Origin of the sequence: Paenibacillus sp. FSL H7-0350 (assembly GCF_038593195.1) — a bacterium.
Lineage (GTDB): Bacteria > Bacillota > Bacilli > Paenibacillales > Paenibacillaceae > Paenibacillus_AQ.
This window is the reverse complement of record NZ_CP151972.1, coordinates 7,263,552-7,321,222: the sequence shown is the minus strand read 5'-3', so window position 1 is coordinate 7,321,222 and position 57,671 is coordinate 7,263,552. Positions and strand designations below refer to the sequence as shown.

Annotated in this window: 43 protein-coding genes (2 of these 43 cut by a window edge); 17 read left to right on the top strand and 26 right to left on the bottom strand. The window is 47.6% G+C overall.

What is annotated here, in order from left to right; translation table 11 throughout:
• A protein-coding gene (locus tag NYE24_RS32780; RefSeq protein ID WP_342477647.1) for a WG repeat-containing protein crosses the window boundary here: on the bottom strand, positions 1-585 show its 5' end (the start). Its footprint begins 921 nt before the window's first position; only the first 585 of its 1,506 coding nucleotides appear in the window; the start codon lies at positions 583-585; its stop codon lies off the left edge, out of view.
• Positions 586-761: 176 nt separating this feature from the next.
• On the opposite strand from NYE24_RS32780, the gene NYE24_RS32775 reads away from it, so the two are divergent.
• From NYE24_RS32775 to NYE24_RS32765, 3 genes are read left to right on the top strand one after another with little or no spacing between them, the layout of a single operon-like run.
• Positions 762-1,268, top strand: coding sequence for a TraX family protein (locus NYE24_RS32775; RefSeq protein WP_342477646.1), 507 nt, complete (start codon positions 762-764; stop codon positions 1,266-1,268).
• A 21-nt stretch (positions 1,269-1,289) separates the two neighbouring features.
• Complete coding sequence (locus NYE24_RS32770) at positions 1,290-1,661, top strand: BlaI/MecI/CopY family transcriptional regulator (RefSeq protein WP_036693488.1); 372 nt, start codon at positions 1,290-1,292, stop codon at positions 1,659-1,661.
• Entirely contained in the window at positions 1,662-1,868 is a 207-nt protein-coding gene (locus NYE24_RS32765; RefSeq protein ID WP_342477645.1) for a hypothetical protein, read from the top strand.
• A gap of 332 nt (positions 1,869-2,200) precedes the next feature.
• Here the strand turns inward: NYE24_RS32765 and NYE24_RS32760 are convergent, their stop codons facing one another.
• Together NYE24_RS32760 and NYE24_RS32755 are read right to left on the bottom strand one after the other, a co-directional pair.
• Complete coding sequence (locus NYE24_RS32760; protein ID WP_342477644.1) at positions 2,201-2,689, bottom strand: LURP-one-related family protein; 489 nt, start codon at positions 2,687-2,689, stop codon at positions 2,201-2,203.
• A gap of 313 nt (positions 2,690-3,002) precedes the next feature.
• Positions 3,003-5,711 carry a glycoside hydrolase N-terminal domain-containing protein gene (locus NYE24_RS32755; protein WP_342479338.1) on the bottom strand — a complete coding sequence of 903 codons (2,709 nt, stop codon included), beginning with the start codon at positions 5,709-5,711 and terminating at the stop codon, positions 3,003-3,005.
• A gap of 155 nt (positions 5,712-5,866) precedes the next feature.
• On the opposite strand from NYE24_RS32755, the gene NYE24_RS32750 reads away from it, so the two are divergent.
• Complete coding sequence (locus NYE24_RS32750; protein ID WP_342477643.1) at positions 5,867-6,751, top strand: AraC family transcriptional regulator; 885 nt, start codon at positions 5,867-5,869, stop codon at positions 6,749-6,751.
• A 17-nt stretch (positions 6,752-6,768) separates the two neighbouring features.
• Here the strand turns inward: NYE24_RS32750 and cydC are convergent, their stop codons facing one another.
• From cydC to NYE24_RS32730, 4 genes are read right to left on the bottom strand one after another with little or no spacing between them, the layout of a single operon-like run.
• Entirely contained in the window at positions 6,769-8,508 is a 1,740-nt protein-coding gene (gene cydC / locus NYE24_RS32745; protein ID WP_342477642.1) for a thiol reductant ABC exporter subunit CydC, read from the bottom strand.
• Positions 8,505-10,265, bottom strand: coding sequence for a thiol reductant ABC exporter subunit CydD (cydD, locus tag NYE24_RS32740; RefSeq protein ID WP_342477641.1), 1,761 nt, complete (start codon positions 10,263-10,265; stop codon positions 8,505-8,507). The genes cydC and cydD overlap by 4 nt, the downstream gene beginning before the upstream one ends.
• Positions 10,266-11,279, bottom strand: a complete 1,014-nt coding sequence (locus NYE24_RS32735) for a cytochrome d ubiquinol oxidase subunit II (protein WP_036693500.1) — start codon at positions 11,277-11,279, stop codon at positions 10,266-10,268.
• Positions 11,276-12,643, bottom strand: a complete 1,368-nt coding sequence (locus tag NYE24_RS32730) for a cytochrome ubiquinol oxidase subunit I (protein WP_342477640.1) — start codon at positions 12,641-12,643, stop codon at positions 11,276-11,278. Before NYE24_RS32730 ends, NYE24_RS32735 begins: the two co-directional genes overlap by 4 nt.
• Before the next feature lie 265 nt (positions 12,644-12,908).
• Here NYE24_RS32730 and NYE24_RS32725 point away from each other — a divergent pair, with 265 nt between their 5' ends.
• The 4 genes from NYE24_RS32725 to NYE24_RS32710 all read left to right on the top strand — a co-directional run bounded on the left by NYE24_RS32725 (position 12,909) and on the right by NYE24_RS32710 (position 18,268).
• Entirely contained in the window at positions 12,909-13,904 is a 996-nt protein-coding gene (locus NYE24_RS32725) for a substrate-binding domain-containing protein (RefSeq protein ID WP_342477639.1), read from the top strand.
• Positions 13,901-15,367, top strand: a complete 1,467-nt coding sequence (locus tag NYE24_RS32720) for a histidine kinase (RefSeq protein WP_342477637.1) — start codon at positions 13,901-13,903, stop codon at positions 15,365-15,367. Before NYE24_RS32725 ends, NYE24_RS32720 begins: the two co-directional genes overlap by 4 nt.
• Positions 15,342-16,676, top strand: coding sequence for an AraC family transcriptional regulator (locus tag NYE24_RS32715; protein ID WP_342477636.1), 1,335 nt, complete (start codon positions 15,342-15,344; stop codon positions 16,674-16,676). Before NYE24_RS32720 ends, NYE24_RS32715 begins: the two co-directional genes overlap by 26 nt.
• 212 nt (positions 16,677-16,888) lie before the next feature.
• Positions 16,889-18,268, top strand: a complete 1,380-nt coding sequence (locus NYE24_RS32710) for a sugar porter family MFS transporter (protein WP_036693509.1) — start codon at positions 16,889-16,891, stop codon at positions 18,266-18,268.
• A 327-nt stretch (positions 18,269-18,595) separates the two neighbouring features.
• Here NYE24_RS32710 and NYE24_RS32705 read toward each other — a convergent pair whose 3' ends face one another.
• The 4 genes from NYE24_RS32705 to NYE24_RS32690 are packed head-to-tail and all read right to left on the bottom strand — an operon-like array spanning position 18,596 to position 25,521.
• On the bottom strand, positions 18,596-20,416 hold the full coding sequence (locus NYE24_RS32705; RefSeq protein ID WP_342477635.1) for an ABC transporter ATP-binding protein: 1,821 nt from the start codon (positions 20,414-20,416) through the stop codon (positions 18,596-18,598).
• Positions 20,355-22,154: an ABC transporter ATP-binding protein gene (locus NYE24_RS32700; protein ID WP_342477634.1), complete on the bottom strand. Its 1,800-nt coding sequence runs from the start codon at positions 22,152-22,154 to the stop codon at positions 20,355-20,357. Before NYE24_RS32700 ends, NYE24_RS32705 begins: the two co-directional genes overlap by 62 nt.
• Before the next feature lie 8 nt (positions 22,155-22,162).
• Complete coding sequence (locus NYE24_RS32695; RefSeq protein ID WP_342477633.1) at positions 22,163-23,872, bottom strand: ABC transporter ATP-binding protein; 1,710 nt, start codon at positions 23,870-23,872, stop codon at positions 22,163-22,165.
• On the bottom strand, positions 23,869-25,521 hold the full coding sequence (locus tag NYE24_RS32690) for an ABC transporter ATP-binding protein (RefSeq protein WP_342477632.1): 1,653 nt from the start codon (positions 25,519-25,521) through the stop codon (positions 23,869-23,871). The genes NYE24_RS32695 and NYE24_RS32690 overlap by 4 nt, the downstream gene beginning before the upstream one ends.
• A 136-nt stretch (positions 25,522-25,657) precedes the next feature.
• On the opposite strand from NYE24_RS32690, the gene NYE24_RS32685 reads away from it, so the two are divergent.
• Positions 25,658-26,251, top strand: a complete 594-nt coding sequence (locus tag NYE24_RS32685) for a TetR/AcrR family transcriptional regulator (RefSeq protein WP_143804305.1) — start codon at positions 25,658-25,660, stop codon at positions 26,249-26,251.
• Positions 26,252-26,269: 18 nt separating this feature from the next.
• Entirely contained in the window at positions 26,270-26,866 is a 597-nt protein-coding gene (locus NYE24_RS32680; RefSeq protein WP_342477631.1) for a hypothetical protein, read from the top strand.
• Positions 26,867-26,945: 79 nt separating this feature from the next.
• Here NYE24_RS32680 and NYE24_RS32675 read toward each other — a convergent pair whose 3' ends face one another.
• The 9 genes from NYE24_RS32675 to NYE24_RS32635 all read right to left on the bottom strand — a co-directional run bounded on the left by NYE24_RS32675 (position 26,946) and on the right by NYE24_RS32635 (position 38,330).
• Positions 26,946-28,907 carry a carbohydrate-binding protein gene (locus NYE24_RS32675; protein ID WP_083677927.1) on the bottom strand — a complete coding sequence of 654 codons (1,962 nt, stop codon included), beginning with the start codon at positions 28,905-28,907 and terminating at the stop codon, positions 26,946-26,948.
• A gap of 57 nt (positions 28,908-28,964) precedes the next feature.
• Positions 28,965-29,975, bottom strand: a complete 1,011-nt coding sequence (locus NYE24_RS32670) for a glycoside hydrolase family 130 protein (protein ID WP_036693514.1) — start codon at positions 29,973-29,975, stop codon at positions 28,965-28,967.
• 63 nt (positions 29,976-30,038) lie between these two features.
• The gene (locus NYE24_RS32665) at positions 30,039-30,875 is read right to left on the bottom strand and encodes a carbohydrate ABC transporter permease (protein WP_341024288.1); all 837 of its coding nucleotides are present in this window, start codon (positions 30,873-30,875) and stop codon (positions 30,039-30,041) included.
• A 14-nt stretch (positions 30,876-30,889) separates the two neighbouring features.
• Entirely contained in the window at positions 30,890-31,792 is a 903-nt protein-coding gene (locus tag NYE24_RS32660) for a sugar ABC transporter permease (protein WP_036693549.1), read from the bottom strand.
• 105 nt (positions 31,793-31,897) lie between these two features.
• Positions 31,898-33,286 (bottom strand): extracellular solute-binding protein, encoded by a 1,389-nt coding sequence (locus NYE24_RS32655; RefSeq protein ID WP_036693518.1) that lies wholly within the window; start codon positions 33,284-33,286, stop codon positions 31,898-31,900.
• A gap of 172 nt (positions 33,287-33,458) precedes the next feature.
• Positions 33,459-35,090, bottom strand: coding sequence for a response regulator (locus NYE24_RS32650; RefSeq protein WP_341024283.1), 1,632 nt, complete (start codon positions 35,088-35,090; stop codon positions 33,459-33,461).
• 3 nt (positions 35,091-35,093) lie between these two features.
• The gene (locus NYE24_RS32645; protein ID WP_342477630.1) at positions 35,094-36,902 is read right to left on the bottom strand and encodes a sensor histidine kinase; all 1,809 of its coding nucleotides are present in this window, start codon (positions 36,900-36,902) and stop codon (positions 35,094-35,096) included.
• Positions 36,903-37,122: 220 nt separating this feature from the next.
• Positions 37,123-37,953 carry an NAD(P)-dependent oxidoreductase gene (locus NYE24_RS32640; RefSeq protein WP_342477629.1) on the bottom strand — a complete coding sequence of 277 codons (831 nt, stop codon included), beginning with the start codon at positions 37,951-37,953 and terminating at the stop codon, positions 37,123-37,125.
• Positions 37,954-37,958: 5 nt separating this feature from the next.
• Positions 37,959-38,330, bottom strand: a complete 372-nt coding sequence (locus NYE24_RS32635; protein WP_342477628.1) for a MerR family transcriptional regulator — start codon at positions 38,328-38,330, stop codon at positions 37,959-37,961.
• A gap of 299 nt (positions 38,331-38,629) precedes the next feature.
• Here NYE24_RS32635 and NYE24_RS32630 point away from each other — a divergent pair, with 299 nt between their 5' ends.
• The 3 genes from NYE24_RS32630 (at position 38,630) to NYE24_RS32620 (ending at position 41,639) form a co-directional block, all read left to right on the top strand.
• Positions 38,630-38,752: a hypothetical protein gene (locus NYE24_RS32630; protein ID WP_342477627.1), complete on the top strand. Its 123-nt coding sequence runs from the start codon at positions 38,630-38,632 to the stop codon at positions 38,750-38,752.
• A gap of 57 nt (positions 38,753-38,809) precedes the next feature.
• Entirely contained in the window at positions 38,810-40,225 is a 1,416-nt protein-coding gene (locus NYE24_RS32625; RefSeq protein ID WP_342477626.1) for a hypothetical protein, read from the top strand.
• 901 nt (positions 40,226-41,126) lie between these two features.
• Positions 41,127-41,639, top strand: a complete 513-nt coding sequence (locus tag NYE24_RS32620) for a Pycsar system effector family protein (RefSeq protein ID WP_342477625.1) — start codon at positions 41,127-41,129, stop codon at positions 41,637-41,639.
• Positions 41,640-42,326: 687 nt separating this feature from the next.
• Here the strand turns inward: NYE24_RS32620 and NYE24_RS32615 are convergent.
• The 5 genes from NYE24_RS32615 to NYE24_RS32595 form a co-directional block, all read right to left on the bottom strand.
• Positions 42,327-43,202: a DUF5677 domain-containing protein gene (locus tag NYE24_RS32615; RefSeq protein ID WP_342477624.1), complete on the bottom strand. Its 876-nt coding sequence runs from the start codon at positions 43,200-43,202 to the stop codon at positions 42,327-42,329.
• A 119-nt stretch (positions 43,203-43,321) separates the two neighbouring features.
• Positions 43,322-45,571, bottom strand: coding sequence for a P-loop NTPase fold protein (locus NYE24_RS32610; protein ID WP_342477623.1), 2,250 nt, complete (start codon positions 45,569-45,571; stop codon positions 43,322-43,324).
• A gap of 27 nt (positions 45,572-45,598) precedes the next feature.
• The gene (locus NYE24_RS32605; protein ID WP_342477622.1) at positions 45,599-45,979 is read right to left on the bottom strand and encodes an ASCH domain-containing protein; all 381 of its coding nucleotides are present in this window, start codon (positions 45,977-45,979) and stop codon (positions 45,599-45,601) included.
• Positions 45,957-47,012, bottom strand: a complete 1,056-nt coding sequence (locus tag NYE24_RS32600; protein ID WP_342477621.1) for an N-acetyltransferase — start codon at positions 47,010-47,012, stop codon at positions 45,957-45,959. Before NYE24_RS32600 ends, NYE24_RS32605 begins: the two co-directional genes overlap by 23 nt.
• A 422-nt stretch (positions 47,013-47,434) precedes the next feature.
• Entirely contained in the window at positions 47,435-49,447 is a 2,013-nt protein-coding gene (locus tag NYE24_RS32595; protein WP_342477620.1) for a CHAT domain-containing protein, read from the bottom strand.
• A 345-nt stretch (positions 49,448-49,792) separates the two neighbouring features.
• Here NYE24_RS32595 and NYE24_RS32590 point away from each other — a divergent pair, with 345 nt between their 5' ends.
• On the top strand, positions 49,793-51,094 hold the full coding sequence (locus tag NYE24_RS32590) for an IS1380 family transposase (protein WP_342477619.1): 1,302 nt from the start codon (positions 49,793-49,795) through the stop codon (positions 51,092-51,094).
• Positions 51,095-51,778: 684 nt separating this feature from the next.
• Here the strand turns inward: NYE24_RS32590 and NYE24_RS32585 are convergent.
• Positions 51,779-55,378 (bottom strand): LAGLIDADG family homing endonuclease, encoded by a 3,600-nt coding sequence (locus tag NYE24_RS32585; protein WP_342477618.1) that lies wholly within the window; start codon positions 55,376-55,378, stop codon positions 51,779-51,781.
• A 179-nt stretch (positions 55,379-55,557) separates the two neighbouring features.
• On the opposite strand from NYE24_RS32585, the gene NYE24_RS32580 reads away from it, so the two are divergent.
• The 3 genes in view from NYE24_RS32580 to NYE24_RS32570 are tightly spaced (at most 58 nt apart) and all read left to right on the top strand, a layout consistent with a single transcriptional unit that may run on beyond the window.
• Positions 55,558-55,734, top strand: a complete 177-nt coding sequence (locus NYE24_RS32580) for a hypothetical protein (protein ID WP_342477617.1) — start codon at positions 55,558-55,560, stop codon at positions 55,732-55,734.
• A gap of 58 nt (positions 55,735-55,792) precedes the next feature.
• Complete coding sequence (locus NYE24_RS32575; RefSeq protein WP_036695651.1) at positions 55,793-57,538, top strand: SNF2-related protein; 1,746 nt, start codon at positions 55,793-55,795, stop codon at positions 57,536-57,538.
• A protein-coding gene (locus tag NYE24_RS32570; protein WP_342479337.1) for a YqhG family protein crosses the window boundary here: on the top strand, positions 57,535-57,671 show its 5' portion. Its footprint extends 934 nt past the window's final position; 137 of the gene's 1,071 nt are visible here — the first part of the coding sequence; its start codon is at positions 57,535-57,537; the stop codon falls past the right edge of the window. The genes NYE24_RS32575 and NYE24_RS32570 overlap by 4 nt, the downstream gene beginning before the upstream one ends.

Here is a 57,671-nt window from a genome sequence, read left to right as displayed (position 1 = left end):
AGTATATAGCGTCTGCAACTTCTCCTGCCCCTGGTTGTTCACGAATACGGTCTGGCCCTTATCCTTGAAGCTGAACCAATACTGGCGTTCCAGTTGCTCCTTCGCATCCCCAGATACGGGACGAAGCTGAATGAAGTTAGTGCCGGGAACGGTAGAGTGGCCTTGGCCGCCCATCGCTCCAGCTAATGCCAGATCAATAAACCATGCTCCGTTAAAATTGCGCGGAATCTGTGCCATGAGCTGTATTTTGGCACCGCCTTCATATTCGAGCAAGGCCGTCTTGGTGCCCAGCCGGATGATTGTTCTAAGCCCCTCTTGATGAGTCAGCACAATCTCCTTGTTGTTCACCGACACGAACGTATAACCAAACCGCTCCGCGATGGAACGAAGAGGCACCATGACCACCCCATCCACCTCTACCGGCCCCTCCGGCAAAAATAAATGCTCACCCTGGTCAAAGATCTCCCAGCGGTCGGCATGGGCCGTGGCCCCGCCAAGTCCGAAGCAAGCAGCCAGTGCGATCAGGCCTGCGGCCAGAACCGCCGTGAGCGGGTGCTTTTGAAGAAAATAATGATGTAATTGCATAAGGAATGTCCTCCTGTTGAGTATTGCAGAATGGTTAGAACTGGAAGCTACTGATATAGACGCTTACAAGGCAGATTAGTTGCACAATATTGACAACACCATTCTACTGGGATAGAATAAATACAAATATTCTATTGCAATAGAACGGAAGGCACGCCGTACCCTGGAGGCACTATGTGTTAAACCGTACATTTCCCGGGCAATCAGAGGTCTGGTCGGTCTTGTACACCATTCTCTCATTCGGCTCAAGCCTGATTGGCAGGCTAGCTGCCCCGATCTTTATGTACTGTATCGTACTGGGATTCATACATATCCGTAATGTGCATAGATACATGGCAAGATTACTGGGCTTTGCGCTGATATCTCAGCTCCCTTATATGCTGCTGTTCGGTGTGACTGTACCCCGGATGTATGGGATGGAGCCTGACCCTTGGGGAGAACCTCTTAACATCCTGTTCATCTTGTGCTTAGGGCTGTTCACCCTATGGATCTATGAATATCTGTGCAGATTTCACGTGTCATGGGGGCTGCTCGCTGTGGCAGGATTAGTTGCCTTAGGCTGGCTGCTGCCGGTTGAGGGAGGGAAAGGCGATGTTCTGATTATTTTCCTGTTATATATACTGAGAAGCTTGCCAAGAAGGCATCGGGTGGTTCATGCCACTATGAGCGTAAAATATTCATAAAGGGAAGAGGAGTGTGCAGAAATGGCTGTGAAGCTGTTCGATTCTGAACTGAAGGTCATGCAGATATTATGGGAATTCGGGGAAACAACAGCGAAGCGAATCGCAGAAATCCTGAAGCAGGAGACTGGCTGGAGCAAGACTACCACATACACCGTCATCAAGAAATGCATTGAGAAAGAGGCCATTCAGCGCGTAGATCCCCAGTTCGTCTGCAAGCCGCTAATTACCCGAGAGCAGGCGCAGGCGCAGGAAACGTTGGAGCTGATCGATAAAATGTATGGCGGTGCTGCTGACAAGCTTGTCGCCTCTTTGCTGGACCGTAAGATGTTATCCGCAGAGGAAATCAGCCGTTTAAAGCAGCTGGTGGATCATTTGGAACAGGAGGAGAGTTAGATGGGCATCGGAGCTATGAGCGCTTCTGCTTCGCTGCTGATTGTTGCGGTTGCCGCAGTTCGCGCAATAGGACGCAACACCTTGCCGAAGTACACCTTTGTCATCCTCTGGGCCATTGTCCTGGTGCGGCTGCTGCTGCCTTACTCGCTTCCGCATCAGTTCAGCTTGTTCTCCCTTATCAGGTGGCCCAGCCCGGCTGCCTTATAAGGGACCGGGGTGGGAATCATCACCGGAATAGGAGGATCGGGGGCTGCACTGCCAGTTGGTATCCACCGGCTGATTACCGGAATATGGCTGTGCGAAGTGATGTAACGCTAATTGTGGCTACAAGCATTGTCCCTTTGACTGAAGCGCGCTTCATTGAGACGCAGACCGTAACCAACAGCTCCTTCTTCTCAAGTGATACCTATACTGCACCAGGTACTAAGAAAGTCTTGCACGGCGAATCCTTTACTGACGAATCCTTTACTAATAAAATCGGACTCACCGAAGGAACTGCTTCCACTTTTATTTACCTATCCGGGTCGTTGGATGAATAACTACTGACTAGAAGCCGAGGCTTCATCACTCTTCACACAATCAATGGCAACCACAATCGCGATGATGATAGCCTCCAGCTCCTCATTGAGCACTTGCACACTGTAGCTGTCTCCCCAGGTGAACCACTTCTTGCTCACTTCCCCGACGACGGCCCCGCGTTGCAAAACCTGGAAATCCATGTCCCACCAGTTCCCGTGCACCTCAATATCCGCCGAATCTATCGAATAGCGCGCCTTGAAGAACGACAGCTCCTTCTTGATCGTCAATACCTCACGGCCATCCACTTCCACGAAGAACTTGGGCAGGAAGCTGAACACCTTCTTCGTAATCTGTGCAACTTCCCTTCCGCCGGCATTCATAACCGAGAAGGTCTTGGGAATCCGCATGAAGCTGCCCTCCACGTAATACACATCCTGCTCCCGCTCATCCTTCACCGTGAACTTCTCGCCTATGCTGAATACCTTTTGCTTGATGTAGAGCTGTTTCATGGTGTGTCCCCTCCATTCTTCTTTATATTTCTTACCCTTAAACGGAGATATAACTCTAGCTTAACCCCATTTTGGCTAAGCTGCATGTGCCTTTTTTAACTAAATCGCAGCAATTTTATGGCACAAATCCTTGCTCTGACTCTGTAATCCCTTTAAGCACAAGCAAAAAACAGCATTGTCTCCGCTCCTCGTTTAGAGGAAGAGAGGAATGCTGCTTTTCATGTTCCCTGCAATAGCCGTGCTTTGAGTTTGCAACCGGACAGGCCGTTCCTTAATCGGCGGATCTACAGACTTTGGAATCGGCCCGTCTCTCTTACACTTCAAACGCCACTGTAACCTCTGTTCCTTCACTTAGTGTGATTTGGATATATTTCCCCCGTGAATCCTGTAACACATCCGCCCTATCCCCGTTGATCCGGGCCTCTGTCCAAGGAAGTCCCGCGCTTAACCGGATGACGTTCTCATTCCTGTGGGAACGCAGTACCAGATGCACCGATTTGGCAGGAAGATTCCAGGTTAATGTCTTGACTTCAGCCCTGGTTCTTGCCATAAGCCCATGTATAGAACCCGTCAGCCAATCGGAAGGCAACGCTGGCAGGATCTCTATTTCACCTGTATTCGAGAATAACAGCGCTTCATTAATAGCTCCCACGGTACCGAATAAGGTATCCGTACAATAACAGTTGCATCTTCTGTTAGAATCATGATCTGTCATTAAGGAGCTGTAATAAGCCGCATCTCTCATCATGGGCAGAAGGGATGACAGTACTCCGTCACCATTTTTCAACCTGGCTTGCACCAGTGCCTTATGCATCCAGCCGTGCCCTGCTGTATCGTCGCCTGTATTCAACCGGTCTCTATTATCAATCGCTATCTTAGCTGCCCGTGTCAGCGCAGGATCGGTTTGTGTCTCATAAGCAGGCCATGCCGGATACAGATGACTCAAATGACGATGGTTGTTATTTTCTGTATATTCATTCATAGCCCATTCGCGCAAAGCACCATCGTAGTCATATTTATAATTCGGCAGCAGCTCAAGTAACGCCTTCCACTTAGCTATAGCTGCTTCATAACCCTCGCGTTTGACTTCCCCTTCCATTGCAATAACCATAGAGAGTCCATCTCGTGCAGCTGATATATCCATTGTGGCATTCGCCGTAATTGTGCTGTTATACCCAATAGGATGGTTTTCCGGAGAATATGCAGGAATAATCAAGTATTTCTCTCCCGGAACAAGCCGCACTTTCCCCTGCTGATAACAGGCCTTCCCGTTGATATCCGTGTAATATTCCGGTGTACAGATCTGCTCCCAAAAGTTGGCCTGCTTGGTAAGCAAGGGAAGCAGGATATCTGCTGCAAGATCCAGATAACCTTTGTCTAGCAGCTGGGTGAACTCCTCATCACTCATGCCTCCATCTTGTACACTCAGAATGGGCTGAAGCTCATGAATCCGCATCTTGTCATGAAGAGGTATCTGCTGATTACCGTAACATTGCCAATATTCATAGATGGGCAGAAGGCACCCGCTTGCCCCGGCATTCCAGTACTCAAACGGATAATCATTGTCATATTCGACATGCATGGCCCGGTCCCCGTCAGAGTTAACGGAGACCTGAATTGCATCGTGCATCCCGTATGCCATCCGCGCATTAGCTTCAAAGTCGGGAGTATTCCGGAGGAAAAATGTAATATACCCGAGCGCTGCGTGAGTTAAATGACCAGTATTCATGGCTGCCACCTGCAGATTCACATTGGCATCCAGCGTATAAATCCCCCGCCAGCCAGGATTCCACTCTCCGGTCCACATTCCATATAAGCGTGGAGCGCTTGCACCGCTGCAGCAGATCATGGCATACCGCCCCTGATTGTATACCTGCTCCATAAACGCATGATTAACCCTTACCGGGGTTGATTGTTGCTCAGCGATTAAGGTCTGGTTGTCCGAATTCTTGTGAGGTGCATCGCCTTCAATACGGAAGCTCACTGCATTAAATTCTGCGGAATGCTTCATAGTGTGAGCAGCCAGGGCTGCTTCATAATCTAAATGACCATCCGCCGCTGAATATTTTTGAACAACAGCATGGGTCCCTTCAAAGAGCTCGTCTACAATATTGTAGTGAGCCATTGCACCAAACTCTTCGATTCTTCCCATAGAATGTGTTCTGCATGAGCGCGTAATTAGATACACAGCATCAGCGTCCTTAATTTGGATTGCCGGGTTGGCCTCTTGACCAACGTTCACTGCTTCATGGTTGTCCGGCATCAGTATTCTCTTTTTGGTGCCGTTCACAACAACAACCTGAGTCAAGCCAGCGTATCCCCCGTAAGCCAGTTCACTTCCCGCATAAAAAGGATAATGTACAACCTGGGCGAGAACGCCGGCATTTGCGTCCACCAGCTTTTTATATTGCAGTCCGTTCAGCTCGTTATGACCTTCGTTCGCTCCGCTCATCGCGGATATATCATCAATGGAGAGGGTTATATTTACTTTAGCACCTGTAGAAGAAGCTGTAATCCGGGTAATAGAGACATTATCCTCACGAGAAGTAAAGGATGTACGGACCCACTCCCCATTCTCATCGCTGTACCGCACCCCTGTCTCCGCAGTTTCATAATTCGTCCATCGCTGATACCCGCTTAAGCTGCCGTGGGAGGGTATATTGAACCGGAGCTGATGCCCCGGATGGTAGCTGTAATAAAAGGTTCTGATCCGGGTAGATCCGTCAGCATCTGTAATCTTCCATTTATCGTTCTGCTTGTACACATTTTGCCTGGCGGCATCCAGTTGTCCTGTCAATTCTTGCGGAACCGCACGCGGGTCCCTGGAAGGATAATTAAACCACATATTCTGAAAAATAAAGCAGTCCGTATACGGCGAGCCTGAAGTAATATATCCGTTCTCCCCGTTTCCGCTAACCATACCTTCCCGCCATGCATTTCCGGGATGAACTGTTGAAACTTCTGTATAGGCATTTGCATAATTCCCCTTCGTATACATCCGTGCTGGTTCCGGTACAATCATCAATGGATCTCCTCCTGAGCGGTTTGGGCTAATGACTCACATTACATCGATATTCAGTAATAATTATATCAATGGAGGGTGAGATTCGTTATCCTTAGAGATGACAAGGAAGATCAATGAATGTCGCATTTTGACAAGGGGGAGCGTGCAGAAGAATGAACTTACCTGACATTAACATCGGTGATCTGGATATCAAGCTGACTCTGGGCACAATGGTATTGAACGTATTGTATGTCAAGTTCGGGTACTTCTATAAGGCTATGCCTGCACACAGCCACAGCCAGGGAAGCTATGAGCTGCATTACATTCCAACCGGACAGGGAACTCTGATTGCACAAGGCAACCGTTACCCTATCTCGCCTGGCATGCTCTTTGTAACCGGTCCGAATGTCGTTCACGAGCAGATTCCCGATCTGAAAGACCCCATGGCGGAATATTGCATCTTCTTTGAGATTTTGCCCGGAAATTCTGTTTCTCCGAATGTAAAACATCCCCACTTGAGCGAGCCGTCTCTCCCCGAACTGCTGGTAGCCAACCCCTTCTGGATTGGGCAAGAGGACGGTACAATGCTTGCCTTATTCGAGATGCTTGCCGAAGAACTCTCCAGCGGGCAGATCGGAGTCCATCAGATGGCGACCAACATTCTTGAGATGATTGTGATTTGCCTGTTAAGGCATTATAGAGGGAATTACACCACTATAGCGTCCCTTCCCCTGAAGACTCTCGATGATAGCAGACTGCTCATGATAGAGAACTGCTTTTTATATGATTACAACTCCATTACGCTACAACAGCTTGCCAATCAATTAGGCCTAAGCACCAGACAGACGGAACGAATGGTTCATAAGCAATATGGCATGTCCTTCAAAGATAAGAAGCAGCAAGCCCGGATGGGCGCCGCTTCAAGGCTTCTGCTCACAACACAATTATCTATTGGCGAGATCGCAGCACAAGCTGGTTTTGCCACCCCGGAACAATTCAGCAATGCGTTCAAAAAGTATTTCGGCGAAACCGCTACTCAACACAAAAAGAAGCGTTGAAACGAAGCCTGCTTCGTCTAATCCCGGATGGAGTAAAGGGGGGCTCCAATCATTTGCAGCTCAATCTGCTTCATCCGATACAAGTAGCCCTCTTGTTCCATTAACTCCGCATACGAACCTGTTTCGATGACCCTGCCCTGCTCCATGACGATAATCCTGTCCATACCTTCCAGTCCGGTAAGCCGGTGGCAAATGAGCAGTAATGTATCTCCAGCGGACTGTTCGTAGAGGCGGGTTAACACGCGCCCTTCTGTTACATAATCCAGCGAAGAGGTCGGTTCATCCAGCAGCCATAACCGCCCTTTGCGGAGCATCACCCGTGCCAGAGCCAGACGCTGCTTCTCGCCGTCGGACAGGTTCTCTCCTTTTTCGAATACAACATCGGTTAATGCCATATCCGGCAATTGGGCCTTAGCCAGAGCTTCTAACAATGCTTCGTCAGACTGTTCTTCTCCATTCAGCAGCAGGTTATCACGGACCGTTCCACGGAAAAAATGACTTTGCTGTAATACGACATTAGACGCTGCCCAAAGGCCTGTCTCATCCAGCTCTTCTACCGAAATGCCGTTAAAACGTATATCCCCGGATACAGGCGAGCTCAGCTTGAGCAGCAGATCGATCAGGGTTGATTTGCCGGAACCGCTCGGTCCGACCACTGCCGTTCTGGAGCCTGCCGGGAGCAGTAGCGACACCTCTGTCAGCGCAGGCCGCCACTCCTCTTCATATTGGAACGTGACACCGGACAGCTCTACCGAAACAGGCTCTCCCGCCGCCAGGGTGCGGCCCGGCTGCACAGGTAAATTACCGGCAGTCAATACGGTATCAGTCAGCCTTTTGGCCGCGTGCTCGCTGTCTTGCTTATAAGCAGGTAAAGTAGCCATGGCCGCGGCTTCTTCGAACACCGTCTGTGAAGCCATGACAAGCATCGCTAGAAATACTCCGGCCAGCGCACCTTCCACAATTAGATAGGCCCCTAACGTCAGTACACTCCAGGAAATAAAAAAGGTCACAAAAGTGTGCATCGCCTGTCCGCGCAGAAGATGGCTTGCTGCACGCTGCTGCTCTGCTGTCAGTGCTGCCGAAGCCGCCTGGAGCTGCTGTTCCCGCTGCGGCAATTGCCCGTACACCTTCAGATCACGGAAGCCGTACAAGACCTCGGTGACTTCCGTTGACAGCAGCGCCCGCTGCTTACGGACGCGGCCGTGTATCGACCGCTGACCCAGCAGTACGATTCCCGGTACCACCCATGCGGTCAGCAGCATTCCTGTTACAAACAGGCAGGCCATCCAGAATGAATAAGAGGCACTGAACACCATGGTTGCCAGAAAGACCGTGATGACGATAACCGGCGGATAAGCGACACGCAAAAAATAATTCTGCAGGCTCTCTACATCCCCGACAATCCGCGCCAGCAGATCTCCGCTGCGGTTCTTGTTCAATATACCGGGCGTTAAAGGGATCAGCCTGGCAAAAAAGCCTGTGCGCAAACGGCTAAGCATGGAAAAAGTTGCCCTGTGCGAATAAAGGCGTTCTCCGTAACGGCTCGCCGCCCGGAGCAGGCCCAGCAGCTTGACCAGCGCGGTAAGTACGATCAAGGTATAGAGCGGCGGCATGAAGACCGTCTGTGAAATCAGATACCCGCTCGCGGAGAAGAGAGCCACACCGGCTGCGCCCGCAATAAACCCTCCCAGAATCGATAAGAGAATATCCTTACGCTCCGCTATCATAGCCTTGGACAAAATCGCCAGTTCGTTCATGCTGACCCTCCTTTTCGCTGAATATCAACCATCTCGGCATATTGAGGCACACGTTCAAGGAGCTCGTCGTGAGGTCCTGCCGCCGCCAATACTCCATGCTCCATAAACAAAATGTGATCCGCTTGCCGGATCGTATATAACCGGTGCGCGACTGTGATCATCGTTGCCTTTCGAGCCAGCTCGGTTATGGAGCTTTGCAGGATTTGTTCGGTCTGCAAGTCGAGGCCTACCGTAGGCTCATCGAACAAGATCAGGGCAGGACGTTTCAAGAATGCCCGCGCTAAAGCAAGACGCTGCTTTTCCCCTCCCGACAGTCCCCTGCCGCCCTCCCCAACATGGGTGTCCAGTCCCTGTTCCAGACCGGCAATCAGCGGTGCAAGTCCCGCATCCTCTGCGGCCTGCCTGATTTCTTCTCTGAAGACCTTGCGTCCGGCACCGATTGCGATATTGTCAGCGAATGTGCCGGCAAAAATATAGGGGTGCTGCGTAATGTAGCTCATCTGCTCAAACCATGAATCTTCCTCCCACCCCGTCAGCGGGCTTCCGTCCACCCTCACTGTCCCTGATACCGGCTTCAAAAGCCCGGCAATGAGATGGAGCAAGGTTGTTTTGCCCGAGCCGCTGTGGCCGACGATGGCAACATGCTGTCCTGGTTCTATGGATACGGGCCCAGCCTTAAGCTCAAATGAACCGGGTGCATAATGAAAATGCACATCATCCAGCGCAATGGATGGCGGCATCCGTAGCAGCTTGGCTGAGGACTGCCCGCCCCCTTCCGGCTGTGTGCCGGTGCCGCCGCTTATATCCGCAAGCATCTGCTCCACCTTACGGACCGCCCCCATACTGGTCCGCCCGCTGTGAAAAGCGGTTCCAGTATTCTTGAGCAGGTTAAAGAACTCTGGAACAAGCAGCAGAACAAGAAAGGCCGTGTGGAACGGCATCGATTTGAATACGAGCAGTTGAATAGCCAATTCAAGAGCAACAATCCCGATACCCAGCATGACGATGGATTCCAGCATAAACGTATTCGTAAAGGCAACCTTCAGAATATCCATGGTCGCATCACGGTAACCCAGGCTGCTGCGCTCAATCTGCTGCTGCTGGCGGCGGGATTGTCCAAATATTTTCAAGGTCACCAGCCCTTGAAGCGAATCCAGGAAGGTGCCGGAGAATTCTGCAAGCTGCTCATACTTTTCTTCGGATTTATTCTTCGTTTGCATTCCCACCAGAATCATAAACAAAGGGATGAACGGTGCCGTAAACAGCAGAATGAAGCCGGTATTCGCATGTAAAATAAACGTAACGGCCAGAATCAGAACCGGGATGATCGCTGCTTCGGCCATCCGCGGCATGTAGTGACTGAAATAGCTGTCCGCCTCGTCCACTGCATCCAGCGCCACACTGACCTTTCCCCCCGTCTGACCCCGCAGTGTTGAGGGTATGGACGCATGGGTAAGCTTCTGCAGCACGGCTGAACGCATATTTGCCTTAGCGTCGGCAGCCATAGTTAGGCCTACTCTTCCGTTTGCGTATACCAGTAAGGTACGGATCGCCATCACTGACAGCAGAAGCGCGAGCAACAGAGCAACCGAGGATAAGGAAGCCCTCTCCACGAACACCCGCTGGACCGCTTCCGCCAGCAGCCCGGCCTGACTTACAATCGCAATGCCGAGCAGGAGCGACAGGAGGGTCAGTATAACAAGTCGTTTTCGTTGCCCAGACATTTGCTCAGCGATCAGGCTTGTTGTCTTGTTCATTTATTTCTTTCCTTTCACATAATCTGCGTCAAAGAGGAACAGCTTGAACACCAGAATCAAGGAAGGAATCAGCAAGCACATACCGCCGATGAACACAATGACCAGCGCCAGGCCCATGGCCGGTGAAGTGATGCTGTTCCCGATCGTTATGAACGGGTCCAGAATATAAGGATACTGCCCGATCCCATAAGCGAAGAAGGCGCATAGGAATTGCAGCATGATGCTTATGAACGCCAAGCCGTAACGGCGTCCGCTGTACAGCAGCCACATAGCAAGCATGAAGAAAGCAACGGACAGCGCAAGCAGCCACCATAAATCCATCATATTTTGAAAATGCCGCGCATTGTGCTGGCCCAAATAAATAAAGGCCGTCAGTGCGGTAATAATGGTCGGGGTGCTCCAGAACAGCGCATAAGTGCGCATAAGCTTCAGTGCATTATGATCCTCAGCCCGGGAAGCATAAAAGGTCAAAAAGGAGGCGCTGATGAACAACACAGATACAATCGCCAAGCCTACAATGCTCCAGGATAAGGGGTTCGTAAACAAGGCCCAGTAATCCAGAGACACGGTCTCTCCCTGCTTAAAGATAAAGCCGCCTTCCGACAGGGTAAGCGCCACGGACAAGGAAGCGGGAATCAGCAGGCCCGAAGCGCCGTACAGAAACAGATATACGATGTTATTTTTGGAGCCGTAATTCTCAAATGCATAGAACGAACCGCGGATCGCAATGAGGATAACGGCAATACTTCCCGGAACTAGCAGCGCCGATCCGTAATAATAAGCGGTATCCGGGAAGAAGCCGACAAGTCCAATGTAAAAAAAGACGAAAAAGACATTGGTAATCTCCCACACAGGCGATAAGTAGCGGGAGATCAAACGATTGATCAGATGATCCTGCTTCGTCAGGCGGGCATAAAAGGCAAAGAACCCGGCTCCAAAATCAATAGAGGCCACAATTAAATAGCCGTATAAAAACAGCCAGAGCACTGAAATTCCAATCAGCTCGTAACTCATTCTATGTGCTCACCCTTTCCTGTTGATTTGTCGCCGGGATGCTGATTCCACTTCTCCATCTCGGTTTCTGCCGGATTGTCTTTGAACATGCGCCGCAGCACAAGAACACATACAGTTCCCAACAGGATGTACAGCAACAGTAATACAAAAAACAGGATTCTCACGCTCGGGGATGTCGTAGCCCCCTCCTCTACACGCATGTATCCCCTTAAGATCCAGGGCTGCCGACCAATTTCAGCGTAAAACCAGCCTAGCTCGACTCCTACAAAAGCAAGCGGTGCACCTAACGCGATAGCGCGAAGCAGCCATTTGTTATGCTCATTGCGTTTCTTCCAGAATACAAACAGGAAATACAAGAATGAAATGCCTAATAATGCGAACCCTACACCGACCATCAGATCGAACAAATAATGAACCAGGAGCGGCGGCCGCTCATCCGCAGGGAATTCATTCAGACCTGTCACTTCTGCATTGAAATCTCCAAAGGCGAGGAAGCTGAGAAATTTGGGAATGTGAAGTGCGCCCAGAACCTCATGCTCTGCGTTAAGCCACCCCAACAGAACCAGATCTGCTCCGCTTTCCGTTTCAAAATGCCACTCTGCCGCAGCCAGCTTCTCCGGCTGATGCTCAGCCAAAAATTTCGCGGACACATCTCCAGCAAATAGGTTCAGAAGTCCAAACACCATGACCACGGCCATCATCAGCTTCAGCGCTTTTTTATGGTATTCCGAGGCGCCCTTCCTCAGGAGTGCAAATGCGGCAATACCTGCCAGCAGTGCGGCTCCGGTCAGATAGGCTGAGCTTAAGACATGGAACACCTTGGAGAATGTCGCTGTATTCAGCATCGCCTCCACCGGATTCACTGCTGTGAATTGCCCTCCCGCCATGGCGAAGCCCTCGGGCTGATTCATGAACCCGTTTACAGTTGTGATAAAAACAGCGGACATCCCGGCACCGGCAACAATTGGGATCGTAAGGAGCCAGTGGATATACGGCTTTTTGAAGCGGTCCCAGGTATAGAGGTAAATGCCCAGGAAGATCGCCTCAAAAAAGAAAGCAAACACTTCCATAAATAACGGGAGCGCAATCACGTTACCGGCCAGCTTCATGAAATTCGGCCAGACCAAGGCTAGTTGAAGCGAAATCGCCGTACCTGTCACCACGCCCACGGCCACAGAAATGACAAACCCGCGGGCCCATCTCTTTGCCATAAGCGTGTAGTGAGCGTCTTTTGTACGAATGCCCATGAATTCAGCAATGGCGATCATTAGCGGAACCCCAACGCCAATTGTTGCGAAAATAACATGGAACCCCAGTGTCAAGCCTGTCACCAGTCTGCTCCACAGCACGGTATCAATGCCCATTACGTTAGTGCCTCCTTATAAAAGCTGTTAGATATTTTGAATTATTATATCTTTAATTTTAAGTAAATCGGTTCCGGTCACCTTTTTGCCTTTAAACGTTCATGAAAGGATCAACTCTTTTTAACATCTTGGTGAATACTCCTGAAACTACTCTTTCGGGCTATTGTTTGATAGGAAGTTACATGCTATGGACTGTTTCATATTCCGCCTTTGTCCATTTCATGTATAATGGGCAATACCATGTTGATGATTGAGGGAGATTGTAATGCCAAACCGGAGATGGACCATCGCTTTGGTCCTGATTGTATCCATGTTCGTGGGACTGCTGCTGCAATTCAGCAGTTCGTTCATTCAGATTCACACTCTCGTAAAGCCTTTGCAGACGCAGCCCGCTTCAGGTAGTGACCCGGTCCACATCGTATTGATTGCACAGGAGCTGGACAATTATTCCTGGCGGGCGATTGAGCAAGGGGCCAGGAAGGCGGCCTTGGCCTACGGCATGGAGCTGGAATATATCGGGCCGGACCGGATTAATCCTGAAGAGCAAATCCGTTTGCTGGATAAGGCTATCTCCGCCAAGGCCGATGCTATCCTGTTTCAAGGAATCGATAACGACGAATACCGCCGGTTAATCCGCAAAGCAGCCGGTCTAGGTATCCCGATGATTGCTGTGGACACGGACGAGCCCGGTTCTGAGCGGCTGGCCTATGTGGGCACCGACAACCTCGGCGCCGGCCGGCAAATGGGTGAATTGGTGGCCGAGGCTTCCGGGCAGCAGGGCAGCATCGGCGTCCTGATCAGCAACGAGCAAGCGGAGAATCAGCACTTGCGGCTGAAGGGCTTCCGTTCGGTCATTGAGCAACACCCTGGACTTCACATCACTGAAATCGCAACTTCCGACATCTCGATGCTCCAGGCCGCTCAGGAAACCCAGACCATGCTTGTCCGGTATCCGCATATGAACTATATGGTCGGGTTCAGCTCATCCGACGGATTGGGCATCCTGGATGCTGCACGGCGCGTAAGGCCGGGTGGGGTGCAGATCTTCGCTTTTGACGATAAGATCGAGACAGTTGAGGCCGTCCATGCAGGGAACATCAAGCTAACGATTGTTCAGCAGCCGGTAGAAATGGGTATTCAGGCGGTTCAGTTGCTGCACGGCTATTGGCAGGGGAGCAGCCCCCCATCTGTAACCTATACCGGTACCTATGTGTTGAAGGCCGACAGATCAGAGTCTGCACCTAGGGGGACAACACCATGACCATTCGCATGAAGCTGCTGATTTTCATTCCGCTACTCGTCGTACTCGCCAATTCCGTGGCTTACTTCGTGTTCCAGAGCGGGAAAATCGTACAGACCAGCTATGACGAAATGATGGAGCGGATTCTGCTGATTGAGAAAACGACAGAGTCGGCGGAAAGCAATCTCCACTTACTCTATGCTTACCTGGCCAACCCCGCGGAGACCTCAGAAGTCCAGTCTGCCGGGAAGGAGCTGCTGGCGCTGCAGCATGAGATCAAGGCGTTGCCCAAGCTTAATTCTCCCACCCACACCTTCGATCCGGAAAGCTACCTCAACCTGGTGTCCACGTTGCTGGAACAGCAGCGCCTCTCCATGGCATCGGCCCAGCGCGGAGATCTGCAGTCTGCTGTCCAGTCTTATATGGAGACGGAGAAAATCGCCGGATTCATCCGCGAAGACGGCCAGCAGCTGGTTCATTCCGAGCTGGCCTTCTACCGCCCCATTATCGAAAGCATTCGTACAGAGAACGAACGGATGAATCAGCGCGGGACTGCTCTGTTCGTGATGAATACACTCATGAGCGTTCTATTGGCCGTCTGGGCTTCCCGCAGTATCACCGTTCCTGTCCGCAAGCTGGTGGAGATGGCGAAGCATATCGCCAAAGGGGACTTAGGGATCAAGCCGGAGCTGCAATGGCACAAGGAGGATGAGCTGGGCTTGCTGTCAAAGGCTATTCAGCAAATGTCTGCCGATCTTGGCGTGCTGATTGAGAAGGACAAAAAAAGCCTGGAAATGCAGCGGATCGTAAAGGAGCTGGAGCTTCAAGCCTTACAGAGCCAGATCAACCCTCATTTTCTGTTCAATACGCTAAATGTCCTCTCCAAGCTGGCCTTCCTGGAGGGCGCGGAGCAAACCAGCGATTTGACTATCTCTTTGTCCAATCTGCTGCGCTACAGCCTGCAGAAGCTGGACCAGCCCGTCACCCTCCAGGAGGAGTTGACGCATATCCGGGAATATGCCGCGATCCAGCAGACCCGGTTCCGGGACCGGATCGGGTTCGAGCTGGAGGCGGACCCCTCTGCTTTGCCGGTGAGGATTCCGGCATTAAGCCTCCAGCCTTTGCTCGAAAATGCTTTTCAGCACGGGGTGGCCAAGCTGGAGGACGGAGGACGGATCTCTCTCATCGTCCAGCGGAGGACGGAGGGCATCTGCATTATAGTAACGGATAACGGAGCCGGGATGACAGAGGAAACCCGGCTCTCGCTGCTGCGCCTCGAAGAAGACCGGGAAGATCAGGAAGTCAAAGCATCCACCGGCATCGGGACCCGCAATGTGTTCAGACGGCTCCAGCTTTTCTATAACCGGGATGATCTGATTGAAATATTCAGCAGTCCGGGACAAGGTACGACCATTCAAATTAAGATTCCTAATGTAGGGGAAGAAGGAGGGACTCCAAATGTACCGGTTATTGATCGTGGATGATGAACCGATTGAACGCGAAGGTCTTGAATGTATGGTGAAGCGCTACCTGCCGGACACCTTTGAGTTCATCCATGCCGCAAACGGCCGGATGGCTATTGAATATGCAGAGAAATACCGGCCGCATATTGCCATAATGGACATTAACATGCCCGGCATCGGCGGACTGGAGGCGTTACGCGAGATGAAAGAGCGGCTGCCCGGCACCCGCTTTATTGTTGTGACTGCTTATGATTATTTTGCGTATGCCCAGGAAGCGCTGTCGCTCGGGGCGAAGGAGTACATCTTAAAGCCGGCCAAACGGGAGCAGCTTATTGCTGTATTCCAACGGCTGGTCCGGGAGATTGAACAAGAGAGCGAGTCCAGAGTAAGGGAGCTGGATCTGCGTGACAAGGTCTCTCAGCTTCTGCCGGTTGCCGAGAATGAGCTGGCGCTGATGCTTATGCTGGACCACAGCGCCGATGCCAGCACCGGACAACTCGCTGATTGGCTGGGGATGTCTCTTAAGCAGGGGAGTGCGATCGTTATTGCCTATAGCGGTGAGGCTTACGCCCGGATGAAAAACAAAATTTACGACCATCTCCGCAGCTTCATCAAATCGCATGGACCCGGCTCAGTGGTCAGCCCCCTGATCGACCGGCACATGGCCATTTTTCTGCATCAGCCTGCAATCAGCGAACACGACTGGCGCCGGCAGACGAAACAGCTCTCGGAGCAGCTTACTCAGGTCAGCGAACAGACTCTTGGCCTGAAGGCTTCCATCGGAATCGGATCGCTGCACAGCGGAGCGGACGGATTCCGCACCTCCTATTACGAAGCCGTATTTGCCTCTACGCTGCCGGAGCGGACGGAGACGGTCTGCCATTTCGATGAGCTGAAGCAGCAGAATGTCCTGCTCCCCTCACCGGGCGCCGCAGATGGAAATGGTGCAGACGTTCAGCAATCCTACGTAGCCTCCGCCCTGCGCCAGATGCGTGAACAGCGCGAGGAACAGACGTTAAGCGTGCTGGACCGGGCCAAGCAATACATCATAGAGAACTTTACGGAGGACTTGTCACTGGAGGATGTCTCGGAAGTTGTCCATCTGAACCCTCATTATTTCAGTAAAATCTTCAAGCAGCAGTGTGGCGAGACGTTCATTGATTATGTCACCCGGCTGCGGATTGAGAAGGCCATTGCCTTAATACGCTCCACCCCGCTCTCCTTGAAGGAGGTCTGCTTCGAGGTCGGCTACAAGGATCCGAACTATTTCAGCCGTGTGTTCAAAAAAATCACGGGTGTCTCTCCCACCTCATACAAGGATCAGTCTTAGCTGTTATGGATTATATTGAGATTACCAATCAAGATAATGCTAGACATTACCCTTCTTCTCTTCCCTGCTTCTGACAGCTTAAAATAGTGCGGGAACGTCCCGAATTAGTGAAGACGATTCCAGACCCCGCGCCGGAAGACGCGTGCTATACTTCTTTCTGAAGATCAAGAATCCTTTAAAGGATACGGTCTGCATAAAGAAGGGAATGGTACATGATGAACAAAGTATCGAGCAAATTTATATTTTTCTTCGGCTCGTTTGCAGGTATTCTATTTGGCTATGATATCGGCATTATTGCCGGTGCGGAAGGACATATTAAAAGCGATTTCAGCCTAAGCTCCCTCTGGATCGGTATCGTAGTCTCTTCGCTGATGGGGGGAGCGATTATCGGGTCGATTCTAAGCGGGTTGCTGGGGGATAAATTCGGCCGCCGGAAGCTGATTCTGATCTCTTCCCTGATCTTCTTCATTGGTGCCATCGGCTCCGCCGTTGCGCCGGACGAAACGACTCTGACTGTGGCCCGGATCTTCCTGGGGATTGCGGTCGGTACAGCTTCTTCCCTGGTTCCCGCCTATATGTCTGAGATTGCTCCAGCTCACATGCGCGGCAAGCTCTCCGGTTTAAACCAGTTGATGATTGTCATTGGTATGCTGCTTAGCTATATTGTGGCCTTCCTCTTTGAACCGGTTCCGGGTAGCTGGCGCTTAATGCTGGGCAGCGCCGCCTTGTTCGCCATTATTCTATTCCTGGGTATGCTAAAGCTGCCGGAATCACCAAGATACTTGATTAAGAACGGCATGAGCGGCAAAGCCCGTGAAGTTCTAAGTGCGCTGCGCACTTCCAAGGATGAGATCAATGCCGAAATTGCCGAGATCGAGGGTGTTGCCGATCATGAACAATCCGGAATCTCTCAGCTCTTCCACTCCAAGTTCCGCATGGCTTTAGTCATCGGGGTCGGCATGGCCACCTTCCAGCAGATCCAAGGCGCCAACTCGATTGTGTACTATGCCACAAGTATTGCCCGCAACGTCGGCTTATCTCCGCGGCTGGCTGCCGGATTCACCGTCATCGTGGGAGTAATTTTCGTGTTAACGACGATCCTCTTCCTGCAGTTTGTGGATAGATTCAACCGCCGGACCATCCTCACTGTGGGCAGTGCGGGGATGGCGCTGTCCTTCTTCACGCCGGCTCTGCTCGGCGGATTCGGAGTCGAAGCAAGCGTACTCAATTGGGTGACCTTAATCGCGCTTTGCAGCTTCATCCTGTGTTATGCCTTTTCTTGGGCGCCGCTTACCTGGATTATCGTCGGGGAGATCTTCCCGCTCTCTGTACGCGGCATTGGCGGCGGCATCTCCTCCGCCTTCAACTGGACGGGTTCGCTGGCTGTGGGTCTGATCTTCCCTATTCTTGCTGACCAGTTCAGCTTCGGAGTCATCTTCTCGGCCTTTGGCTTCATCTGTGTCCTGGGTCTCCTCTTCGTCCGCTTCGTGGTCATTGAGACCAAAGGCCGCACCCTGGAGCAGATCGAGACTGAGATGGCCCTTCATTCGGAACAAAAACAGCTGAAGCATCGGCTGCAAACAGAAGTTTAAAGAGTTTAGCAATACAGGCTGACCAAATCGACGGGTGTTACTCCGGCACTTGGTCAGCCTTTTTTTGCTGAGCTTATTATTGGATGCCCGCCACTCCAAAGGTGCTATTAATGGCTTTTTCATAACTACCCCAATCAAAATGAAATGGACCGATATTTACTTTTGTGATTTCCCATCTATTAATAGATCGGCATACTTGATATTTTTTTGATGCTCCTCCAGAGCATGATAATCCGAGCGGCTTGCTGGCTTTGCCTCTATGGTATCGAGAGATTGATAGTGAGTAAGAGCCCAAACCGTTACAAGGTATGGGCTCTATAATTTTTGCTAAACATACCACTGCTCTTGGGTTGTATATAACCTTGTATACTCGCCATCTCTCTGGATCAGCTCGCTGTGGCTGCCGACTTCGACGATCTCACCGGCCTTCATCACTACAATTCTGTCCACATGCCGGCACAGGCCTGTGCGATGTGAGACGATAATTGCAGTCTTGCCCTGAGCTACCGTAAGGAAATTCATCAGGATTTGATGCTCAATCAGCGGATCCAAAGCGCTAGTCGGTTCATCCATCACGATAAGCTCACTATTCTTGAATAATCCTCTGGCGATAGAGAGCTTCTGCCATTGTCCGCCTGAAAGCTCTACCCCATCGAATTCTCTCCCCAGTGTACGATCGAGCCCTGCGGGGTCAATATCCAGTTCAACCATTTCCAGCACATCCAAGATATCACGGTCAGCATCAGACCTGCCCAGATCCGAAATACAAATATTCTCTCTTAGCGTAAGGGAATATCTCATGAAATCCTGAGGAATGATAGAGATCATTTGGAAGAGAGCCTCCTGATTAAGCTCCGCTAGCGCTTCTCCATCATAAGTAACGGTTCCGCGCTGAACGGGGTATAACCCCAAAATTAACTTGGAGAGTGTCGTTTTCCCGCTTCCATTTTCTCCTATAATCACTATCTTCTCACCTTTATGAATTTCCAGATCGACTCCTTTAATCGTTTTGTCACCTGCATTGGGATAAGTAAATTCAAGCTGCTCCAGTCTTATGCTTTCGGTAAGACTATCTTTTTGCACTGATCCGTTACGCTCTTCAGGTAAGTCCAAAAAAGCATAATAATCCTTGGCGAAGGCTATTTTCTCAGGAAGGCTGCCCAAATCCATTAAGAATTTCTTCGTTTCATTCTGCACAGATAAGAAAGCCCCAACGCTTGCTCCGAACAAGCCTATGTTAATCTTGCCGGATATGGTTAGGACCAGTGCGAGAACGACACTCGCCGTATAACCAATGACACGAATCGTATCGCAGAAGAGTAAGGATAATGCATCCTTTTTACTGAATTCCCATAACTCCTTATTGATCTCAACTCTTGTTTCTTTGAATTGCTCTCTTAAGTACTGGTCGAACCCCATGGTTCGCATTTCTTTCACTGCTGTCTTATCATTGAACATTTCCCAAAGATAATCCCTATAGCGGACTCGTTTGGTTTGTCTCTTCTTGAGCGCATAGAAGTCCTTACCACGCAGCCTTCTGGCAATAAAGTAGGGCATGACTGTCAACAAAGACAACAGAATAAACAGCAGATTGTAGCTGGCCAGCACAGACACCAATGAGATAATGCTAATAGCGCTGGTAACAAATACGGCGGAGGACATATAGATTTGACTAAGAACCTCACGGTTCACACAATCCATTGCCCGGGTCTTAATGTTCATGGTCTCAGAGTCCTCATATTGAATCAGCGGTAACCGGGAGCTCTTGTGGGCTATAGCCTGTTTGTGATAGTCTGTGCATCGTTCATAGACTCCGGCATTGATCGTGATATTAGAGATGAACTGAAGAATCTGCTTCAATACATAGCCTGCCAGCAGAACTCCCCCGTAGACAAAAAGAGACTCCGCCTCCGTCCTGCCCTGTGTGTAAGCGAAAATTTCATTAAAAAGTCTGGCTGATACAATCGTTATAAATACCGGGAAAATGCCCTCAAGCAAATAATACAGCGGGGACAAAATCCCTGACCAGGGAGCCGCTTTCAATGTTTGCTTGTATACTCTGAGCACAATCACCAGCGGTGTGTATTTATCCTTCATGATCATCACTGTCCCTATACCAAGAGCTTTGCTTGCTCCATAGATTTGCATACATACCCTTCTGACTAATTAAGTGTTCGTGAGTTCCGTCTTCTGTAATAGCACCGTCTTGGAGCACTAAGATACGGTCAGAGAATCTGGCGCTCGCCAAACGGTGAGAGATAAATAAGCAACCCTTCTCACCCATCATATCTCTAAAAGTTGCGTACAATTCACTTTCAGCCACCGGATCTAATGCCGCTGTCGGTTCATCCATAATCATGAAAGGGCAATCTGTTAAATAGGCACGGGCCATGGCAATCTTCTGCCATTGTCCTCCGGACAGATCTATACCGTTCTCCGCAATCTTCCCTAAATTTGTATCCAAATCAGACAAAAACCCATCCGGTGCTGCCTTAGTCAGAGCGCCTCTGAGGTCATTGTCATGTCCTATTTTGGCTATGTTACCAAAAGCAATATTCTCACGAAGAGTCAATGAATACTTGCCGTAATCCTGAAAGATAATCCCGATGCTGTTTCTCAGGTTTTCTTGACTAATCTGGTTCAAAGGTACACCATATATCAATATTTCTCCGCGATCTGGAACATATAGCTTTACTAGCAGCTTCACAATTGTCGATTTACCGGCCCCATTCCCGCCAACCAAAGCAATATGCTCATGCTGATTAATGGTGAAGGAGACCTTCTTCAGCACCTGCTCTGTTGTCCTTGGATAGGTAAAACAGACATCTCTAAATTCTATGAATGGATACGGTTCAGAGTTTACAGATGCCGGTTGCTCGGATTCAGTTGTAATTTGCCGCTCTGGAAGCTGCATGAACCTTTCATAATGCATAATCTCCATACAACGATGAGACAACCGGGAGAACAGCAATGACAGATCATCTGCAATTCCCAGAATACTGCCGGATGCTCCAATCAAAGAAACGAACAGCCCGACTGAAATCCGCCGCTCCATGACTCCATGAATCAGCTCAAAGATCACCAGTCCTATCCACATCAGAAGTAAGAAGCTGCTGGCAGCAAAATAGCGATGAGACTTTATCGTAGTCATCAACCGCTCTTTCAGCACCTTTTCCGATTTTTGTTTCCATTTACTCTGTATGTATCCAACCGCACCAAATACCTTGAGTTCAAAGAGGGGCCTTTTGTCACTTAGCAGTCCCCCCAAGTAGGATAGTTCACGCTCATCCCGGGATTGGCTGGTGAACAGTCCGTTCATCATTTCCATGGCTTTGAAGTTCAGTACCACCATTAGTGTGAAAATAACCAGGAAGGCCACAGTGAACCAGCCCGATACCTGTAAAAAAATAGCCATCAAGCTCACTAAGCTGACCAGCTGCGAAATCATCGTTAAGGTCTGGATCAGCACCTCCAGAATCTTCTCATCCGGGTGATTCCCCATTTTGTTCAAATGATCCTGTACCTTCGAATCCTCGTAACAGGAGTACTCCATCCGGTTAAATTTCCCCACAATCTCTTCCATAAAATTCTGGTTCAGCTTACTCCTTAAGCGTAGGGTAATCATGCTGTCCATGAAGGTACTATTCGCTGTGAAGAGCAAGGTGCCCACCAAGGCTGCTCCCCATTGGACAAGCTGATTCAGCGGAACACCATTATTGATATAACCTTGTAAAGAATCAATCAGATGCTGTGTTATGTATAGCGTCAGCGGAGTGGTCAGAGCAAGCAGCAGGATCTGTAAGAACTTCAAGATGATCAGATAGGGAGCATATTTGTATAAAATAGCAATCGATTTTATGGCTTGCTTGAGCATAATTTCATCCATTCTCTCCTTCATTTCCCGCAAACGGTGATCTGTCCTTGATTCAGGTAGATGACCTTATCTGCGTGTTCACACGCATACTTGCGGTGCGTAATCAATATGACAATCTGCTGCCGGTCATGGGCGCGTTGCTGTAAGGCTTGTACAATGTTCTCCTCAGATTGTGCGTCAAGTGCGGATGAGACCTCGTCTAATAAAAGAATGGGGGCATGACTAAGCAAGGCTCTCGCCAATGCAATTCTTTGCTTTTGTCCTCCCGACAGGTTCTGGCCCCTCTCCAGTACTGGACTCTGAAGCTTCCCGGGCAAGGACATCATATATTCAATGATATCGGCCTCCCTGGCCGCTTGGAATATCTCCTCATCACTGGCTCCCGGGCGGCCCAGACGGATATTGTCTTCAATCGTTCCTGCAAAAAGAAACGGCTCCTGCGGAACATAAGCCATCCTGCTGCGAATCCGCTCCACATTCCATTCGCCTGCGCAAGCATCAGGCAAACAGATTTCCCCGGTCGGACTTTGCTGAAACTGGAGGAGCAACTCCATTATCGTGCTTTTCCCGCTCCCGCTGCTTCCAACCAGACACACAAAACTACCCGGATCGATTCTGAAAGATATATTGTGCAAGAGCTGCTGCGGTTCCAGTTCAGAATCTATCATCACCGGCCCCCTTCGCCCATAGCCGAAGCTGACATTCTCAAATGCTAGATAAGCTTCGGAACGGACAAGCTCTATTCTGCCTTTCATCTCCTCCGGTTCATAGTCGAACAGCTCGAAGAAACGTCTGGTTCCTGACAGAGATGTCTTCAGTTGATGCAGCGTTCCTCCCATACTGGCAAAGCTTGAGGTTACCCCATGCTGAAGCTGGGTCACTGCAATCAATGTAGCCAGGGGGAGCATACCCCTATACACAAGAACTGCTCCAACCATATATATGCCAATATTACTCAGGGATGCAATTGCATAATTCATACCATCGAAGGCAGAGAGTTTTTTGCCCAATTGATAGGAGTGGTGAATATAGGTTTCATTCTGTGCATTCAGCTTCTGCTGGAAGATTCCCTTAAGCCGGAAGAGTGCAATTACTTCTCTGCCGCCTATCCCTTGAACAATGATATCCAATAGTCTAGCCTGGCTCTCCTGCACATGATTGCTTCCCTGAGAGAGTCGTTTGCTCAAGTGACTATTGATGTAAGTTGAGAGCATTCCCCAGCCAATGATTCCAATTGCCAGCTTCCAATTCAGAACCCACAGGGCAATAATCGAACCCATGCCATAAAAAATCGTAGATAACAACGCACTAAGATGATCTGTGTACATCCGCTCTACTTGGTCTAAATCATGGGTTAGCCGTGAAATGAATTCACCTTGCCGGTGGTCATTATAGGAATTAACGGGCAAGGAAAGCAAATGCTCGTACGCTTGATTGCGGTAGATTTCCATCACTCTCTTCACTGACCTCATGCCAAGAAAGCGAAACAGAGGGTGAAGAACGCACGTCACGCTAAGGCTAAGGATAAAAAGCACAAACGAACCCCACAGCTCGCCCGGTTCATTTTTAGTTACCGCAGCAAATAAATCCATGTAGACAAAGGCCAGAACCAGATTCAGCCCTACTCCGATAGCGTTCTCAACAATGAGGCAGAGCAGATAGGGTATGGAATAGGCCTTCATTCTACATAACAAGCTGGCTAATGCACGGATGGAAGAATCTGCTCTCAACGGACCGCCACCTCACCTTCCGCATGCAAAAGCTGTCCCCGATCCAGAATAACCAGCTGATCCGCAGCCTTGATCGTTGCCAGCCGGTGGGAGACGATGATAATCATATGCTCCCGCTTATATGTATTTAGGAAATCTATCAATTCCTGCTCAGCCACAGCATCCAAAGCAGAGGTTGGCTCATCCATAATCAGCACTGGAGCGTTCTTCAACAATGCGCGGGCGATGGATATCCGCTGCCGTTGCCCTCCAGATAACGCCTCGCCAGAGACTACAGTGTCATAGCCCTCCGGCCATTCATGGACAAATCGATGCACACCTGCTGCCGTAGCTGCTTCCATGACTTCCTCGCGCGTGGCATCCAGCCGCCCGTAGCCAATATTGTCCAGAATCGAGACCGGAAAGATATAAGGCTCTTGCGGAACGAATGCAATTAACGGGGCTACCGAATGGAAGCCTACCTGACGAAGATCATGCCCGAATAGTGTAATGGTGCCTTCTAAGGGTCTATCATAACCACAGATCAGCTTGACTAATGTACTCTTCCCGCTGCCGCTTCTCCCCGCAATGACAGTGATTCCAGGGGAGTCCGCCTTGAAGCTAATATTAGATAACACTACCTTGTCTTTATAGACGTAGGATACCTTGTCACAGGATAGTGTACCTTCGCGGCCCTGAAGCTCCACATATTCTCCTTCCACTTCATTCTCTTCATACAGCTCTGCGATCCGGGACAGCACTCCTCCCAGACGTCTGGCACTCGACACCATCCCCGGCAACAGGGATAGCGGACGGACCAGATAATTCAGGAGCTGAAGGAAGCTAACTAATTCACCCACATTCATCTGCTGCTTCTGCGTAAAGTACCCGCCAATAAGTACACATAGGGCATAGGGGAACGCACTGATTACAATTTGCACAGGAATTAGAGCAGATAGTTTCCGTTCCAGAGTGAGCTCCTTTAACCGGACACTCCGGGTTTGCCCCTGAAATTTGTCAATAAACCAACGGTTCTGCTGATACGCCTTGATCGTCTTCATCCCTCGCCGGGTTTCGTTCAGTATGGAGGTGAGTCCAGCCGTCTGATCAGATAACTGTCTAGACACCGAAGAAATGGAGGTGACCGTTCTATGAGACAGCCATAACGAGACAGGCACAATCAGCAGAGATACCACCAGGAGCTTCCAGCTTATACATAGCATAAAAATGATGGCCCCTAGTAGACGGACAGGCTGGTAGATGAACTGGTGAAGCTCCTGTCTGATGAACTGTTCCACCACCATAATATTACTGGATAATGTCGTAATCAGATCCCCCGCTGCTTTATCTTTCGACGAGTTATAGGGATGGCTGATCAACCGGCCGAATCCATCCACACGCAGATCACGGGCAATCAGCAGACTCGACTGGTTCGCGGCATTTTGATTCCAATATTTGAACAGAATACCCGCGCCGAGAAGAAGAACATATCCCCAGAGACTCGCGTATACCCACGCTCCGCCATCCGCATGCACCGCACTTGCACCATTAATGATCTGCATCAGCAAATACGGCAACGCTAGCTCCGTACAGCCAATAAGCACATTAAGCCCAAAGACCCACACAAATGATCTTAGATATGGCTTACAAAAGCGAATAAGAACCTTCATTCCCTATCTCCTTCATGCATTTCCCAAAATATAACTATAATTCAGGAAATCTACAACCTGTTGGATTATAGGGATTGACAATTTGTTGATGCGATAATAACATAAGTTACATAACAGTTGTTATTCTTGATTTCAGTTGAAGGAGTTGAGAAAAATACCGCCAAAAGCAGAAATTACTCGGGAACAGGTCTCCCTTACAGCTTTTGAACTAACCCGCCAAGCCGGATTCGAGGTGCTGACAGCCAGAAATATCGCGGTAAAGCTAAAATGTTCTACTCAACCTGTCTACCGATTGTACAAAAGTATGGAAGAGGTCAAGGAAGATGTATACAAGCGTACTGTTGATTTCGCATTAAATGAGATCAAACAATACAGCAATGAGAAGAATGAACCTGCAATGAACCTGGCAGTAGGTTGTTTATTTTTTGCTCAAGCAGAGAAGCATCTGTTCCGATTGTTATTTTTATCTGAGTACAGCAGTGACTACACCAAGTATAATGATGACCTGCTTAATGAAGAGATTTATCAGGCGTTTCTCCAGTTAGATCCTCAGCTATGCACGATGAGTACAATAAAAACCCGGGAAATGTTCAAGAAGCTCTCGGCATATTGGCTCGGAATTGGAGTTATGATCCACATGAACTCGCAGGAACTTACCATTGACGACGCGGTAGTCATGCTTGAGGAAATGTATTATGTATTGAAATGTAGTGCACTTTCCAAAAAATAATTACTGAAGAGGAGAACCATGATTACATTTCTGACTCATTATTATAGACAGGGTGATACACCATTCCGCAGCCTATCCGCATTAAGTGATTCTGATGCAATTCAAGTTATGGAGTCTTTATATGTGGATAACCCGGTTGCCGATAGATTCAAGGAACCTGCTCAATATTTACATAATAGACGGCAAGCTGAACAATGGGTAAGGAGTGAATTTATAGCACAAGGGGGAAATCCCCAAGAAAATTATCCACTCTATGCAGTGCTGGGCTACTCTCAATGGATGGAAGATCACTTGTCTGCCCTTGAATTAAGCAGAATCCGTGTTCCGCTCAGTGTTTTTTCGCACCAGGATATAAGCTTCACTTATCCCGATAGCATGGTTACCTATTGGCTGGGAGCAGATAAGGAATCTGCTCATTATCAATCACAGTATCATGGGAGAATCTTTACTCTCTCTGACTTAGATAGGTTAGAGGATATTTACGGTGCACCAGAGGATAAAGGCAGAACTGCACTTTGGGAAGGTATGGGGCCTTATATTGAATACATTGAAGCTCAAATCTGGAATCCACAGCCCCTTTACGATTACTTAAATTCATCGATTCAACATTTTTAAATTCAGCTGAATAAAGAGGCATATCATTTGATACGCCCCTTTATCCAGCTTATTTCAATTAAATCAAACCGTTTCTATTCTATTTGAACTGGAACCAAGTTAAATTTGCCACTGTGGTTGAATCTGACTTCACAAAAGTAACATATACCGTATGGGTCCCTACAGCTGTCCCGGCAGTAAGCGGGATATTCTTGAGGGACCATGTCTGCCATCCGCCCGTGCTTTCTGCCGTCCAATAACCCAGCATAGTGCCTGTAGGACTGTCCAAGTGGAATTCGATCCTTCCGCCGGAATTAGCGGATGCAACCTTCAAATCAATGCTTGTTTTAGCTGTGCTGCCAAAGTCTACATTTTTAAATGCGATATAGTCGCCATTACTCCCTCCACCAACATCCAGCCCGCCATCCGTGCTTGCCTCATAGGATAAAACACCTGAACTAAGGTTATAGCCTTCCGCTTCAAATTTTAATGTGTTGAATTTTGGATCTGCAGCATAGCTGTTCGTATCTGTTATTTTCAAATCTGCCAAATTATTTACCGCAGCTCCACCGACGCGAACATTGTTTAGTGTAACTCCAGAGACCGTAGAGGTGTCATTCCAACCCTTCATGATTGAAACTTCACCTAAAGCGCGTAAATTGATATTATTATAGACCACATTTTTGATCGGGCCGGTTTTGGCAGAAAGATCAAACCATCTGGAGTGAACACCGGATCTTGGCCAGAAGCCTTCTACATCTATATTGTCAAATACAATGTTTTGTGCTGCTGGAGTTCCATACAGATGACCTACCGCTAAAGCGCGCCAGCACCGGTATACATAAGAGTTTTTAACAACGATGCCATCCTGAAGCTGTTTCACACCATCTCCAACCTTGAATGCTCCACATCTGCTCCAGGCCAAAGCATCATCCACAACTACATTGGACTGGTTCTCAGAAGTTCCCGGCCAGTTGGCAGCGATATCCGTAGTGGCTACATCCCATGTCTTAAAGGAGTAAGTGTCATCCTCCGATACGGCTACAGTGTGCTTGATGAGTACATTCTGGCTCTCTTGAATATCGATTGCATCATTCTCATAATCAAGCTCATTGTTGTTGAAGTGCTTGGTATTCTGGAAGGTGACGTTGTTGGATCTGGTAACGATTGTAGCCCAGCCGCCGCTGTCTCTGATGGTTATGCCGTCAACCGTGAAGTTGCTGCACTGCAAGGGTACAAGAATATTGTTCAAATAATTGTTTGTGTTTCGCATATAATGGCCATTGCCGTCAATCGTTCCCCTGCCATATATCTTAATATTGTTTGCATTGGTTTCGGTATAGATAAACCATGTTCCATCCTTATTCAGAGAATTCTTGTGGAAATGAGTAGTGTAATCGCTTGGATTTCCTGAACCCCGTATAACCGAACCACCCTCCAGATAAACCGAAACATTGCTTTTTAGAACAATGTTCCCGCTCTTGTATACTCCGGCTGGAACGTATACGATACCGCCGCCTGCTGCGTTAGCCGCATTGATAGCGTTTTGTATGGCAGTTGTAGCCAAAGTGGCACCGGTACTGTCAGCACCATACCCGGTTTTAACATTATATATCCCTGTACCGGAGGAAGCCGGAACATTGGTTTCAAGCGCATCTGCCGCAATCACCAGATCCTTCAGATTATTGATTTTGACGATGAGATAGGTTGGCGATGAAAGTGTAAAGGTAAGTGTGTTTCCGCTCTTGGTTGCAGTGATTCCCAAAGCTTTGGGAGAAATATTATAGGTATTGATGGGCTCGCTTGCTGTAATTGTGATTGTAGTCGTACCTGAAAAAGAGAAATTACAATAATTATAGTTTACAAATACCGCGGAAGTGTCGATTACCGGTATATTGGTAGAGTCTGCTGTTACCGTGTATTGACTGGTCGTGGTATAGATCGACGGTAATGGATAGCTTACGATTGTACCCGCTGCGCTTGCTGTCAAAGGAAAGACCGGTAACAGGTTGGCCATACAAAAAATTAATAATGCACTTAATAATTTGAACCTTTTCAACATAAATAAACACCTCTTTCATAAAGTCGATATATTTCCGCCCTCAGCCAGCTTCCAATCTTATTTATGTCCCGGCTCCAGACAGAGCCTGAGCAGATCGTCCACATGGGCCGTTGCCAGGCATTCCACCGTATCCGCAGAGCCATAATAGATCTTGACCTCGCCGTCATCCTCCAGAATCATCCCTCCGGGGAAAATCACATGATTGCGGAAGCCCCCGCCGATCTCATAATCCGCCTCCGGTGCCAGCAGCGGCTGCTTACTCATGCCGATCACCTTGCGGGGGTCCTCCAGATCCAGCAGCATAATTCCGGCGGTATAGCGCTTCTTCCAGGTGTCTTCCCAGCCGTGCTTGCCCCTGGCCGGGTCTACATCCACCGCATGGAAGGTGGTCAGCCAGCCCTTATCCGTCCGGACGGGAGGCGCGGCCGGACCGACCTTGTCATTGGCAAACGGCACCTGCTCGACGGCAAGCAGCAGGCTGGAGTTGCCCCAATGTATGAGGTCCGGCGACTCGGAGATCCAGGCGTCGAAGCGGTCCCGGCCACCGCGGCTGTACACTGTGAAGGGACGCTCCAGCCGGACATACTTGCCGCCGATCAGCTCGGGAAACAGCACCATATTGCGCAGGTCCGGTGTAGACAGGCTAAGCACCTCGAAGTGTTCCAGATCATCGGTAACGGCAATCCCGCCGCGGATGCCATGGCGCGTATCCACGGCAAAACACATATAACAGCGGCCGCCGATTACGGTCAGGCGCGGGTCATAGGCGCGGATAGTCTCCTCGTCATGCATTTTGAACACCGGCTTCGGGCCGGCGGTCCAGCTCAGCCCGTCATCGCTGTAGGCAATACCGAGATCCGTGGTGTGGTGCGGCTCAAGCGTCTGATCAGCCAGTGAGCCGTAATCATTGCGGAAGATCATCACATATTTGCCGTTGAATTTCGTTACACCGGCATTGAATACCAGTGCGGTGGGGTAAGGAACCTTCGATGCATCCAGCACCGGATTGCCCGGATACCGCCGGATGAACGGGGCGGATTGTAGAATCGCCGGAACGTGTTGAGTCATGGGGTGTACCTCCTTGAATGTTGAATGTTAAACATGGAATATGGGTTGCGCAGGACCGGACTGCTACCCCTTCAGGGAACCGGCCGTCATCTGCATGAAGGATTTGTTGGCGAACAGATAGGCCACGAGAATCGGCAGAATGGACAAGCAGGCGCCCGCCATCATATAGTGGGTCTGGGAAGCGGCTGAAATCCCGTACTTCAGGTTCGCCAGTCCGACAGTCAGCGTCTGCAGCTCCGGCTTCGTCATCGTGAACACGAGCGGCAGCAGATATTCATTCCACGCGCCACGGAAGGTGAACAGGGCACCTACGCCGAGTCCGGGTCCGAGCAGCGGCAGAATGATCCGCCAGAAGGTCCGGCCGGGAGAGCAGCCGTCTATTAGCGCCGCCTCGTCCAGCTCGCGGGGAATCCCCTTCATGAAGCTTGCGAGAATGAAGAAGATCGAAGCATGGGCGGAGATCAGAATCAGGATAACCCCCCACAGGCTGCTGTGGAGATGAAGCTTGACCATCAGATCGAACTGCGGACGCAGCACGACCGCCCCTACAGCTACGAACATGGTGAAGGACTGCAGTCCGATATACCATTTTTTGCCGGCAAAATCCATCCGGTCCACCACATAAGCCGCCATGGATGATACCAGCAGCGTGCCGACCACCGCCGCCAGGGAGACAATCAGGCTGTTCAGGGTATACCTGGAGAAATTGGCCTGCGCCCAGGCTTCGGCATAGTTCGAGAAGTGCCAGCTCTCCGGCAGGAAGGTCGCACCCGCAGTAAGCTCGGCATTAGTCTTGAAGGAGCCCAGGATGGTGATCACAACCGGAATCAGGGTGATAAAAGCAAACGACAGCAAAAATATCCACAGGATTGTTTTGCCCAGTATGGTTCTTAGTCTCATAATAGCCTCTCTCCTCAATCGGTCTGATTCATGCGTCTGGATGCGTAGAAATAAATGAGTGATATCATCCCTACAATGACCGCAGACACAAAGGCAACCGCACTGCCGTATCCGAACTCCTGGACCTGGACCGCCGCGCTGCCCCCGCCGACAGGGAAAAATAATTTGTACAAATACAGGAACATGACCTCCGTCTTGCCTACAGGACCGCCTTCAGTCAGAACCATGATGCTCTCGTAGCCTTTCAAGGCTGTAATAATCGCCAGCATAATAACCATCTGCATGACAGGCCCTAGCATCGGCAGGGTGATATAGCGGAACTGCTGGATTTTTCCTGCCCCGTCCAGGGAAGAGGCCTCATACACATCCTCGGGAATATTCTGCAGACCGGCGAGGAAGAGCAGCATATAATTGCCGACCGCCCCCCAGGCCGCAACCAGAATGACGGTGAGCATGGCATATTTCGGCCCCAGCCAATCCACACCGGAATCCGAGAGGCCCGAGCGGATCAGGAACTGGTTAAGAATCCCGTTATATGAGTTGAAAATCGTGAAGAAGACTACAGCCATTACGGCGGTACTGATGACGGTCGGCATGAAGAAAATCCCCCGCAGCAGCTGTCTGCCCCGCAGCCCCCGGTTCAATATGGCTGCCAGCAGCAGGGCCAGCGGAATGGTGATCAGCAGCTTGCCCCCTGCATAGACAAATGTATTCACCACCGAATCCCAGAACTGGGTGTCCTTCAGGATGCGGCTGAAATTGGCCAAGCCTGTAAACCGGGCCGTTCCGAACCCTTTGTAATCATAGAACATATAGCGGAACGCCCAGGCAATCGGGTAAATTCCGAGGACCAATGTGAGCAAGGCACTTGGAAAGATAAAGCTATATGAAAATAAGGCATGTTTCGTTTTGTTCATCTGGTTTCTTCCGGCTCCTCTCCTTGCGGCCAGAGCAGAGGGATGGGGAAGCAGCTTCCCCATCCCCCGCTATCCTGACCTGTATCTCTATCCCTAACCTTCCGTCTACTTGGCGAACTTGCCGCCCAGAGCGGCGGGATCAAAGCCGGCATCCGGCTCGGCCTTCACGCCGTCATTCGCAATCACACTGTCCAGTGCAGCGTTATAGCGTTTGTTCAGATCAGCGATAATCGCCTTGAGGTCGCCGCCGTTCAGCATATATTTGAAGAAGGCGTCATCCGACTTCATTCCTTCCGGTGCTACAGACGGATAGACCGGCCACACTCCATCGTTCTTATTCGGCAGGAAGCCTTCAATGCCGTTCACATCCGGTGTCTTGGCTGCTGCGCTAATGGATGGAACCATGGAGATGCCGAAGCCTTTTTCCTGATAATCCGTCAGCACCTGATCGCCGTACATGAACTCCATGAACTTCCAGGCTGCTTCTTTGTGCTCTGATTTCGAGCTGAGCGCCAGCCATTGGCCTCCGAGGAAGCCGGAAGCCCCCTTCACATTGCCGTCGATGGTAGGAACCGGAGCTGCCGCCCAGTCAATCTTGGCCGGGAACTGATTCTTATAGACGCCCGGCTCTGAGGAGTAGGACATATACATTCCGATCTTGCCTTCCGCAAACTGTGCCCGCAGCGGATCAATATCCAGCGATTCTACACCCGGCAGCATGCTGCCGTCGTCCTTGATCTGCTTAAAGGCATTGATGATCGGCTCGAAGCCGCTGAAGTCAAAGCGGGCCGTCTTGAAATCATACCCGAAGCCGCCATAGCCGCTCATTTCCGCAACCACCCGTGCCGAACGTGCGAATGCACTGCCGGGGTTCTTGAAGTTAAGGGCGAAGCCGTAAGCGCCGTCCGCTTTGCCGGCTGCTGTCAATTTCTTGGCTGTATCCACCAGCTCCTGCAAGGTAGCCGGCGGATGCTCAATGCCCGCTTTGGCGAACAGATCTTTGTTGTACACCAGACGCATGGTCGTTCCAAAGTTCGGCAGACTGTAACGCTTGCCTTCGAATTCATTCAGATCCGGCATGGCCGGGAATTTCGCCTTCAGCTCATCGCTCAGGAACTCGTCAATCGGAGCAAGAAAGCCTTTTTTGTAGAAGGTCTGAACGGTATTCTCCTTCACCCGGATCACATCCGGTGCATCAGAGGTCTGGAAGGACAGGTCGAGCGCGGTATCGAAGTCATCGCCCTTGACGACCAGCTCCACTTCAATCCCGTCCTTATTGGATGCGTTGAACTCGGCTACCTTCTCCTTCACGAAATCTGCATCATGGCGGTCGCCTGTCCAATAGCTGATTTTAGTTTTTTCCCCCGAACCAGCTTTCGCCCCGTCTCCCGTGCCTTCAGCTGCATTGCCGCCGCCACTGTTACCGTTGCCGCAGGCTGCTAAGCCAAGTGCCAGAACCAGGCTCAGAGATGTCATTAGCATACGCTTCATCATTGGTTGTGCCCCCTTATATATTCCTTATGTACTCGCTTACAATCTGATTATAGACGGATTGGCGCATCCGGATAAGGCGGGTAAGCCCACATTAAGGGCAGATATTTGCAGGAGTTCTATACAGATAAGGGAGGTAATCTCCGCCCTGCGGAAATCCCTCCCCTGCTGTTCCCTATTCTTTTCCAAGATAATGCAATTTGAACTCGGACGGGGTCATGCCGGTATATTTCTTGAACACCTCGCTGAAATAGCGCCTGTGCTCATACCCGAGCTCCTGGGCAATCTCCTGAACCTGCCGGCCGCTAATCAGCATCGCCTTCGCCTTCTCCATCTTCTCATGCATCACATACTGCTGGAACGAAATCCCCTGCACCTTCTTGAACAGATTGGAGAAATACCCCTGACTAAGGTTAATCTGCTTCGCCATCTGCTCCAGCGACAGCCCCGTATCCAGATGACTATGGATATATTCGACGGCCTGGCGTATAATCCGCGTGGACTCCAGGGAACGGGCCTCCGTAACTAGTGTACAAGCCTCCCGGCACAGCCAGGACAGCAGGTCCCGGATATCCTGCAGGGAAGGATGCACCTGATTCTTCATGGCGGCAATTCTGAGTTCCAGCGGTTCCACCTGCCCGTAAGGGAACTGCTCCAGCAGTACCCGGCAGATCCTGGAGCTCAGCTCATAGCCGACACTCTCAACATAACGCGGATCAGGCAAAAGCCCGCTGTCCAGCAGCTCCGAGAACAACTGGTCCAGCACCTGCAGGCTTTTGGCAGAATTGCCGGAACGCAGGGCGAACAGCAGCTCCTGCTCAGCGGCGGCGGAATAGCTATGGAGCGAGAAAGGTTTATTCTCGATATTGCTATAATGATATACCCCGTTGCCTCCGGTATAGAAATGATACCCCAGCGCGCTAAGCGCCTGTCTGTACGCCGCTCCCAGCTCCTGAATCGCCTCCGTGCCCAGGCCCACGCCAATTGAAAGGGTATGACGCGAGAAGCGGCTGACATTCATGCAGCAGGCCTCCGTAATCAGCGCGGCAGTCTCCGGGTCCGAGCCGTTCATGATGCAGACGTACCGGTCTGTCGCCTCCCGGATAATAACGCCGCGGGTCAGGGAGGAAATCGTCTCTTCGAGAATATTGTGCAGGCTGAACCGCAGCAGCTCGACCTCCTGCACAGGCTGGCTGCTCAGCTTCTCCGCGAAATGATCGATCTCGGCGACAAACACGAAGAAATCATGCTGGTCCAGCGGGATATCAAGATAGGCCCAGCGGGAACGGGCATCCGCCTCTGTCGTCTGGTGGTGCAGCAGGAAGGTGAGATATTCCTGGCGGAGGATGGGCAGACTTTCTCTGATTCTAGCCTCCATCACAGCAAGTCTGGCGGTCTCCTGACGCTCCTCCCGGCACAGCTCCCTGGCCTTCAGCACTGCATTCACAATCTCCTCCAGGGAAAAGGGCTTCTTCACAAAATCAAGCGCCCCCAGCCGGATGGCCTCCTGGGCATAAGAGAACTCCGAGTAGGCGCTGAGAATAATAATCTTACAGTCCGGCAGCACCTCCAGAATCGCCCGGGTCATCTGCAGGCCGTCCATTCTTGGCATCCGGATATCCGTCAGCACAATGTCCGGCCGGGTCTCGCGGATGAGCTGCAGTCCCGCTTCGCCGTCAAGCGCCGTCCCGGTGATCTCAATACCGTGCTCCTGCCACGGCGGCTTGCGCGAGACCATGTCCACCACACTTTTAATATCGTCGATTACACATAATTTGAACCTTTCCGGCTCCAGCTTCCGGTACATCCTTCAACTCTCCTCCCTAGGCGGAATCCACAGATCCGTCCGTGATCCCTTACTTGGCCCGCCGCTAACGTCCATACGGGCTTCGGCCCCGTAATACAAGGCCAGCCGGTGCCTGATGTTGAACAGGGCATAGCCTTTTCTGGACTGGGGGGCTTTGACCATCCCCTGCTTGACCTGTGCAGCATCAAGCCCCCGTCCGTTGTCGGTAATGCAAATATGCAGCAGCCCCTGCTCCCGGCTGACCGTGATATCAATCCAGCCTCCGCCGGTACGGTCGCTGAACCCGTGCTGAATGCTGTTCTCCACCACCGGCTGCAGGATAATCTTCGGCAGCAGGCAGGCCAGCAGGGCCTCGTCCTCTACCGTCACCGTGTATTCGAACAGACCTTCATAGCATTTCTGCTGAATAGCGAAATACTGCCGCATGTGGGACAGCTCATCCGCAAGGGTAATAAGATCCTTGCCGCCGCTGAGCCCGATCTGGAACATCTGCGACAACGACAGGATCATCTCGTTCACATCGTCATTCTCGCCCATGACCGATTTGCAATAGATGGTATTGAGCGTATTGTACAGAAAGTGCGGCTCCATCTGCGCCGTAAGGGCACGGATCTCTGCATGCCGCTTGTCCTCCTCCTTGGTCTTCACATCCGCGATCAGCGTCTTAATCTCCGACATCATCCGGTTGAACTGAAAGCCGACCTGGGCAACCTCGTCCTCATAACGGCTCTCATACACCACACTGAGCTGGTTCTCTTCGACTCTGCGCATCAGCCGCCGCAGCTTGAACAGAGGCTTCAGCAGCACAGAGGTCAGCTGATTGGAGATCAGCCAGGTGGCCAGCAGGAAGACTGCGATGACATAGAGGGTGATGCGCTGCACCCGCTGCAGCTTGCCCAGCAGCTGGTCCCGTGACTGCATACCGGAGATGATCCAGTCGGGTGATGAGGCTGAGCCTGTATAATTAACCAGATATTCCTTGCCGCCGTAGCTGTAATAGTGATCCTGCGGATCGGCTGCTGTCCCGGCTTCGGGAAGCACCGGCTTCCAGGGAAACCTGCCCCGGAACGGCCAGCGGGACTCCACCACCGCCTCTCCTTCCCTGCTCACCAGATAATAGTTCCTCCCCGCTTGTGCTCCGCCTGTATTCAGCAGCTCATCTATCCGGCCCTCCCTGATATTGACCACAATAAATACATTGCTGATCGGCGTGTAAGGGTATTCATAAATTCCCCGGACTACGAAGGAGACCACCCGCTGGCTGCCTGTGAACAACCGGTCATAATGTCCTTTGGCCCAGTAGCCGCCCGGCTGCTCCTTGCTCAGATCATATAATTCCGAACCGTAGAAAGAGTTGTCCTGCGCCCGGATCTGCGTAGTCGAATAGAAATCTCCAATCGGGGTAACGATCAGCACGTTCTCAATGATCGGCTGATTGAACGTTGCCTGGGAGAGCACATATTGCAGATCCGACAGATGCACATAATAATTCGACACATCGTGGCTGAACACATCGAGCATCATCTTACGGTATGCATCGCTCAGCATCAGGGACTGCACGGACAGCGCCACATCATTCAGGCGGGAATCCAGCAGCTGTGCCGTCTTGTTTACCGTCTCCCGGCTGCCGGCGTAGGCATTGTCCTCGATCTCCTGTGCAGCAATCCAATACGAGAAGGTGCCCATTGCACCGATGGACAGCGTGATCAGCACGATGAACGAGAACAGAATCCTCTGCTTGATGGATATCCGGTAATACCTGCCGGCGATCTGCCGCCTGAGCTTGCGGCCATAGGCTGTCAATGTATTCATAGCTTTCCCTTCTGAAGCATGTACCTTGTACCTCCCTTTGGTTGTCCGTTCTTGTCACTTGTACAATACGGCTGCTACGGCCCGGCGTCAAGATAGGGGATGAGGATATTTTTTATACTATCTATTAAAATAGCACCTCCCCAAAATGTGGGGAAGTGCTATTTATTAATACAAACATTATAATCTATCTTTGTTAATAACTTCGTTGTTCATGCGACTGTTAAAGAGAAGGAGATTCGCTTATCAGGTCATTTAATAAATTAGCGAGCGGCGCCTCCGTCTCCGCCATGACTGCTCTCTCCTTGAATAACCCGATGTCTTTGACGGCAATCCAGCTGTTCGGGAGACCTTGCAACGTAATTTGCTCGGCATTAAGCGCAATTAACTTGCCAAAATTTTGATACACCGGAGCGGTAAACATCGTCCGAGAGAGCATTTCCATCATTTCTGAAGGATTAATTCCGTTTTTTTGCGCCATTCTACACGCCTCCATCATGGCTTCCATAGCCGTAAAGCTAATGAAGTTGCCACAAATCTTGACGATTAAGGCTGAGCCGATCCTTTCACCGAAATCAAAAATTCCTTGCCCCATCGCATCCAGAAGCGGCAATGCTCGTTGCTTCGCCTCCTTCGTTCCCGCGATGCAGATCCATAGTTTTCGTGCAGTAGCCGCTTCGGGAGGACCAAAAACCGGCGCTTCAACATAATGAATCCCATATTCATCATGAAAATCGGCGAGCTTCCGAGAGGTGGCGGGCGAAACGGTACTCATCGAGAGATGAAGGCCTCCACGTCCAAGCCGTTCCATAAATCCTTCGCTCCGCACAATATCTTCGAGCGCGGAATCGCCGGATACCATAGTAATGACGATATTACCCTTTGTAGCGGCTTCGCTCGGCCTGGAGACGGATTCGGCCCCAAGCGCGACCAGAGGCTCAGCTCTGCCTGCTGTTCGATTGTATACTCTAAGCGTGTAACCGGCTTTGATCAGATTAAGAGCCATAGCTTGCCCCATATTCCCCAGTCCAATCAGTCCAACAGGTGTTGTCACAGCCTTCACTTCCTTTTTTCGTTTTGAATTTCCGCATATTTGGCAAGTTTTAGATTGACCGCATCAAACGCTCTATCAAGCTCCAATTGCCTTTCTTGAAGCTTCTGCTTATGCTTTTCCAGCAAATCCTGTCTTTGCGGAATGGTCGCTTCGCCCTGGACGGCCAGCTCAACGAACTGTTTCAATTCGGCAACGGTCATGCCGGTCGCGCGAAACCATATCATCAGGTTAATCCATTCCATGTCCCTCTCTTCAAAAATCCGATTTCCGTAAGGGTCGCGTTGAAGAAATGGCAGTAACCCTTTCCTTTCATAAAATCGGATGGTATGAGGAGGAATCCCCAGCCTTTCCGAAGCCTCTTTAATGGATAAACTCACCTTGAGACCTCCATTTCCGGTAAGATAATATATTCCGATATACATGACTCCCGCCCATAAGGGTGAATCTTGAATTCATTGTACGCCTTAAACTTAAGTTTAAGGCAATAGTTTCTTGAAAGTGGTGATGTGCGTGGTGAAAAAATATTTACTGGATGGTAACATTTCTAGTTACAGCGGACAATGTGTGGGGTACTGACTTTTATGTGCTCTACAAATCCAGAACACTGAATTGCTAGCTTTGAATGAGCCCACTACTATCGGTGCAGGCGTGACAGTCTCCAGAGATCGGCGGCTGGTTGCTGCTGGCAGATACGATTAGCCGTAACCTGACCCAGCCTGACGGTATCACCGCCGAGGGCAGCGGTAATCTGCTGTTCATTGATTTGCCTATAGTGTTGCCTGTTATTACATTCTCATAGTACAAATTATGTTACTATTATACTTCAAGAGAATTATTTTATATTGGAGGGCAATTTATGTATTTGTGGGCAAAAGCACTAATCGTATTACTTATAGGTTTTCCGCTATGTTATTCCGGACAAACCTACGCTAACGGAACTTCTATAGAGGATCCTTCACCGCCTGAATATAAATATGTTCTGGATTGGACACTGCCCATGTATGAACAGGGACTGTCGCCGGTTTATTTCGTTTCCCATCCCATCTATGTCAATAGCCGGTCAGATGTGTACTACAGTGTTCCTATTACAGTTGCCTCGGGAGATACATATTTTATCGGACACGATAATAAAGACATGGATACCCGCAGTATATTCGTAGTAGATCATAACGGCAAAATGAAGTGGCGCTATACTCCTCCCGGTAAACTAAACGCCACGATTCACCCGTTCGTTGACCCCGAAGGTAATGTATATCTGCTGGTTCCTCCAGCCAAGGGAAATGAGAGAAACTACAAGGCAATCAGCCTTAGCAATACAGGGAAAATCCGCTGGTCTACTGCTATTGATGCTCTTGGGGCGTATGACTTTATGCTTACCAGCAGCAACAAAGAGCTTATTTTTGCCTCACTTGATAAAAATCTCAGCTTATCCGCCGCCACTGGCAAAATACAGCCGCTTCCTAAAGAACTGGCGGTTCCTAAATATTTTGCCACTGAAAGCAAAAGCTACTACGTGTTTCTGGACAACAGGAATAAACAAACCGTATATGAGGTATACAATACACAACTTAAGCTGCTGTATAAGGTGAAGGCAGATTATAAAGATCCGAATCCTACAAGAGCAAAAACTTCATTACGAATAATGGATGATGGCTCGCTTCTTATTTTTTCTCATTATTATGACGATACCACATTAAAGAAATACGACCTAAAAGGGAATCTGCTCTGGAAAAATACGTACCCTAAACAAGTAATAGAAACTCCCAAATTAATGACCAGAGCTGGCTATATCTATCTGCAATACGAGGACAAGGCTTCCCGGACAAACTATATGGTAACCTTGAACCCTGCAAACGGAAAAGAAATGTCTAAACTTACCTTTCCAGTCTACCTGGGGCAAATGCACATCGGTTCTCTCGAGGCAGCCAATATGCCTGCTTCCCGACTGGAGACAAGGGGAAGTAATAGTATGGCTGCCCCCGCTGATCTTAATGTCTATGTTAGAGGCAAGGAAACAGGGGAAGATCGATATGACATGCTAAAGCTGGATGCTGATTTGAAACAGGTTGACCATTATGCGCTGCGCGAGAATTCTTATCTCGATAACTCCTTAGAAAGCACTATTAGACAAGCGTATCCCGGGACAGTAACCGGCAGATTTAATGTTCTTTCCTCCAATAATGACTCCTTTTATGTATATGTCCATGGTAAAAAGACTACGGATAGATATCTAATCAAAGCACACCGGGAGCTGGTAAAGACCACCAATTAGTTCTTCAGATGGGAAATGCGCTGGGCGTTTTCCGTTACCACTCCTACATATGCAACAAGGCAGTTCCTCATTTTTGAGGACTGCCTTGTTTGTGTATTTATAGATTTCGTCTTACTGCCTGTTATCGAAGACAAAGAGGGAATTCCTTGAGGGGCTAATAGAAGGATTCCCCCCCCATCACTGTCCGTTGTATTTTGATTTGTCACTAAATTAGCAGGTATTATAGGCTGTTTGTAAGACGTTTGTGTCACTTAGTGTATGATGAAATGTCACTAAACGTTTTGACTGTAAAAAGAAATGTCATTTTACAGTAAGTATTAACGACGAAGTTCTTAACGAAAGAATTTGATGAAATGGGTAACTGATCTGATATGAATCGCCTATAGATGAACAATCCCAAATTTCAATTTGAAATATAAGAAACAACATATTCTAACTTTAACGGAAAAGAATTTTAAGCATAAAAAAGTAATACCTTCTAAATCTACTCTCAAGATGTAGGTGATTAACCCAACATCTGAGAAATAGAAATGAGGTAATCCTTATTTAATTTATTGATTAAAACAGAAAAGAATTTTCATTGTCATTTATCCTATTAAGCTTATAGCTAAAGCTAGTCATCTTTCATATTAATCTAAAAAAATGATACAGTTTCACATCAGATAAGGCGCCGCGGTTGCGGCGAGCGTAATACATTTCTTGTTCTTTAATATGCTGAATCAGGCAAATTACTGATCTTATGAAATCGTAATAACAGTTAAAGAGAGCGGATTCACTGTTGGAATGAATTATGATATTTGGGTTCAATATAAAAGTATTGCTGTAGTAGCCGAAAATGTAAGATTGTTGCCAGTAAATCTGCGATCTGCAAACGAACAATATTGGTATGGAGCGTGAAATAATGAATAATGCGGATGAAAATTTTCAGTTTGATTATCATAAACATCAGTCAGTTTATATATCTGACTATATTAAATTTGCTGATGCAAAAGCCGGCATAACACTAAGTGTTGTTGGAGTCTTATTTGCTTTCTTTTCTCTTGAAATGAAGGATTTATGGAAAGATGGTATTACAGACGCCCTCCATGACTATCCATTCTATCTTTATCTGGTGTTCCTGTTAGGGATGGCTGCAGGAATGTACTTCTTAAGCAGGGTTATATGGCCAAGGTATTCCATCGATAAGTCTTTATATCATTCTTGGGGTGGTATTGGAGCTTTCAATACCAGCAATGATTATGTAACTGAAATGAAGCGAAGATTTCAAAACAAAAACGCTTTTGCAGATGAATTAATGAAACAAAATCACGCCTTAGCAATCATATGCAAAAAAAAGTACTTCTGGATTTATCTTGCTTACAAAACCCTTGGGATTAGCATTATAGGGGCGGGTTTAACATGGTTTGTTAGTTAAATAATTTTTTCAATAAAATTTCCTAATAAAAACATAAAATCACTAAATGATTTCATATACATGTAAACATTTAAAAATACAAATATTGAATTAACTTTCTCGAGAGAAGTATCGTTTTGCACAATTCTTGACCAAAAGTTCTCTAATACTTTGATGAATATTTAACAACTGGTTAAAAACAAGGTAGCGTCAAGAAGTTTGTGTAATTATCTTTAAGGGTTGTAGGATACCCATTGGAACAATGGATATGAATGGTTCTCAAAGGATCAGGGGGTATCCCCCCCCCTGAAAATTCACTTTCATTACCAATTGTCTGAGGTCGTCGGTTTTATTCTTCGTTCGCTTGAGCTGGGGGATACTTTTCTGCGAATTTTTTGCTCAAGACTGCTTTCGTCTTGGAATCCCCAAACCCGCTTACTACACGCTGGCTCCATCTCTAGTTGTAACTCATTGCCTCCAGATAGACAATCTTTTCTGCAGCGTCCATGTTCGTCAAACTGTTCATCGGGAGCAGCCGTTTGCGAATTTCCCGCATCGACGAACCAATAAGAGGTACAAAAGTTTAAGTTGAAATTCCTTTACATTAAACGGATAAACACAGCAAAATTATAAAACATGCTGCTGTGGTTTAGTTGTTATTTTGTATCCACCATGTCGGATTATTATCTACTCACACCAATATTTCTATTAAAAAGGGAAACTCGTCCTATATTTTTTAATAAGGCTATAACTATCATGTAACAACCGATTTGAGTAATGAATTAATAATGTTGACTCAGAATGATTACAATGAGCTACTATTTCTTTATATATATCATCAATGAATCCAATTGTTAAACAAATAGCAGTCATAGACTCATTATTTTTAAAAATTGGAGTTGTTGAATAACTTTCCGAATTTGATAAGAATAAATGATCCAAAAGAGAAGTGCTGTGAGTTGAGTGTGACAATCCACTATAAACTGATTGATATTCACGTTTCATATTAGCAACAATACAAAGCTTCTTAAAACTCATCTTATCATCACGTAATCCAATGAATTTAGGATTAGAATATATTTCTGCCCGAAGTTCTTTATCATACCATTCTTTATTTTTTGAATAGTTTTGCTGATACTTTGTATATTCTTCTTTCACTTCCTGAAAACCAGAATGTTTATCATTTGTAAAGTTATGATACATCACTATGAAACGATAGTTATAATATAAATTCAGTCTAATCTCAGGCTTTTGATAAATAAATATTGTGTGAGCAGTTGTTTCTAACAAAGTTCTAAGTATAGTATACGCCTGATGGAGGCATCCTGAATTCAAGCAGTTATAAATGGCTAATAGATCAGTAGCAGCTTTTGAATAAAGCATCTTAGTACTTTTATGCGTATTTGAAAGGTATTGTTTATCAACTGTGTAAGTTAAGAAAAAATAATACTTTTTCATTAAATAAAGAAATTCATCCATACCTTTTTCTTTTTTATCCATCCACTCTGCAAACTTACCATCATGTAAACAAACGTACATTTCGATTTCATCATCAAGGCCCTTTAAATTTTTCTCAATATTCAAGATGGCCCCCCTCTCTTAAAACTAACTAATCTTCATTATATAGCAAAAATTATATTCATAATAATTTAGTAGAAAAAAACCTGCGCTTTGCGCAGGCTCAATAGTACGCGTTTATCAATCTAGACTCTCTGATCTTCTATCTCCTTCATTATAAATTCAATATCGAATAAGTTTTCTCTATATTCCAATGTGTCCTGTTGCTTTTCTGCGTTAAGCTTGGAAAATACAGATTCAAGCTCAATAAACTTTGAAAGTGAAGTAACGTCTAATTGATTAAGACTTCCTATTGTACGATAAAAACGCTTGGTAAAATGAACCAGGGTGGAGATGTTACTTACTGTTTTATTTATAAAACTCACCCAACTTTGTTCAGTATCCCACTCTTTCCAACGATATAATATATACTCTAACTTAACCTCATTTAGTAATTTACTGTTTTCATCATATTCCGATATCTTCTTTACACACAATTTTTGAAGAGACTGAATATAGCTAGAATCAAAAATCCTTTCATGATTAATGCTAGTATTTTCAGTTGGTGATAATAATGAAATATATTTAACAGGTGCATACAATGTTTTTGAACCTATTATTGTTGATTTAAGAATCTCAAAATTATGTTCTTGCCTCTCTTTTTGTCTTTCAAACAATTGATGTATGATTCTGGAAACATTCATATCCGGTTTAAAATCTAAAACACTATCCTGGACCTGAGGAAGTCCATCTGATATGTTAAAAAGAGCCAAAATTATTATAACAGTATTTTCAGCTGGTATATCATCAAAGCTATCCGTATAATTTTGCATATCCCGTAACACTTTTCGTATTTTACCGTTAGTTGTATACAAATTTAAAATCAGTTCAAATTCAATAAGATTTTGACTTGCATTTAAGATTTTTTTCATTTCATAAGTACTAATTTCTTCTTCGTCTCCACCAGGAATAAAAGCAAAGAAGGATTCAAAATGTCTAGAAGAACACACCTTTAACTCTTTAGCCCATTTCGACTGCCATTCTGGTCCATATGATAAGGAACCTCTTTCTAAAATATTTTTCAATTGTGGAAACAGGAATATCGTTATGTCTTCAATGTTTTTTCTATAATGAAGATCTATTGTAGAAAATTCAGCCTTAAGTAATCTTTGTCTTTCAGAATCATCATAAGAAGAAAGCATTCTTGAATTGTTAGTACTCGTAAATAACTCCTTGTTGAATTTAATAAAGTCGTAGAACTTCGGAGCAAAAACTCTTATTGCTTCAATTCCAATAAAATCAACTAAATTAACTTCAAGGGTATTATCTTTATAGAGTAATGTAAGATTGAATTGGAAGCTACTTAAATATCGTTTAATATCCCTAATCGTTTTAAATAGACCTTTGAAACCACTATTATAAAGAATAGACCAATTATAATTATTTTCGCCAAAGTACTTACCTTTTTCTTCATTCGGAATATGAGCAAAGATACGATCCATCTCTAAAAAAAGTGTTTTGTGCAGCCGGCTTTGTCTGACTTGAGGCATATTAAAATTAATCTGAACAATTTTATCCATGTAATTCTTACCTGAGAAACCATGCTCATCATTCAAATTTTTTTCAACAATGTCTCGATCCATTGCAAGCATATATATGGTATTCGGAAAATCGGCATTCACTCTAATAACCTTCATTAGACTTTTTATTTCACTTTGCGATAGTCGATCTATATCATCGATAATAATAATAAGTTTTTTACTATTCTTTAATAATTTATCTTTGATTTCTTGTTTTAGTTTATTCAAAGGTTTTTCATTGATTTTTGAACGAGCTTCAAAATATGATGACCCTTTAAGTAGGGTATCTTTAATAACTTGAATAGCAAGAAAAACAAAGCCGAACATAAGGCTGGCTAACTTTCCCCATTGAGAAGTAATGAATGGAAAAGTTCCTAGTGAGATTCCCGCCAATGATAGTATTGGTATTATTTTCTCAAACAAATCTTTAAGTGTAGATTTCTCAGGAGTCCCGCCAAGTAATACAGCGTAAGCCTGTAGTTTTTCAGCTAGTTCTTTATCCTGTTCCCCAGTATCCTTCAACTGTGTTTCTTTCGCCAATTCATTAAAGAAACTTCCCGTAATGCTACCTGTATCAGAAAATGCCCAAGGGTTATATTCAAAAATAAAAGGAGTACTTTCAGTCTGTAACCTTAAATAGTGTACTGCCATATTTATAACCGAACTTTTTCCTGAACCCCATTCTCCGTCTAATGAGATAACAAGACTGTCCTGTCCATCCCATTCTCGAATAGAATTCGCCAAATGTTCTGCGAAGCCTTTTCTGACCAGTAGGTCCTCATCTGGTTTGATTATAGGTCTATCCTGTAAAAACATTTTTTTGATACCCCCTTTACTAGTGAACTATACTTCCTCAGATATATAACAAAATGATTGAGGGGGATGGAAGGTATTATACTCCAACCTAGGATCAATTGGCTTATCATATTTTACTGCCTCAGTTATTTTAATTGCATATCCTTCTTGTCTATTTGCAAAATATTCTTTAAAGAATAAATCACTGACGCCAGCATACTCTTTTGTTTCACTCCATATCATTTCTGGACTATTAAATAAGATAGAGTCAATTTTAAACTCTCCAACAATCAACCCTTCAGGCATCGTTGAGTATACAACAATCGTATCTACGTCCTTTTTAAAAAGGACTTTACGATATTCGTATTTTTTTTCTCCGCTAAATATTTTTTCTACATATTCAGGTTTAATCGATAACAAGACTTTCATAAACATCACCTAACTTTAGTATTTTTTCAAACTCTTGATCAGAAAGAGTTATACAACCCCAATAATCCTTTTCGTTTAAACCAACTTCTTCAACTAATCTTTTTCTAGTTAACCTTTTTCTAAATGCAATATTATATGTCATTTTGATAATATAAACACGCCCTTTTTTATACCAGTACTCTAATAATTCTGAATCTGTTAAAACAGAGTAACTTCTACAATACTTCATATATGATTCCAAATTTGAAAATTCACGGGGGCTTTTAACTTCTTCAATTACACAAATTGAAGTTGCAACAGACGTATACCAAGCCACCGTATTTTCAGTTTTGGTCCTATATATTACTAACAGATCTCCCTGTTTAACAGAAGCTAATCCCGACATTGATGAGAGATATACCTTATGTATGCTATTTGTGTGGGAAACATCTGAGATGATATCAAAGTTTTCATTATTCAAAATAGAATCAGGAAATAAGTTGGTATGGTATTGGGGTTTTATAGCTAACAAATGTTTAGTTTTATTTCTTGATGTCAACAGAGGATAATCTAATAGAGTGTTATTCACGGTGTTTTTTAAATTTTTAGTTAATACTAATTCTTCACCTGCAGAAGATGACTTTGTCCCGCTTTCTATAAAACCATATTTTATAAAAGTTTCTACTAATTTTCGATGTTTTTCAAAAACAGTAACATAAATATTTCTGATGTCTTCAACAATGGCATAATCGAGGATTTTTTTAATGAACCGCTCTCCGAGTCTTGTCCCGTGCGGATTAACTTTCATAGTTCCGACTTTCAGCCACAACCCGCCATCCAGTATAGGTTGAACATCATTAATTGGACCTAATTCAGTTTTCATATATAGGAAGGCTTCTAAATTGTCTGACTCATTATAAAATACTTGAGCTATTTCATTCCCCTTCTTCTTAAACCATTGTTCAAAACCAGGATAGTCCTCCTTTAGCGTTTCAAAGAAAAGATCGTTTAAGTTAATTTGATTGAACTTTTTATATTCTATAACTCCATCCATAACAACGCCTCCAAGTATGGTAATATAGTCCAATAATACCAGACAGTACGCGTCGAATGTTGTCTCTTTTAGTCGTCATTGAGTTTTAAAAGTAATATATTGAAACATCTTTCTACGATACACAATCTCAGTATACCACTAAACACACAAAATAAGAACTAACGTTCTGATTATTGATATCAATGTTATAGGTAAAATGGAATTTGAATTGATAATCAGTATTACAATAAGCCCAAACCATCAAGGGTTTGGGCTTATGTTGTTACATATTAGTTAACAACTAATGATACTTAAATATTCAAATTTTGTTTAATTATTGAATGTAAACCCAAATAATTACGTTACAATTCCAATTAATTATTGCTACTATTGTTGATTTTAAGAATCTCAAAATTTTACTCAATTCTACCCTATTGTTTATATTATTTTTTCAATTTCTTGCTTTTTAGAAGTATTTTCTCTGGAAATCCGCTAAAAATATAAAAGAAAGATTCCGATACGTAACCTTTTAGCTCTAGTACATTTTCTAAATATTTAGACATTCCATCATTAGAAGCGATATCTTTGAGTATCTCTATTGTTTTACTATAAATTTGACCAGGAAAGATTGGATTTTGCTGAATTCTCTTAAAATATTCTTCGTATACGGTTCCTACATTTCCCCTATCTTTCAATGCCCATGCTTCTAGTTCTTTCGTCGTACTCACAATTTCTGTCATTGCATTCATTGCCACTACTCTTTTCCATGCATCTGCAAGGTCGTAACATTCGTGGTGCCCTTGCAATGTTTCTACAATAAACTGAAAAAATCTTTGTGTAAGTATTGCATTATGTTTCACATTAACCGGAATTAATGTTCCTAATACTGCAATTGCACCGGCTTGAAGAAAAGCATCTGTAACAGTATATTCACCTTGGCCTTTCGGTGAAACATGACATGCGCTAAGAATTACAATGGGTGGGATCTCTTGAGAGGGCATTGGCATCCAAAATTCACCTCCTACTGATAGACCTGCAACACCTTTAGCGCCATATGTGCCATGTGCAGAAATCACCAAAATATCTATGCGTGAAGATTTACTTAAAACTTCATTTAATTGTTCGATATTTTTGCATTCCCTATACTGTACATTTATTAGAGGGTTTTTTTCCAGCTCCACACAAACCACGTTCCATCCTAAATCAGCTATTTTTCGAATTCCATCCTCTCTAGATAAACACTCTATTATTAATATATTAAATCCACTTTTAGAACCGATATAGTATTCGTTTACTCTTACAAGACTTCTCTGGAACGTAGTAGTAAGCGGAGTTAAAGGACGATACGAAATAGGCACCATACAACAGAGTGGGTCACTATAACCAGGAAGTATTGCTAACCCTATTGGAAAGTCGGTAAAAGCAATGATTTTAGAACTATCAGCAATGTACTCTTTAAGTTTATCAGTTCCTATTGCTTCAATAAGAACTTTCCCAAAGCGTTCCATCGCTCTTCTAATGAATCTATAATTTTTCTCATTTGAATGGAAATGACTTTCAAGCATAGATAATAGAATGAATATGCTTTCATCAATGCGTTTGCCCTTAAGCCAAACTCCCTGTTCAGCAATTGCAGAATGTACCCCAAAAAAATTTATGAGATCATCCTCCTCTTCTGATATAGATTTTGATATTGAACCATAACTCAAACGCTTGTTAGGACCTCCTGGTAAAGTTAGTACTAAAGGATAACCAATGCTGGCAGCTATCTTAGGAATCGCATCATCAATTCGCTCATTTGGTAAATCGTCAAGATTTTTCCCGAGATCATAATAAAGCATAAACTTAGCTTTTTCATATCGCATAATTTGGGCTCTAATTTCGAAGGAATAATGATTTTCATTCAAAGTTTCCACTAATTGCACTGAATTAGATAGCTGATTAGTTAAAAATAAATTTGGTAAAGCTGAAATTTGATCCTTTCCAAAGAGATGTGTTATATAGTTAAGTTTAGTTGCCTGAGGAATAAGACTTACAACTTCATTACTCAGTTTATTCCATTGATCATACAAAAGCTCCTCAGATAGTCCATCAATTCTGACACAACCTAAAATTGACGGGTATTCATGATTTATTGCAGAACCAGCTTCATATGAAGAGGATTCTATTATGTAAAGAGTTGGTCTAATAAAACTCAACTGATCCATTTCTTTCTGTGTTGGATTCGAAGAAATTAGGTATATTTCATGCTGTAATGGTGATCCTCCCTCAAGAAATAGTGCTTCAGGTGTCTCTATTAAATCAAAACCAGTTCTAGGTAAATGTAAACAATAAGTTAGTGCAGCCGCAATGTCTCCGAGTAAGGGATGATGTAGATGTTTTGATTCTTTTAGTGTTCTTTCTTTATTTTCATCGAAAATAATAACATAGTAAAAAAGGATATCTTTTATCTCCATTTTTTAATCCCACCTTATCTATTAGAATTATTTAGAACTAAACCTAACTGCAAAACCTCAAAAAAACTAAAAATATATAGTCAAGCTGAAGCAGACAAAAATCGGCAATAGCGGAAGTATGGTCTACCTTTAGAAACCTGAAAATTCAAATTGGCTCTGATCATCATTCATCATTTAATAATGTTGATTTTTCCTTTAATTAATTTTTAACTCATCATGAGATTTAATGTAATATTATCCTGAATTTCGAAAGTAATCTTCTATAAAAACAAAAAAAGGGCTCAAACCTTTGGTAGAATGGTGTTTGTCCGAACAACATCACCCAAAGAGAGGAGCACCTTTTAGGTGAAGTCTACCACATCTATTTCTAAAATCAAGACCGAATTTTCCCTGACCCAGTCGACAAGTATTGGAGGAAGCAAGATCTTCCTGAATTATCTTGAAAAAATCAAACTGCGCCAGGTGCTGCACACCGTATCCGGAGACAAAGCCCGCAATGCGCGGTTCTCCATGCACCACATTCTACTGTATCTCATCGTCGGCTGGGTCTTGGGCTATGAGCGTCTGTTTCACTTTCGGAGATGGCAAAAGGACTCCCTGCTTCAGCGTTTTCTCGGCGGACGCTGTCCGCACCACTCCTTGCTGTACAAGGAACTGGCTCGACTGGCCAAAATGAATCCCCACATACAGACGCAACTTCGGCTCGTGAACCTCGAAGTGATTCGGCCCGTTCTGCCCTCCACACTCATTCTGGATTTGGATTCCACCGTGGAGACCGTCTATGGGAATCAGGCCAAGGCTGCCAAAGGGGTAAACGCCCATAAGCCGGGGCGCAAAAGCTACCATCCCTTGCTGGCTTTTGAGGGACAATCCCACGTTTGCCTGAATGCAGTGTTACGCGCCGGAAACGTTCACTCCTCCACAGAGGCGTCTGTTTTTCTGGAAGAGACCTTTGGCCTCTTGGGCCCGCACCCGGTCCAATACGCCCGGTTTGACAAAGGCTTTGGCGGCGAAGACTTTTATTCGCTCTGGGAAGAGCGGCAGATTGGCTATGTGGGCAAGATCAAGTGGACGAAGCGACTGGCCGCAGAAGTCGCTGCCTGCCCGTACTGGACACGCTACGTCGACGAAGATTGGATCATTGAAGGGATCACTCTTTGGTATCCTGCGACTTCTTGGAAAATATCCAGACGGGTCGCCGTTATCCGCAAAGCGAAGGTCATCCAAGACGACCAAACGTGTCTCCTCCTGGATACCGACTGGGAGTACGAAGCCATCGTTACCAATTTAGACTGGGAATCCATCGATTTGTGGCGGTTTTACAACCAGTGCTGCTGCATGGAAAACTACATCAAGGAAGCCAAGCGTGGATTTTCCATCGACAAGATTGCAACCGGCTCCTTCGAAGCCAATGAAATCGACCTCCTCATCAAATTGCTGGCGTATAACCTGTATGAACGCTTCAAACGAGAGTGCTGCGAACCCATTCATTTCGGTTATACGGTGGCAAGGTTTCGTCTGGAATTCTTTCAATGTGCGGCGACGCTGGTGAGTCATAGTCGAACCACCGTACTCAAACTGACGAAGGAATTTGCAAATCGCCACGCCTGGAGACGAATAGAATCTCGAATCGCCCAGCTCGAATGAAGCCTTCTAGAATTTAACATGGAAATTCAAATGCCCGGTCACCTGGGGTGGGGGAATCTGTACGCAGAACCGCCATTTTGGAATATCCCCCCTGTTAGTACACCCTGATTTTTACAGGTTTTTCGGGCGGATAATCTTTGGCTTCTTTGCTACTACGCACTTTCGAAATTCAGAATTATATAAGTCCATTATTTTCTGAGCTTCTGGATGCGCCCTTTTGTTGCACGGATGTTGAGGATGTTGCATTGAAAACCGAAATGATTGCAACCTACTATACCAAGCGCTGGCCCATTGAGATTTTCTTTCGACAATCCAAGAACAATATAGGCTTCGGCACCTATCAGGTACGTTCGGCCAAAGCCTTATCTGGTTGTGGATTCTCTTAACTTGGACTCATCTATTTGTCTACGAATCCGCCCAAAAGGGGATTTCATTTCAGGCCGTCTGTGAGCGTTTTTCTAAAAAAGCAGCCTGAACCATTAAAGGTTCAGGCTCTGACAATCCAAATTCTTATTTGGGGGTAACGAAAAAATAAAACATACAATATTTCGCATATTAATTCAGATATTGAATGGTTTTAAAATTAGCGCATTCTGTGAGCCACTATTATCATCACTTGTAGTCATTTTTGCTGCTTCTTTGATCCATCAAAATTTTAATTTTTATTACTTCTTTTTTTAACCTTCACCCACACCGGCTATACCCACAATTCCCGCAAGTCTTGCATCCCTCAATATTAATCAGCGAGGCACTGCCGCAGGAAGGGCAAAGATCCCGCGATGCTGTAGCGTGGCTGTGATTGTCGTGACCGCCGTGACTGTCGTTGCTAGCTGCCGCAGGAACAGTAGTTTTCAGCTCAGCGCTGAGCGCCTCGTTGAAATCAAGCTCCAGCGTGGCGGCGATGGGTGCCGGGATATGGTCGTCATGGGCGTTGTTGAGCACATGGGTCTCTAGGGCTTTGGCTACTGCGTCGGCGATAGACTCGACGCGGTTCGCGCCGAAGCCGATGGCGCCGGAGCCGCCGATGCCCTTGAGGTGCTTGATCAGCAGGCCGACCTTCTCGCCGTGGTCACCGTAGCGCAGGAACAGCGAGCAGACGCGGCCCAGGGCTTCCGCCATGGCGAAGACATCAGAGCCGGCCTTGCCGACGTTCAGGAAGATTTCGGCCGGGATGCCGTCAAGATCGTTGATCGTAATATAGGCCATGCCGAACGGTGTATTGATCTTATAGGTAGCGCCGCGCAGCACCTGCGGACGCTTCTTGTATTGTTTGTCTACTCCGCTGGCCGCCGGCTGTAGACCTGGAGCAGCTTCCATAGTCATTGGCTTTGCAGTGACATTAATCGTAGCAGCCGGTTCTGTTTCCTTGGCCTCCACTGACTTCACTTCTGCCGCAGCATCCTTCTTATCTTCCTTCTTCGCCGTTTCCAGCACCTGTACGTCACGGCTGCCGTCACGGTAGATGGTCACGCCTTTGCAGCCCAGATCGAAGGCCATTTCATACAGTTCGGCGGTCTCTTCCACGGTGAAGTCGGACGGACAGTTCGCGGTCTTGGAGATCGAACTGTCCACCCAGCGCTGAATAGCAGCCTGAGCGCGGATATGATCCTTGGCGGACAGGTCCATCGAAGTGACGAAGTATTCTGGTAGTTCCTCTCCCGGATGGGCTTCCAGCCATTCCTGGGCGATCGGCACGAACTGCTCGTCATAACCAAGACGGCTCTGGCGGAAATATTTGAAGGCGAAGTATGGCTCGATGCCTGTAGATGTACCCACCATAGTTCCGGTACTGCCTGTAGGAGCCTGGGTGATTACAGTCACGTTGCGCATGCCATGCTTACGGATCGATTCGCTGACCTCCGGGTAGACCTCAGTAATATTCCGCATAAAGCCGCTCTGCAAATATTTGTCGGTGTCAAAGGCCTGGAACGAGCCCTTCTCTCCTGCAATCTCAGCCGAAGCCAGATAGGCCTCGCGGGCCATGAAGCCGTAGAGCTTGTCTAAGAATTCCAGTGACTCAGGGCTGCCGTAGCGGATATTCAGCTTAATCATCAGCTCCGCCAGTCCCATGGTGCCGAGGCCTACGCGGCGTTCGAGCTTCTGGTTCGCTTCATTTTCCGGGAAATGATACGGTGTCTTGTCGATGACATTATCCAGGAAGCGAACCGAATACCGGGTGGTTCTCGCCAGATCTGCCCAGTCCACTTCATGCTTCTCGGCATCGTAGAACTTGGAGAGATTGACGGCGGACAGGTTGCACACGCCCCAGCCGGGCAGGCCCTGTTCACCGCAGTTATGAGCCACAACACCACCAGCGATCAGCGAGTGCGTTACAGGCTCGGTAATATCGTATACCGTCACAACCTCGCCTGCTTCGATACCAACGACCTTGGAGATAAACTTTTCATTTTTGCGGGATGGTCTGGCAATGCGCTCCAGCGCCTCTTGTTTTCTGGTAAGAAGCTTGAAGCCGATCTTATTCTTGAATTCCAGGATGTTATTGCCGCTTAAGTCAAGTTCATAGAATGCCCCGCTTTCATAGCTGCGTTCCTCACCCGCGATAGTTGTATACGTAAATACTGCCGGATTCTTCTTCTCACGATTATAGATGGAGCTGTTAATTCCGAAATTAAGCAGCAGCAATTGAACGCCATGAAGCAGCTTCTTCGAAGCTGATGTCAGCCGGACGGTACGGTGCATTTCGTCACGGTCGTATACCGTTCCGTCTGCCGAGAATAATCCTTGCAGGAACGCTACAACAGTCTCCCGTGAAGCGGTATACAGCGCAGCCGGAACCTCTTTCTCACCGGCTCTAACCGCCTTAACTCGGAGTTTCTCCAGCTCTTCTTTGACCCAACCCTCACCAAGCTGATCCTCAGCCGCAAATCCACCCTCACCAGACTGCAAATATACACTATCTTCAGCACTCAGGTTCCGGGCCTCTTTCCAGCCGGAGTCGGTAAATAGGCGGTGCTCAGGCGTTACTGACAGCTCAACACCATTTTGCAGCGAGATCTTCAAGGTTTCTCTCGTCCCGGTCGGGAAGACTGTAGCGCGTCTCATCTGCAGACCTGGAATTTCATAGCTTCTGCCGCCGACCACTTTGGCTTGCTCCACTAATCTCAAATCGGTTCCCACCAGAAAGGATTCCGTTCCGACCTTCTTATATAACTCTTCAATGGTTAAGAGTCCGTATTCCGTTGCAATGCGGGTATCCGGGTGGAAGCACGGATTGGTACAAATGATTGGATTGAAATACCAGCTATTAGACATCTGATTATAATACTCCATGAAAACAACGCCCGGCTCTGCAGATTTCCAGGCCGATTCGATAATCGTCTGCCAGATATCGCGTGCTCTGACAGTACGGTAAGGAATGACGCGGCGGTTATCCGCCTTCCATTTATCGAGATCGCCGTCCCACAGGGTGTCGTAATCCGGGTCAGTCGTGTCGGGGAAGACCAGCTCCCAATCCAGATCCTCCTTCACAGCCTTCATGAAGCTATTACTTACGCATACCGACAGGTTGGCGTTCGTCACCTGGCCCATGGTCTGCTTCACGGTAATGAAATCCAGCACATCCGGATGCCAGTCGTTGATCATCAGCATCAGCGCGCCGCGGCGGCTGCCGCCTTGTTCAATCAGTCCGGTGGTATAGCTGAAGAGGCCGCCCCAGGACACAGAGCCGCTAGAGGAACCGTTCACCCCACGGACAATAGCGCGGCGCGGGCGCAGCGAGGACAGATTGATGCCTACCCCGCCGCCGCGGGCCATAATCTCGGTCATCTCGGAGAGGGTCTCCATGATGCCGCCCCGGCTGTCTTTTGGAGAAGGAATGACATAGCAGTTGAACAATGTAAGCTCCTCGCTTGCCCCTGCGCCTGCCGCAATCCGCCCGCCCGGAACCAGCTTCCAGTCATCCAGAATCGAACGGAACCGGCTTGTCCACTCCTCCTGAAGCTCGGGCGTCTTCTCTACAGAAGCCATCGCGGCCGCAAGACGGTCCCACATCTCCTCCGGCGTCTTCTCGATGTTCAGCGTCAGCTTCTCTACATCCGACTGCACCAGCTCGCCGCTGCGGGTTCGAACCGTAACGATCCGGCCTGTGCGCTCCACAATCTCGCCGACCTCCTTGGTCGGGAACTTCGGATCGTCCTTGGTCAGGACAAGCACCACATCGCCTACCTTGGCATTATTGCTGTCCGCGTCCTTCCAGGCGTAACGGTCCAGGAATATTTTCTCGCTCAGACCCTCTAGACGCTTGTTGTGTTCCACTATACTCAATACCAAAACCTCCCGGGGATGTAATAGGTCATGCTTCCGGCGGCAAGGCAGCCGCAGCCTGCTTGTCCGGCGAAAGCTCCTTTTGTCAATAACAAACAGCCGAAAAAAATCCGCACACCAGTCAAATTTCATGCTTTTGTAACAATATATGGTGTGCGTTAACTTTTAAACTATACCACATGTTGTGGATAGAGGTCTTTTTTGAAAAAGCAGCCCCAGGCAGGAATAACGGAAAAACAGGAAAAGAACGGCTGATTTCCTCCCTCTTTCTCGCTTTTTTGCAGGGTAACGGAACTGAAAGTTTTCAGCGCTTAATCGCACTGTCCGCAGAAAGACAGGTTATGAAATCTCTCTGAAACGAGCATACTACTGCTACGCATTTCGATATGAAACTGCGACGGAGGAGGCTGCAACATGACGCAATTATTCCGCAATTCCTTGCCCCAAGAGAAGGTAACTTCTGCGCCGCTGCTGCCTGTTCCTCTATCTTTTGAGCGTAACTGGCTGCATGATCTGGAATCGAGACTCGATAAAGGGGGACCGTGGGGCGACTGGCGCTTATCCCGCCTTGCTGTACAGGGAGAGCAGTCGGGCCTGGTTACCAGCTTCGATGAGCTGCAGTGTATGAAGCATCTGTCCGGGCTGTCTCCGCTTCCCCATCAGCTGGATACGGCGCACAAAGTGCTGTTCGAGATGTCAGGACGGGCGATTCTGGCTGATGAAGTCGGACTTGGCAAGACCATCGAAGCGGGGCTCGTGCTGAAGGAATATCTGGTGCGCGGGCTGGTGAGCAAGGTTCTGATTCTGGTGCCGGCCTCGCTTGTCCTGCAATGGGTGCGGGAGCTGAATACGAAGTTCGGAATCTCTGCCGTAGCGCAAAAGAAAGCCTATTCCTGGGGCAATGACATTGTCGTCGCCTCGATGGATACAGCCAAGCGTGACCCGCATAAGGAAATGCTGCTTAGCCAGGAGTATGACATGCTGATTATCGACGAAGCCCATAAGCTGAAGAACAAGAAATCGACGAATTATCTGTTCGTACAGCAGCTCCGCAAAAAATACTGCCTGCTGCTCACCGCCACCCCCGTGCAGAACGATCTCGGCGAGCTGTTCAATCTGATCACGCTGCTGAAGCCGGGCCAGCTTGGGAATCAGGGCGATTTTGCTACCAATTTCGTGGTGGATAAGCGCCAGCCCAAGAATGAGGTTAAGCTTCGGGGCGAGCTGTCCAAGGTCATGATCCGCAACCGCCGGGGCGAAGGCCCGGTGAATTTCACCAAGCGCAAGGTGCGCAATATCCCCCTCACCCTCTCCGCAGAGGAGAAGGCGCTGTATGACGGCGTGACTGCTTTTGTCAAAGAACAGTATCAGGAGGCGGGCGGCAATCTCAGCAGTATGCTCTCCCTGGTCACGCTTCAGCGTGAGGTGTGCAGCAGCCGGGATGCGGTGTTCGTCACGCTGGTGAATCTGATTAAGAAGCTTCCGGCCGATTCTCCGAAGCGCGAGCGGATGATGGGGCTGCTCCAGACGATCCGTACGGTCAAGACGAATACCAAGGCGGAGAAGACGATGGAGTTAATCCAGCAAATGAATGAGAAGGTGATCGTCTTCACCGAATACCGCGCCACGCAGGAGTATCTGCTTCAGTATTTCCGCGAGCATGGACTGCAATGTGTGACGTATTCGGGCGGGATGAACCGCGGCAAAAAAGACTGGATGATGGACCTCTTCCGCGGACGCGCCCAGGTGATGATTGCCACCGAAGCCGGCGGCGAAGGGATTAACCTGCAGTTCTGCCACCATATGATCAATTTCGATCTGCCCTGGAACCCGATGCGGGTCGAGCAGCGGATCGGCCGGGTCCACCGGCTCGGTCAGGAGAATGATGTGGTCATCTACAACCTCTCCACCGAAGGGACGATTGAAGAGCATATCCTTCACCTGCTGCATGAGAAAATCAACATGTTCGAGATGGTCATCGGCGGGCTGGATGTCATTCTGGAGCGCTTCGAGCAGAAAGGCTCGCTTGAGAAAAGCCTGTACAAAATCGTTCTCGAAGCGGGCAGCGACGAGGAGCTGCGCAGCGGGCTGGATACGATCGGCGATTCGCTCAGCGAGCTGACCCACGCCAAGCTGGATGATAGCGGGGTGCCTAACTGATGCTGACACCTACAGAAGTGCGCAAGCAGGTCATGGATTATCTGGAAGCGACCGAATGCACCATTCTCGAATCCTCTCCGCTGCATGTGACGGTAAAGCTCTCCCCGCGCGCAGACCGGATGTTGACGGACCG

What these genes read in the sequence shown, in the direction of transcription:
- NYE24_RS32665 (WP_341024288.1), bottom strand. Translation starts at nt 30,875, where the DNA reads ATGAGACTAAGAACCATACTGGGCAAAACAATCCTGTGGATATTTTTG.
- NYE24_RS32580 (WP_342477617.1), top strand. Translation starts at nt 55,558, where the DNA reads ATGTTGTGGATAGAGGTCTTTTTTGAAAAAGCAGCCCCAGGCAGGAAT.
- NYE24_RS32655 (WP_036693518.1), bottom strand. Translation starts at nt 33,286, where the DNA reads ATGATGAAGCGTATGCTAATGACATCTCTGAGCCTGGTTCTGGCACTT.
- NYE24_RS32610 (WP_342477623.1), bottom strand. Translation starts at nt 45,571, where the DNA reads ATGTTTTTACAGGATAGACCTATAATCAAACCAGATGAGGACCTACTG.
- NYE24_RS32700 (WP_342477634.1), bottom strand. Translation starts at nt 22,154, where the DNA reads ATGGATGAAATTATGCTCAAGCAAGCCATAAAATCGATTGCTATTTTA.
- NYE24_RS32600 (WP_342477621.1), bottom strand. Translation starts at nt 47,012, where the DNA reads ATGGATGGAGTTATAGAATATAAAAAGTTCAATCAAATTAACTTAAAC.
- NYE24_RS32690 (WP_342477632.1), bottom strand. Translation starts at nt 25,521, where the DNA reads ATGAAGGTTCTTATTCGCTTTTGTAAGCCATATCTAAGATCATTTGTG.
- NYE24_RS32720 (WP_342477637.1), top strand. Translation starts at nt 13,901, where the DNA reads ATGACCATTCGCATGAAGCTGCTGATTTTCATTCCGCTACTCGTCGTA.
- NYE24_RS32645 (WP_342477630.1), bottom strand. Translation starts at nt 36,902, where the DNA reads ATGAATACATTGACAGCCTATGGCCGCAAGCTCAGGCGGCAGATCGCC.
- NYE24_RS32650 (WP_341024283.1), bottom strand. Translation starts at nt 35,090, where the DNA reads ATGTACCGGAAGCTGGAGCCGGAAAGGTTCAAATTATGTGTAATCGAC.
- NYE24_RS32675 (WP_083677927.1), bottom strand. Translation starts at nt 28,907, where the DNA reads ATGTTGAAAAGGTTCAAATTATTAAGTGCATTATTAATTTTTTGTATG.
- NYE24_RS32770 (WP_036693488.1), top strand. Translation starts at nt 1,290, where the DNA reads ATGGCTGTGAAGCTGTTCGATTCTGAACTGAAGGTCATGCAGATATTA.
- NYE24_RS32670 (WP_036693514.1), bottom strand. Translation starts at nt 29,975, where the DNA reads ATGACTCAACACGTTCCGGCGATTCTACAATCCGCCCCGTTCATCCGG.
- NYE24_RS32660 (WP_036693549.1), bottom strand. Translation starts at nt 31,792, where the DNA reads ATGAACAAAACGAAACATGCCTTATTTTCATATAGCTTTATCTTTCCA.
- NYE24_RS32605 (WP_342477622.1), bottom strand. Translation starts at nt 45,979, where the DNA reads ATGAAAGTCTTGTTATCGATTAAACCTGAATATGTAGAAAAAATATTT.
- cydC (WP_342477642.1), bottom strand. Translation starts at nt 8,508, where the DNA reads ATGAACGAACTGGCGATTTTGTCCAAGGCTATGATAGCGGAGCGTAAG.
- NYE24_RS32680 (WP_342477631.1), top strand. Translation starts at nt 26,270, where the DNA reads ATGATTACATTTCTGACTCATTATTATAGACAGGGTGATACACCATTC.
- NYE24_RS32735 (WP_036693500.1), bottom strand. Translation starts at nt 11,279, where the DNA reads ATGAGTTACGAGCTGATTGGAATTTCAGTGCTCTGGCTGTTTTTATAC.
- NYE24_RS32710 (WP_036693509.1), top strand. Translation starts at nt 16,889, where the DNA reads ATGATGAACAAAGTATCGAGCAAATTTATATTTTTCTTCGGCTCGTTT.
- NYE24_RS32750 (WP_342477643.1), top strand. Translation starts at nt 5,867, where the DNA reads ATGAACTTACCTGACATTAACATCGGTGATCTGGATATCAAGCTGACT.
- NYE24_RS32595 (WP_342477620.1), bottom strand. Translation starts at nt 49,447, where the DNA reads ATGGAGATAAAAGATATCCTTTTTTACTATGTTATTATTTTCGATGAA.
- NYE24_RS32765 (WP_342477645.1), top strand. Translation starts at nt 1,662, where the DNA reads ATGGGCATCGGAGCTATGAGCGCTTCTGCTTCGCTGCTGATTGTTGCG.
- NYE24_RS32620 (WP_342477625.1), top strand. Translation starts at nt 41,127, where the DNA reads ATGAATAATGCGGATGAAAATTTTCAGTTTGATTATCATAAACATCAG.
- NYE24_RS32730 (WP_342477640.1), bottom strand. Translation starts at nt 12,643, where the DNA reads ATGGGCATTGATACCGTGCTGTGGAGCAGACTGGTGACAGGCTTGACA.
- NYE24_RS32705 (WP_342477635.1), bottom strand. Translation starts at nt 20,416, where the DNA reads ATGCAAATCTATGGAGCAAGCAAAGCTCTTGGTATAGGGACAGTGATG.
- NYE24_RS32725 (WP_342477639.1), top strand. Translation starts at nt 12,909, where the DNA reads ATGCCAAACCGGAGATGGACCATCGCTTTGGTCCTGATTGTATCCATG.
- NYE24_RS32715 (WP_342477636.1), top strand. Translation starts at nt 15,342, where the DNA reads ATGTACCGGTTATTGATCGTGGATGATGAACCGATTGAACGCGAAGGT.
- NYE24_RS32575 (WP_036695651.1), top strand. Translation starts at nt 55,793, where the DNA reads ATGACGCAATTATTCCGCAATTCCTTGCCCCAAGAGAAGGTAACTTCT.
- cydD (WP_342477641.1), bottom strand. Translation starts at nt 10,265, where the DNA reads ATGAACAAGACAACAAGCCTGATCGCTGAGCAAATGTCTGGGCAACGA.
- NYE24_RS32760 (WP_342477644.1), bottom strand. Translation starts at nt 2,689, where the DNA reads ATGAAACAGCTCTACATCAAGCAAAAGGTATTCAGCATAGGCGAGAAG.
- NYE24_RS32755 (WP_342479338.1), bottom strand. Translation starts at nt 5,711, where the DNA reads ATGATTGTACCGGAACCAGCACGGATGTATACGAAGGGGAATTATGCA.
- NYE24_RS32625 (WP_342477626.1), top strand. Translation starts at nt 38,810, where the DNA reads ATGTATTTGTGGGCAAAAGCACTAATCGTATTACTTATAGGTTTTCCG.